Origin of the sequence: Dokdonia ponticola, assembly GCF_042653865.1 — a bacterium.
Classification (GTDB): Bacteria; Bacteroidota; Bacteroidia; order Flavobacteriales; family Flavobacteriaceae; genus Dokdonia; species Dokdonia ponticola.
This window is the reverse complement of the sequence record NZ_JBHSFV010000010.1, coordinates 1-57671: the sequence shown is the minus strand read 5'-3', so window position 1 is coordinate 57671 and position 57671 is coordinate 1. Positions and strand designations below refer to the sequence as shown.

Below are 57671 nucleotides of genomic sequence, written 5' to 3'. Positions count from 1 at the left end.
GACTATGTGTTTATTATAACTCTCATTTTTGGAATTATAATCTATTCTATTTTAATAATTAAATCTCAAAAAATCTCTAAGTATTTAGGCTATTTCGGTATACTAATATTAATATTTTCAATAATTGGTGGTTTTACAGGTTTTGCATTTACAAGTTTAATTGGTTTTAGAATTTTTGTTTTTAGTGTAGCAGTTTGGGTTTTATGTTCAGGAATATCATTAATTCAATCTAACAAGGAAAAGCTATGATCAAAGCAAAAATCAGAAAGGCTTATAATGAATTAGCCGAAAGCTACAATAGATTAATAGAACACAAACCTCATAATGCTTATTACGATAGGCCTAACACATTGAATTTACTTGAAGAAGTAAACAACAAATCGGTTCTTGATGCAGCTTGTGGACCTGGGAAATATGCAGAAATATTGCTTTCTAAAAAAGCACAGGTAACTGGATTTGATTTCAGTTCAGAAATGATAAAATTTGCTAAGGAAAGAAACAAAAATCAAGGAACATTCTTTGTACACGATTTAAGTAGACCTTTGACAATGTTAGGTGACGAATCTTTTGATTTTGTTCTATGTGCATTGGCCCTCCATTACATAGAGGATTGGGACATGACAATCAAAGAATTTCATAGAGTTCTCAAAACCAAAGGTCAATTAATCCTCTCAATTGAGCACCCTTTTTTTGAATATAATTACTATAAATCTACAGAATATTTCAAAAAAGAACCTGTTAAATGTATTTGGTCAGGGTTTGGAATCCCAGTTGAAATTAATAGTTATAGAAGATCATTACACGATTGTATTGTACCCTTAACTGATAATGGGTTTTATATTGACAAATTGATAGAGCCAAAGCCCTTAAAAGAATTCGAAAAGCTAGATCAAAAGCATTATAAAGAACTTAATAAATTTCCAGCTTTTATGTGTATTAGGGGCGTTAAGAAATAAAATCATTAATATCTCCTAAATAAAAACGATTATGACAAAAGAAATAACTTATGAGCTTTTAAGTATAATTAATATATAATCAATACATTTTTATTGTATAAATCTTTATTTCTCCAAACGCTTTAAATTATCATTATAAACCCGATCGGGGCGTGTCAAAAACGGATCGACAGAAATAATTTCAGGCAAAACATCGACTTGAATTTTTAGTATTGTGGAGCTATCCCTTAAATAGTGATTTTCTAAATAAATCGGGACATCATTTTTACTCATATCCTTTGGATGTTTTTTAAACAACCCTATTTGAATGGGTTCGTTAATTGCAATCTCTTTTTCTTCACCATCAGCCAAAGTTTTATAACGCTTTGCTTTTACTTCTATGGTAATTTCGAAAGTTCCATCATCGAGTACTTCATAGGAAGATGATGCAATAGATAAGTCATAACGGACTATTTGTTTCATCCAATCATCAATCAAAGAATGATGTTTTTCTGGAGTGATTTTGTATAACTCATCTAACAACTCCAATGTATGCACTTCAAACTCTTGACTTTTTGTATACCTCTCGGTAAGTGTTCTTAATACATGATTCAATTTGTCTTCTCCAATAAGATCACGTATTGATAACATAATCAGTCCACTTTTTCCATAATTCAGATAGCTTTGTCCATCTGTAAGATACACTGGTGCTTCTTTTTTTGAAGCAAACGCGCGACCTCCAAAATAACGATCATTAGATGCTTGATTGAGTTGCCAAAGTGCTCCTTTTCCGTACATTTTTTCAAGAACAACTCCTTCGGTATATTTAGCGAAGCCTTCAACTAGGAACCCTGCTCCATCTACATTTTTTGCTTTTAAAATCATTCCCCACCATTGATGAGAAACCTCATGTACAGCTCGTTTTGAAACAAGGTCAAAAGTGCCCGTATTTCTAATATCAATTAAGTATAGATTATCTTCTACCATACCAATAAGTCCAGGATGTGCAACACCTCCAAAACCATGAAAAGAAGGTATTTCTGCCATACGCAAGTGGTCAAAAGGGTAATTTCCAAAATTTGTCATGCAATAATCCAAAGTAGCTTTGGTACTATTGTCGATTGTACTGTGATTCATATCATGATTTGGATGGTAATAATATTCTATTGAAACATCCTTATACACACTCTTTTTTAATTCGTACTTCCCTGAAATATAAGCTAAAGAAGGCATGGTTTTATTAGGGAACCTGTACTGATAATAATGTCTGTCATTTACTTCCCAATCCCTTATTAGATTGCCAGCAGCCAACGCTATTTGATCATTATCTGTAGATACAGTTGTTTCATAAGCAACGTTTCCAAGACTTACTTCTTTAGAAAAAAGATGTGCATCTCCTTCTGGTTCTGCGTCTTGCTCGGGAAGACCTCTTTTTTGACGCTCATAAGCATTGGATAGTTCTATAGAGCGACGATACCCCAAAACAGGTTCAAATACATCGTGCCGGATATACGTGCCATTTTTTAAAATGGTCTTATCTACTTTAAATGGACTCGACTGCTTTGTAAAGTTGTAGCGCAATCCTGTTTTTTCGTTAGGAAGAATGGGCTTGGTAAATTTAAAGAGATAGGTGCCAAAAACTGTGTCTTTAAGGACCATTTCAGCATGATCCATCCTTATTTCAGAAAGTGCTTTTCGCTCAGTAATAAATACGTGAGTTACTGGAACCTCGTTTTTGTTTACAAGAACGTAATCTGCACTGATGCTATATTTTTGCTCTTTAGGATAAATGTCTACCTCTGTTTTCATGTCGATATAATGGAGCCTTGGTAGACTGTCGTATACTTTAAATTTTCGTTCATATTCCTCGGCATAATTCATACGATCATTAGAATTCATATATCTATTTTTAATATTTACTTCTTCAAATAGCATGATTCCCGAAGTTGTAAAAATGATAAGCGAAACCAATATCCCTGCAAATTCCCAACGTTTCCATGTATTAAATCCAAAGCTTTCTAGAATATTGTTTGCTCCTGATGTACCTCTCTTCCATAACTTAAAGGACAAAAAAGATAGGGTTACTCCAAAAGAAATCCAGTACAACGTATAGATATGAAAAGCTGAGGTTTGTAAGGAATATCCTGTCATATTAGAATACATGGGGATTGGCATATTACCTATGCGCAACATTGGATGTTCGATACCAATAAAAGATGATAGTGAAGACCCTAAGAATAAGAGTACTAATCCCGTGACTCCCATTCCTAGAAATTTGTTGTTTACAACGCTCTGGATAAAAATGGCTAGCATGCAGTATACCAGCATTGAAGCTCCATAATAATAGAAGACAGATACGTATTGTTCAATATCTAGATTAGAATATCCTTTTGCTAGTTGAAACCCGATGCAAACAATTATCACTGTCACAATAAGCAGCATCGGTACGAATACGAGTGTAATTAATTTTGATAGGAAAAATACCCAGTTTAATGTAGGTGTTGTATTTAAAATACTATCCATTTTTTTATCTCTAGCTCTCCAAATAAGCTCTCCACTGTAAAAAACAATAAGAATGAGACTTAAAATAGGCACTAATTCCATGACTATTTCTATAAGTATGTTTGTGAATGGAAACAAACTTTCTTCATAAGCGCCTCCCTCAAATATTCTAGCATAGACCTCATAAACAGAGGTTGCTACTAGTGTCAAAATAACAACCCAAAAAGGAAGGCTTTTAAAAATACTCTTCATATCCATCTCAAATAATGACCAAAAAGCTTTCCATTGTCCTTTGGCATTGATTTGAGTGACTACAGAGAAATATGGCTTGATTTCGAATGGCTCAGCGGTAATTTTTTGGCTTCCATCCATTTTTTTAGAAGCTTTCCTAAAAGAAAATAAATGATACGTAATAGCTAGAATGATACATGATAGCCCTACCCATAGTACTCTGTTCCATATATAAAATCTAGAAAACGAAAATGTCAGGTTGTTTTTGTCATAGGGTGTCCAAAATTGTGTATGTTCAAAAAATGTAGCCCCGGCAAATGGATCGGTCATAGCTGCCATAGTCATGGCTTCGGGTGAAGCTGATACCGAAGATGCAAGGATGGGTGAATTAGAATAAAATGCGATCAAAAAGTACAATACATAGATGAGCACAGCACTTGCATAAGTAGCAAGATTGCTTTTTGACAGTATGCTTACAGAAAAAATGAGTGTTGAGCAGATGAAAAAGTTAGGGATCACAATCACCAAAAAGGGCCATACATATGATTGTAAACTAAAATAGTCTACACGATTCGGATCTAAATCTGAAACAGACAGTCCTGCTATAAAACCCGGAAGGAATAGGCTAAAACCTAAAACACTAAATAAGAAAACTCCAATAAAACGACTCCAGAAAAAATATTTTTTCTTTACAGCAGTACTAAAAATAAGCCCTTCCATTTGATGCTTTTTGTCTCTAATGGCACCACTAATGGCAAAAAACATGATAATAAAAACGGAACCTAATGAAAAAATAGTCACGTTATTTGTTATCTGATAAGCCGAGTTGAAATTCACTTGAGCAGGTGCTTGACCTCTACCTCCAATAAAAAAACCAAAGAAAAAAAAGAGTAAAGCAAAAATGAGCAATGCGCGTTGTTTTGATTGGTATAATACTTCAAAGCGTAATAACTGTAATAACATCCTATTCGTTTTTTAATGATTGATTTAAGAACATTTGTGCGAAATAATAATCTTCTAATCCTACGGTAACAGTCTTAAATTCTGAAGTAGGCTGTTGATCAGAAAGCACCCTTATTTGGGTCTCTCCTGCAATAAGTCTCGTAGAAATCACCTGATAATTCTTTTTATATTCCTCTAGTTTGTCTTTTGAAATAATCTTACTCCATATAGTACCTGAGATACTTTCTACTAAAATTGAAGGATTCCCTTTGGAAATAATTTTACCTTGAGCCAGAATAGCAATTTGTGTGCATAATTCCTGTATATCCTCAACAATATGAGTAGATAAAATCACGATTATATTTTGTCCAATTTCACTTAATAGGTTTAAAAATCGATGTCGTTCTTCTGGGTCAAGCCCAGCAGTAGGTTCATCTACAATGATGAGCTGTGGATTCCCTAATAAAGCTTGTGCGATACCAAATCGCTGTTTCATACCGCCAGAAAAAGTATGAACCGATTTTTTTCGATGTTGATATAAATTGGTTTGTTGCAAAAGGGCTCTTACCTGAGCATTGCGTTCTTTTTTGTTGAGTATGCCTTTTAAAACAGCAAAATGATCTAGAAGTTTTTGAGCAGATATTTTAGGATATACGTCAAACTCTTGAGGTAAATACCCAAGATTTTGACGCACACTTTGTGGTGTCTCAATAATATCTACCTCATTGAATTCAATGGACCCTGCAGAAGGTTTTTGAAGTGCTGCAATAGTTCGCATCAAGCTTGATTTTCCAGCACCATTAGCTCCCAACAAACCAAACATTCCATTGGATATATTTAAATTAATAGAGTCTAATGCTTTTACGCCATTGGAATAGGTCTTAGATACATTTTCAATTACAAGTGTATTCATCGATTTTAATTTTAATACGAATCTATTTTTGAAATTTAACACTGACTAATAAAAATGATTTTTGCAGGTTTTTTAGCTGTATAAAACAGGCTAAATAGTTTGAACCATTTTTCATGTTAAAAGGGATACTGTTAATGGCACAAATGATGTTGTTTATCAATTCATTTGTATAGAGACTTTTACAACCGTAGCTTTGACATATGAGCTCTTTCTTAAAAAAATATAAAGCCTTTGGAATTGCTGCTGTTTTGGTAGCTCTTATGGTATGGTCTCTTGGATGGATTGGTTTTATAAAGCTTCCCAAGGATTCTCCTCTAGAGACAATAATTATTGTTGGTATTTGGTGGTTGGTAGCATCTTTTGCTTTATATCACTTTAATTACCTCAAACAGAAAAAAACTGTTGTCATAAAAGTACTGGTCTTGTTGATTATTGCATTAATAATCTTTGGCATAAACAACCATTTTAATGTTCCAGATCACCCAGTAGTTATTTTTTTAATGGTCCTATTCTGGCTAGGTGTTTTTTATTTTTTCTTTTCAAAATTCTTTATAAAGTATAAGGTTCTGATTCTCTTAACTTATGGCTTGATATTGTGCTATTTCTTATATCTGCGTTTAGATGAAAACTACATTGACCTATATCAGCAAAAGGCTCTTAATTTGCTCATATTTCCTATTCCTATTTTGTTTTTCATTTGGGCGTATGAGCAATGGAAATGGTTTAATACCCTAAAATCTGAAAAGGCCAAAGCTGAATTAGATTTGCTAAAAACTCAAGTGAATCCGCATTTTCTTTTTAATACTCTGAACAACTTATATGCACTTACTGTTACACATTCAGAAAAAGCACCAGAAGTAGTCCTAAAGCTGTCTGACATGTTGCGGTACACTATTTATGAAGGCAAAAATGATCGTGTATCTATTGCTGAAGAAATAACTTATATGAAGAATTATATGGCACTGCACAATATTAGACATCATAAAAATGTAAGTCTAAAGTTTGACCACAATACGTTGCCTAATGATGAAGTTGCACCGTTATTATTTATCATTTTATTAGAGAATGCATTTAAACATGGTGTTGAAAAATTAACGGATGATGCTTTTATAACCATGACACTCAATAGCTCCAAAAAAGACATTCATTTTTCTATTACAAATAATTATGATTTCTCTATGAATCAAAATGAAAAAGGAATTGGGATAGAAAACCTAAAACGAAGACTTGATCTTATTTATCCAGATTTGTATAAATTGACAATTAATAAAACACCTACTACATACAACGTCGAATTAATAATCAACAAATAATGATAACATATATCATCATAGATGATGAACCATTGGCTCACGAACTTATCAAAGAATTTTGTGATATGTTGCCCCATCTAGAACATAAAAAGAGTTGTTATAATGCCATGGAAGCCATGCAATTTTTGAATAGTGAATCTATTGATTTAATGTTCTTAGATTTAAATATGCCAAAGCTTACGGGGTTTGAGTTTTTAAAAACATTGACAAAACCGCCTAAGGTTATCGTGACAACAGCTTACAAAGAGTTCGCCTTGGAAGGCTATGAATTAAATATTTCAGATTACTTATTAAAACCTTTTCGTTTTGAACGTTTTGTGAAAGCAATTAATAAAGCTATTGGTTCAACACCGCAAAAGCTTCAAATTACTAAAAAACCACATGATCACTTTCGATTTTTCGTAAAAGGAGATAAAAAATATTATCAAATTAAATCTGAAGATATTTTATTCATTGAAGCTTATGGTAATTACACTAAGCTCTATTTTCAAGAGAAGTGTATTATCAGTCACGAAAGCATATCTTATTATAATAACCTGCTAGCAACAACTCATTTTCTAAGAGTGCACAAATCATTTATTATTGCCTTAAATAAAATAGACCAGATAGAAGGAAACATCATTTGGATATCAAATAGAAAGGTACCAGTTGGACGGACATATAAAAGTAATGTTAGCTTATTGCTTTCAAATAAAAAAGGCTTAACTAACTAGTTATGCTGATTCTAAAATTTGAGAAAAATAAGACTTACAAGACTACATTTAAATATGAGAAATATAATTGAGAAATTCAGAGAAATAGAGAGTTTGTCTCAAGAAAATGAAATGTTGTTTCTTAGTTCCTTAAAAGAATTGAGTGTGAAGCTAAAACTATGCTTCAAGAAGCTGGAAAAGTAGCTAATAAAATTTATTTTTTAGAAAAATGTCTTGCAAGAACCTATAATTACAAGGATGGGAGAGATATTACTTATTGGATATCTACAGGAAATGATTTTATAGGTGCTGTAGCTAGTTATTACATGCGTGAACCTAGTTATAAATATGTAGAAACCCTTGAAGGTTCGGTTTTATGGGAATTTAACTATCACATTTTGGAATGTCTTTAGTGATAAAACGATTTGATAGTCTGCATGTCTATTCAGCTAAAGAGCGTTATGACCTGCTTATAAAACAGAAACCTGAAATTTTACAGCGTGTATCGCTTGGTGTTATTGCTTCTTTTTTAGGGGTAACTCAAGAAACCTTGAGCAGAATTAGAGCCCAGAACTAATTTTTAGTTTTATACTCTTGATTCGTATTGGACTCCTACATTAAACTAAAAAGTTTAAAAAGACAGTGTCATAAGAAAAATTACTGAAGCTCAATTGAACTGAATGAGCCGGGTCACTTTAATACAGCGAATGTGAATACTATAACCGATTTTTGCACCTTCAATATCATTCCAAATTATTTTATTCTCTTTTTTAGAAATAGTGCTTGATTTACTTACAAGTTTTGGACTTGCAACAAAAAAAGTGGGCAATTAGATAAAACTATCTTTAAGATTAAAAGATTAGGTAATGTAGCTCGCGATATAGAAGATAGTTCTTTAATCTGCAAACTGTACTCTAATTAATGGACTACTAATAAAACTATACATCACTTTCACATTCATATGAAAACTAGAAGCTATAGATTGCGTGAAATCTTTTAATTCTTGTAAAGGACTAGAACTATAATAGATGCCATTAAGGACAACACTGTTGATTGATTGTGAATTAGTTATCTTTTCTAGCGGATTTTTGTCCAAAATCACTAAGTCAGCTATTTTTCCGTTTTCAATAGTTCCATATTTGTTTTCCATATTTGCAAATTGTGCAGGAATAATAGTTGCACTTTGTAACGCTTCTAGATTTGACAAACCACTTTTGGTTAACTCTTCCAATTCGTCATGAATACTAAAGCCTGCAAAAGTATAAGAGTCCGTAACATCTGTTCCCGCCATAATAGGTACACCTATTTTATTAGCCAAATTAACTTGTTTTTTTGAAGCTTCATAAAAAGAAGCACTCAGCCCTTTGTTTGCCAATGATGTATTTTGCTTTTTATTATGATTCACATCAAATCCCCACCATAGCTTTTTTCTTACCCAAGAAACATATTTTAGGTTAGGATTGCTTAAAAAAGAGTCTTTATGTGCAAGCGCTTCAAATTTCAAAGTTTGTAGTGTAGGTGTCCAATACGCATTATATTCTTTCATAAGATGCATCAATTCAGCAGCTTTTTCTAAATTAAAATCATTGACCATTGATTTTTTTGATTTTTGAAAAAAGCGTTTCCACTCTTTAGATATTCTAAGACTATCGGCTTTAGGAAAAGCTTCATACATAAAAACACGGCCGTGTTCAAAACTACGTTGTCCTAACTTTATAGATTCTTCTAGACTAATAAAAATAGGTTTATGTCCAGCTAAGTGTAATCCATATTTCGGTGCTTGGGTTGCAAGTCTCTTATAAGAACTAGGTGAAATTTGCTGATATACTTTTATGAAATCAACATTCTTATTTTTATAAAAGTTTAAAAATGAGTCAACATCTTCATTTTTTTGAAGTTTAAAATATTCTGGGTGGTTGTCTGGCACGGAAGAAGGACCATCCATTTGATAACTACTTTGTAATACACATTTTGGTGCTACACGTGAATTATCATTAATCTCTTCGTTCCATTTTAAACGTTCTTCACTGCCCACCCAATAACTATCTTTTTTGTTCAGTTGCCCAGACATATCACGTATTCCTGTAATTCCATTAGCAATGTACAATGGGTGATGAAGCCATTCTGAATGCTGATTAGAGTGCGTATGCATATCCCATAACCCAGGAATTATGTATTTTCCTTTTCCCTCAATTACTAAATCTGTTTTTTGTATTTGGTATTTTAAAGTGTCAATAGATATAATGATATTATCTTTTATTAAAATAGTTCTATTAGACCGTATTTTACCAGATTTAACATCAATTATGTTTATAGATTTAATCAAGGTGCTAGGATACTTTTTTGGTGTCTTAAAGTTTGGCAAAGGCCATAAAATAGCTACTCCAAAAATTAGAATAAGTAGTGAAATGAATACAAATAGTACTTTAATTGATTTAATGATTTTTTTCTTCATCAATAGGATTTATTATAAAATAGTAACAAAGGCAAAAACGAATCGTCTCATTTAAAGAACCTTTAAAAATTTGTATTATTGAAATAATATCCGCCGTTATGCCGATATATTTGCACGAATACTTATGTTAGTTTATTCAGAATGTTAGTATGCGTTTTATAGATATTTTTCTTATTCTTATTAGTAGCGCAGGACTTCTGCACGGAATTACATTTGCTATTTACCTTACTTTCTTTAAGAAGAAAAAATCAATAACTAATTATCTTCTATCCTTAATTTTGCTCATCATGGCTTTTAGAATTGGTAAGTCTGTTATGCTCAATTTTGGCGATAATTTAGAGCCTTTATTCATTTTTTCTGGTTTGGCGTTGCTTTTGTTGATTGGACCATTGTTAAGATGGTATGTTAGGGCAATGACGACAACAGACTATAAATTTTCTTTTTATTCTTTAATTGAGATTATTCCATTCATTACCACTTTTGTTATTAGTTTTTTTGTTCCTGAAAATGTATTCGAAACTAGTCATCAAAAAGTTATCATACTATTCAGTAGTATTTTAATATTTTGTTATTTACATCTCTTAACTTATATTTTTATTGTAATTAATGCTATAAAAAAACTAAAGAAAAAAAATCTAAATCAGACAAAATCCCAAAAAGCAATATTTGAGTGGTTACGTATAGTAATAATTGGTTTTATAATCATATGGGTTTCATATGTTTCAAACATTGTAGACAATTCAATTCCTTACATCATTGGCCCTATTCTTTATTCGTTTGTCATTTATTTTTTAAGCTTTAAAGCTTACCAACTTAAAATAATTGACTTTGACGGAAATGTATTTACAATGAATAATGACAGCCAATTATTTAGTAAACTATCCTCGCTAATTATTGATGAAAAATTATATTTAGAATCAACCATTTCGCTTGCCTCCTTGAGTAAAACAATAGGTGAAAGCAATCAAAAAACTTCACAAGTTATTAATCAATATGCCAAACAAAATTTTAATGATTTTATCAATTATCATCGTATAGAAGAAGCAAAAAAGCTTTTAATAAATCAAAGTCATCAAAATTACACTATATCATCCATTGCTTTCGATTCAGGCTTTAGTAGTTTATCCTCATTTAATAGTGCTTTCAAAAAATTTCAGGGCACAACGCCATCTATATATCGAAAAAAAGGTATTTAATTTTTTCAAAATAGTAGTTCAATATTACGCTACCTTACATCAATTCATTTTGTTTTTTATTGGTTCCCACCTACTTTAGATTCACAATCTTTGGCAAAAGACACCAAACTACAAAGGTTATAAAAGTCTCCCATTTTACCTTGCATAGCAGCCATAATACTGTGCTTTGCTATTAATAATCTATTTAAAGGTTTTTTCTCTTTTATAAGAATAGATGTTATCATATCCTTTGCCTTAGATTTACCAAACGATTTATAGGTTGATAAGACTTTTACAGCATTTTCTTCATCGGTTACTACTCTTGGTTTTGGTTGATAACCCATTTGTTTAACCATTCCTTCAGCAACACCCCAAGTTGACCATGGATTTTGCCCGGTTATTATGTTATCATCAAAACTAATTTTTTCAAGATACATTTCACCTTCATTAAATTTCGCACCACTTTCAATTATTTTATCTTGTAAGAGAAATGGAAATATGGATGCGGCATCCGAAATCAGCAACAACTCTTCTTTATTGGTGAATGCGCTTATTTTTTTATTTTCTAAGAGGTTTTGACCATTGTCTAAAGTAACATTTACGAGAGCAGAAGGTCCGTGACAGACTGCACCTATAACTTTTTTAGATTGATAATGATTTTTGACAATAGATTGAATGGCTTTATTATCCGGAAAATCATACATCGTACCTTTCCCACCTGCAAAATATACCGCAACGTAATTTTCTGGGTTAACTTCATTTATTGGAAAGGTATTAATCGCCTTATATTGCGCAATTGAATCATTTAAAAAGGCATAATCATAAGACCCCATATCTTCATCATCAATCACTACTGGTGATTTTCCGCCTTTGGGGCTTGCAATATCAACTTCAAAGCCATTAGCTTCAAACACATAGTAAGCCCGTGCTAATTCTGTTAATTCATATCCTGTAGTTTTTCCACTAGTACCCATAGTGGCAGTACTCGTTACTACTATCAAAACCTTTCCTCTTTTGGGTATTCTATTTTGAGACAAGTAAGGCAAATCACTTTTGCTTATAGTTTCTAAAGAAAGATCTTTAGATGGTATTAAGCTCTTAAACCAAAACCCGAAAGAAAAAACCCCAATAATTAGAAGAAGAATGAATATTACTGTCAGTTTGAGCCATTTATATTTTTTAAACATGGTTTAATTATTTTAAATTCCTGTCAAAAAAAAGGTTTAAAGCCCGTACAAACTGTTGAATTGATAATTCCGTCAGACTATTTTATCAAATAGGAAGATATTTTTACGTGACTTTGAGGTTAAGATTGTTGATATTAATGGTAGAATTGTGTCTAGTAGTTCTGAAGCAAATGGTGGAAATATCATTGTTTTAAATCTAAGTAATCTAAGAAGTGCTTTATACTTTTTACTATTGAGAGTAAAACATCAGATTTAAAATCACCAAAAAAATTATTAAACAATAAATTATTACGTGATAAAAACATAAAAGGCAAACTATATAGTTTCACTTTTATGTTTGGATTATCTAAAGGTTTTATTTCCCCAGCATTAACAACTCACTACAAACCAATTCAATAATATAACGTTTCATTTCGTCTTTACCTTTCCTACTTCTGGTTGTTAATTTCCCTTCTATTACTACTTCTTTCCCTGTACCAACATACTTCTCAATAATATAATGTAAGTAATCTACCCCAAGCCACGATATTGTACTGCTACGAATCGGTTATTTTTCGCCATGAGCGGATGCATTTTTTTGTTAAAAATTGCGTGCTAGTATTTTATTCTATACTTTACTCTCAAAAAGTGAGACAAAGTCATAAAAACGCTTTGATAGAAAACCTCTTAAAAATTGTTTTATGAGTAAGAACAACCCACAAATCCCCAATGACATTAAATTAGATCCTATATTTAATACGTCCTATCTTATCGATGGAGAAATTAAAGAATGGGAAGGGCCTATGGCTGAAGTACATTCGACTATTCAATCTCTGGATGAAGAAGGAAAAACGAGACCTACGTTATTAGGATCAGTGCCAGATATGGGAGAAAAGGCAGCATTAGAAGCACTGAGTGCTGCCGAAAAAGCCTTTGACCGTGGACAAGGCGTGTGGCCTACACTCCCCGTGCGAGAACGCATCAAATGCCTAGAAACGTTTGTAGAAAAAATGAAAGCACAACGGGAAATCGTTTCCACCCTTTTGATGTGGGAGATTTGTAAAACCCGTGCTGATTCCTACAAAGAATTTGATAGAACCATCACCTACATCACCGATACGATTGATGCCTATAAAAAGCTAGATAGAAAAAGTGCCCGTTTTGAAAAAGAATCTGGTATTCATGCACACATTCGTAGAAGTCCGATAGGGGTTGTTTTGTGTTTAGGACCTTATAATTATCCTTTAAATGAAACGTTTTGTTTATTAATTCCGGCGATACTTATCGGGAATACGACGATTTTTAAACCTGCAAAACTAGGTATTTTACTTATCACACCACTGCTTGAAGCCTTTAAAGAAAGTTTTCCTCCCGGGGTAGTAAATATTATTTTTGGACGAGGTCGTAGCATTGCATCCCCTATCATGAGCACGGGTAAAATAGACGTACTCGCTCTTATTGGGCATAGTAGTTCTGCTGTAGCATTACAAGACCAACACCCTAATAAAAACAAATTGAGATTAGCGCTAGGTTTAGAAGCCAAAAACCCAGCGATTATACTACCCGATGCCGATCTAGATATTGCGGTGGAAGAATGTATCAGTGGATCATTGTCTTATAACGGTCAACGGTGTACGGCTTTAAAAATACTGTATGTCCATGAAGATATTGTTGAGGAATTTAATAAACGCTTTGCCAGAGCCGTCGACAGATTAACTTACGGAATGCCTTGGGAAAAAGATGCTTTTTTAACACCATTACCAGAGCCTTCCAAACCAGCTTATATACGAGGACTCGTGGATGATGCATTGCAACACGGCGCAAAAATACTGAATGAAAAAGGAGGAAAAGTCTCTAAAAATTATTGCTATCCAGCAGTTTTATACCCTGTAAATAAAGAAATGGCTGTGTATCACGAAGAGCAATTTGGTCCTGTGGTGCCGATCGTTTCTTTTAAAAATATCAGCGAACCTCTAGACGATATTGCCGAGTCAAATTACGGACAGCAAGTCAGTATTTTTGGAAAAGATACGGTTTCGATTGGTCCTTTGGTTGATATTTTAGCCAATTTGGTGTGCCGAATTAATTTGAACAGCGCCTGTCAGCGTGGTCCTGATGTGTATCCATTTACAGGGCGTAAGAATTCTGCGGTGGCCACATTGAGTGTCTTTGATGCATTACGTACGTTTTCTATCAGAACTTTTGTGGCAGCAAAAGACAATGAAACCAATACCACTATTCTTAAAAAACTCGTGGATTCTGACGACTCCAACTTTATGTCGACAGAGTATTTATTTTAATGCTTTTTCTAAGGTGAATTCCGCTTTCGCGAAAGCGATTACAAAAAGGATAGAAGTAACTATTAGAAGTTGTTATATCTATAGACAAATAAAAACGGGGCAGATTTAAAAATCTGCCCCGTTTTTTAAATAGGTAGTTTATTACTTACTCCCCAATAGCAACAATTCATTGACCACGACTTCGGTGACATATCGTTTTTGTCCGTCTTTATCCTCATAGCTCCGAGAAGTTAATTTCCCTTCAATCGCAATCTCTTTTCCTTTGGTGACATATTGTTCGATAATGTCTGCGGTTTTGTTCCAGGCGATGAGGTTGTGCCACTGTGTGTCTGTAACTTTTTCACCTTGGGCGTTTTTATAGGTTTCATTGGTGGCGATAGAAAATTTGGCCAATTTTTTACCAGAATCTAACGTAATGATTTCTGGATCGTTTCCTAAATTTCCGATTAACTGTACTTTGTTTCTTAAGTTCATAATGTGTGTGTTTTCTTCTTGGGATATGCCCAAGAAATTAGTTATTGGTCTACAACTTCAGACTCGTTCTGAAGCGCTCTTTTTGTTCGCTATCTGTACTACAAATGAGTTATTGATTTTGAACAGGACAAACATACCACAGCATCCAAGTAATAATCGGTTACTAAACAATTACATTCGTTTACAAACGTTTGTTGTCGTTTGTAAACGATTATATTTCTATAAACCAGATAACTATATAATTAATTTATGCCAAAAAATAAAATTTAACTTCGCACTGTAAAATGCGCTTTTTTTCAGGAAGGATAGATTTCATACCTCTATGCGGTATGCACTCTTACAGACGGTAGCCGTCAAAATAAAATACTAGCACGTCATTTTTAAGAAAAAAATACATTCGCTCAAGGCGAAAAGGTATATTACTAGCGCATCTTATGCCTTAAGAATAAGATTAAAAACGGGATGAAGGTGGTGTGCTTTTTCACGTAAGTGTACTACTCCTTTTCCGAGGCTAAAAGCTCTAAAAACTCCTTTCCGCGATTGATAAACTCCTCAATAAGCAAGAATCTATTTTTTTCTTTCAACAACTGTGAGTCTATATTTTTTGAGATACAAAAATCGATAAACAAGGGTTTAAATTCCAACGGAATTTTTACTGTTTCCGTTAGAAAAGTGTTGTTAATAATTGCATCTTCCTTAAAAAGAACAATATATTGTTCTAATGTAATCGCAACAAAAGGCGGCGGTTTGGGTCTGTCTTTTTTGATGAGTTTCCAGAGGCGTTTCCCGATATTTACAAAATTGATATTTCCATTGGGATTCGAATCAAACTCGTATAACTCTGGGTATAATTCAACGTTTTTTTGCATTTGGTTTTCAAACGTATCGGCAAATTCTTGTTTTCGAAAAACAGGCATAACTTCTTTCTGTACAACTACTTCGTCAAGCTGATTCACTTTTCGCGTAAGCTCCACGACAATATCCGTGTAATTAACGTCTTCATTTAAGACCATGGTTTGGGATTCATGGGTGAAAACGTAGAAAGAAATAGAATCTTGAGGACTAGCATCAATCTCAAAACGACCCTCATCATTGGTAAGCGTTGCCATTTTGGTCGTCAGGTTTTTGACCAAAACCCCTTCGACAACTTCTTTGTCGTCATATACCGTCCCCGTCATGGTTTGAGACCAAACCACACTAGGAAAACCTAGAAAAAAAAGAAAAAATAAGGCGCGCAACAAATTATTAATTTCGGCTCAATATAGATAAACTACCAACACACGTATATTAAAGACAGGTTAAAAATAAGTTCCATTTTCTTATTGTTTTTCTTATACATAATTCCCTCAAGAACTTTTTCAACGGTTTTATTAGATTCTTGTAAAGTTCGTTTTTGTAAGCATCTCACTCTTAAAAAGTTAAAAAAATAGCCTTTTGTCCGAGGGATACTTATATTTATATCGTTATACATATATGCATGAGTAAGAACTATAAAACAACCGTAAATCAAGAATTTGAGTTTGATCTTTCACAAGAAGCGCTATCAACATTGGACGCTGTCCAGACATCACCAACAGAGTATCACATCTTAGAAGATAACACCTCTTTTAAAGGAACGATTGCCACTTCCGATTTTTCAAAAAAGACCTATCAAGTACTCGTCAATAATAGACCGTACGAGGTGGTTATTGCAGATGCTGTGGATATTCTCATCAAAGACATGGGCTTTTCTGTGGGTGCTTCCAAAGGGTCTAATGCCCTTGTAGCGCCTATGCCTGGGCTTATCCTTGATGTTCAAGTAGCAGAAGGTCAGACGGTAAAAGAAGGAGATACCCTCGTTATTTTGAGCGCTATGAAAATGGAAAACAGCTTTGTTTCCCACATGGATGGTGTCATAAAAGCCGTGCACATCTCCAAAGACGACGCGGTAGACAAAGGACAACTCTTAGTCGAATTTGAAGAAGAAAATTAATTTTAAAACGCCTAGTATCATCGCTCATTTTGAGAGGTCATAAGGTCAGAAAGGAATATGGAAATTAAAAAAATATTAGTTGCCAACCGTGGAGAAATTGCCATTAGAGTGATGACCACCGCAAAAAAAATGGGCATTAAAACGGTGGCGATTTACTCGACCATCGATCGTAATGCGCCGCACGTTCGGTTTGCAGACGAGGCAGTTTGCGTGGGAGAGGCACCTTCCAATAAGTCGTATTTATTAGGAGATAAAATCATCGCGGTTGCCAAGTCACTCAACGTAGATGCGATTCACCCTGGATATGGTTTTTTAAGTGAAAATGCCGCTTTCGCGAAAGCGGTCACAGACAGCAACATCATTTTTATAGGACCCGAGCCTAAAGCCATAGAAATCATGGGAAGTAAGCTGGCTGCCAAAGATGCCGTTAAAGCTTATGACATCCCGATGGTGCCCGGTATCGATAAAGCGATCACCGATGTAGAAAAAGCAAAAGCCATTGCCAACGATATAGGGTTTCCCATCCTCATCAAAGCCTCTGCGGGTGGAGGAGGAAAAGGAATGCGCGTGGTTACTAAAGAGTCTGAACTTGCCTCACAAATGCAACTTGCGATTAGTGAAGCAACGGCAGCTTTTGGCGACGGATCGGTATTTATAGAAAAATATGTGGCATCTCCTAGACATATTGAGATTCAAGTGATGGCAGATACGCATGGCAATACCGTACACCTTTTTGAAAGAGAATGTAGTATCCAACGCCGTCACCAGAAGGTGGTTGAAGAAGCGCCTTCTTCTGTACTTACACCAGAACTGCGAGAAAAAATGGGGAATGCCGCAGTACAAGTCGCCAAAGCCTGTGACTATCGAGGCGCAGGAACGGTGGAGTTTTTACTGGATGACCAACATAATTTCTACTTTTTAGAAATGAATACCCGATTGCAAGTAGAGCATCCCGTCACCGAACTCATTACAGGAGTGGATCTTGTAGAGTTGCAGATACGCGTGGCTAGAGGCGAAGTACTACCGATCACACAAGAGGAGTTAGCCATAAAAGGACATGCGCTAGAACTACGTGTATATGCCGAAGATCCGCTGAATGATTTCTTACCGAGTGTCGGCTTTTTATCTACTTATATCCTGCCTGAAGGAAAAGGCATCCGTGTCGATAACGGATTTGAACAGGGTATGGATATCCCTATTTACTACGATCCGATGCTATCCAAATTGATTGTATATGGAGACACCAGAGAAGAAGCCATCGAACTCCTCTCAGATGCGATCGATCATTATAAAGTAGTGGGCGCGCAGACCACTTTGCCTTTCGGGAAATTTGTCTGTGAACACGAAGCCTTTCGATCTGGGAATTTTGACACCCATTTTGTCAAAAATTATTACTCGCCAGCACTTTTGAAAAAACAATACGAAGAAGAAGCTAAAATAGCAGCCTTAATTGCTGTAAAACATCATATACAAGAGCAACATACGTTACGCCTACCAACCTCATAACCCTATGGATTCAAAAATAAAAACACTCAACGAAAAAATTGCCCTTGCCCATCAAGGTGGCGGTATTAAACGTATTGAGCGACAGCATGAAAAGAAAAAACTAACGGCAAGAGAGCGTATCCATTATTTACTAGATGATGGTTCTTTTGAAGAAATAGGCATTCTAGTGACCCATCGTACGACTGATTTTGGGATGCAAGACGAAATCTATTATGGAGACGGCGTAGTGACAGGATACGGTACCGTAAACGGCCGATTGATTTATCTTTTTGCTCAGGATTTTACCGTTTTTGGAGGAGCGCTCTCAGAAACCCATGCCGAAAAAATATGCAAAATCATGGATCTTGCGATGAAAGTAGGCGCACCCTTAATCGGTCTTAATGACTCTGGAGGCGCCCGTATACAAGAAGGCGTTCGCTCCTTAGGTGGTTATGCCGATATATTTTTCAGAAATGTACAGGCTTCTGGGGTGATTCCGCAAATATCTGCGATTATGGGACCCTGTGCGGGAGGAGCTGTATACTCCCCTGCCATGACCGATTTTACGATGATGGTTCAGGATACGAGTTATATGTTTGTAACGGGACCTAACGTAGTAAAAACTGTAACCAATGAAGAAGTTACCTCAGAAGAGTTAGGAGGTGCGAGTACACATTCTACAAAATCGGGCGTAGCACATATTACTTCTGCAAATGATGCGCAATGTCTCGAAGATTTGAAGTCACTACTCAGTTACTTACCTCAAAACAATAAAGAAACCCCAAAAAATCTTCCTTTCCAATTGCAAGATGAGGTTCGTGAGCAATTAGCAACCGTCATTCCTGATAGTGCAAATAAACCTTACGATATGCATGAGGTGATCACAGGAATCATCGATGAAGCATCGTTTTACGAAATTCATAAAGACTATGCCGAAAATATTATTGTCGGTTTTGCAAGATTAGGAGGGCGTAGTGTGGGGATTATAGCCAATCAGCCGATGTATTTGGCGGGGGTATTGGATGTGAATAGTTCTAAAAAAGCAGCCCGTTTTACACGTTTCTGTGATTGTTTTAATATCCCTTTATTGGTATTGGTAGATGTTCCCGGATTCTTACCTGGAACCGATCAGGAATGGAACGGAATTATTACACACGGCGCCAAATTACTATATGCCCTTAGTGAAGCAACCGTTCCTAGAATAACGGTTATTACCCGAAAAGCTTACGGGGGAGCGTATGATGTGATGAACTCCAAACACATTGGTGCCGATCTAAATTATGCGTGGCCAAGTGCAGAAATTGCGGTAATGGGTGCCAAAGGAGCGAGTGAGATTATCTTTAGAAAAGAAATCCAAGAAGCAGAGGATCCTGCTCAAAAACTACTCGAAAAAGAACATGAATATGCCGAGAAGTTTGCCAATCCTTATCGAGCAGCACAACGCGGATTTATAGATGAAGTGATTCTTCCAGAGCATACGCGACGTAAATTAATAAAAGGATTTAGTATGCTAGAAAATAAAAAAATAAAAACCCCTAAAAAGAAACATGGGAATATTCCTTTGTAGTACTATCGAATATTTAAAATCAACCTTGTGAAAATCAAAAACGACGAACTCATCATTGACGGGATAGACAAAATTATTTTGCGTCAGCTTATGAAGGATGCGCGTAAGCCTATTCTTGAGATTGCCCGTAAAGTAGGGATTTCTGGGGCTGCCATCCACCAACGATTGCGTAAACTAGAAAAGTCAGGACTCCTTGCAGGATCAAAATTTGTGATTGATCCAAAAGTATTAGGCTATCGCACCATGGCTTTTATAGGGGTGTACCTGGATAGGGCTGCCAATAATGCACGTGCCGTACGCCAATTGGAAGATATTCCAGAAGTCATAGAATGTCATTACACCACTGGAAATTGGTCTATATTGATTAAAATCTTATGCAAAAATAATGAAGACCTCATGAACTTACTCAATAAAAAGATTCAGGCGATTGATGGGGTTTCGAGAACAGAAACGTTTATATCATTACAACAGCAGATAGACCGACAAATTAAAATATAAAAGGTGTCAAACCTCAGGGCAAGCCCTGAACCCTGAAAATGAACCCAAGGGTCGAGAGATTAAATCATAGATCCCGCTGAAAAAGCGGGGTTAGTCTGCCTGCCGGCATAGGCAGGTTCAACTAGCTATTTTGAATGCGTGTTTCAGACTTTACAAAACAGCGCTTTATTTAATAAAAAGGTCTTATGTAATATCACATAAGACCTTTTCTAATTGCTAATAACAGTATTATAGCCCAGGATAATTTCCTGTGAGAATATCAATACCATCAATAATCCACCCTACAACAAAGAATCCTGCTGTTAGTATGAATAGAATATTCCATCCTATTGGGCTTCCTAAGTACCAACGGTGAGCGGCAAATCCTCCTAGGAATAACCATAATAAAATAGCTACCAATTGGCGATCCGCTTCAACCGCAGCTGGTGAAGTTAACTCATCGGCAGTTACTGTGTTTTCTTCAGATACTTCTGCAGTCACTGTCGTTACTGTTCTCGTTACAGGAAAACCCGCATACGTGTTTGTTACTGCAAAAAGCAATAACATAAAAGAAAGGATAATTTTGAATTTCATACTATTATTTGATTAAATTAGACTTCTAAATTTAGTAAAAAATATGCGTAATCTACTGTTAGTATCCTTTTTAACGCTCTTTTTCTTTCCTACAAGTGCTTTTTCTCAACAACCTATGTATGAATATATAGGGGTTATTAAACTGAGTGACTCTGCTTTTATTTCCTATCGACTCGCTTTTGAAGAAGTTGACGGACGCATAGAAGGGTATTCTTTGACAGATATGGGTGGGAAACATGAAACGAAATCAAATATCAAAGGGAGGTATGACGAAACAGAAAAAATACTTTCCTTCCAAGAGTATGATATTGTATACACCAAATCCCCTTTAGAAGAACTCGACATGTATATGTGTCTTGTTAGTTTTGAAGGCAAATTACGCAATTTGAAGAAAAATAAAGCCTTTAGTGGGGATTTTAAAGGGGTATCTGCAGAAGGTAATGCCTGCCCTGAAGGTATGATCATTGTTTCCAATGCTCAAAAAGCTGATAAGCGTATTGAAAAATTTGACAAGAAAGTACAGAAGTCGAAGAAAATCTCTCAGGAAGTAAAAGATAAAATCAGCATGCGCCGTGCTATAGACACGCTCACCATGAGTGTCGTCAAAAAAGATGAAAACCTTAATGTGTTTACCAAAACAAAAAATGTAATCATCTCTATTTATGACGCAGGAAAAGTAGATGATGATCGTATTAATTTATATATAGATGGCAAGCTGATCTTAGAGAACTACGCTATTTTAAGAGAAAAAAAAGAAATCCCTATTACGATCTCAAAAGAATCTACGACGGTAAAAGTCACGGCTTTAAACGTAGGAGATTCTGCCCCTAATACCGTTAAGGTAGAGATTCTTGATGGCTCTAACCTCATCACCACCCGAACGAGTCTAAACACCAATGAAAGTGCTGTGCTGACTCTTGTGAATCAATAATAGCTATTAGAGAGAATGCTTTCTAAAAAAACAAAAACCCACGCTATGAGCGTGGGTTTTACATACTTGTTATTTTATGGTAATTACTGCACCATAAAGTTGACATTGAAAAGAGCACCGTTGGTGATGGCAATCGTATCGTCATCATCTAACGTATTTGCTAGAATAGCTCCAAAAGATCCAAACACCGTCATTTCTTCCATATTAATTTCTGAAATGGTGATAGATCCTCCCAACTCAGGGCTCGAACTAAAGTTAGCATCCAGCGAATTGATGCTGATTTGGGCAGTACCTGTCTCATCTATAATATAGTCTTGTACTGCAACAGCAGGCGCATCTGCCTCACTTGACCCTACTGTCATCGTAAGAGGGCCAAAGTCTGTGACAACATTTATAGACAATCTCCCTCCATTATTTGAAAGGGTTGCCGTTACAACATCTGTTCGCACATTTTGTCCTGCGATTAAGGCTCTAAATTTAACCGGTGCTGCTTCAGCAGGACCATCGTCATCACTTCCACAGGAAGTCACAAATACCAACGCAAAAAATAGTAGGCTGATTTTTAAAAATGTCTTTTTCATTCTAATGTAATTTTAAGGTTTAAAAAAACCCACCCGGTTAGGTATGGGTTTTATAAGCTTTCGCGAAAGCGGGACTTTGATACATTTCTTTTTCACTACGCTTCAAAGAAATACTCAGTCGCCTTCTTAAGCTATTAATATCTATAGTATTCTGGCTTAAACGGTCCTTCAACAGCCACGCCAATATAATCGGCTTGCTCTGGACGGAGTGTTTCTAGCTCTACCCCTAAACGTGCAAGGTGTAATGCTGCAACTTTCTCATCCAAATGCTTAGGAAGCATATATACCTCATTCTTGTATTTGTCACTATGGTTCCAAAGTTCGATTTGTGCTAAGGTTTGGTTTGTAAATGAGTTACTCATTACAAAACTAGGGTGTCCAGTGGCACATCCTAAATTCACCAAACGACCTTCTGCAAGCACGATGATGTCTTTTCCATCTATGGTGTACTTATCAACTTGAGGTTTGATCTCATCTTTTGTAGCACCATGTGTTTTGTTTAACCAAGCCATATCGATCTCATTATCAAAGTGACCAATATTACAAACGATGACTTTATCGCGCATTGCTTCAAAATGACGTGCTTGGATAATGTCTTTATTTCCAGTGGTAGTGATCACTACATCTGCATTTCCAACAACATTTTCTAATTTCTTTACTTCAAAACCGTCCATGGCTGCTTGTAACGCACAAATAGGGTCGATTTCTGTCACCGTTACGATAGATCCTGCTCCTTTAAAAGAGGCAGCTGTTCCTTTTCCTACATCACCGTATCCACAAACAACCACACGCTTTCCAGCAAGCATGGTATCTGTAGCACGACGTATCGCATCTACAGCACTCTCACGACATCCGTACTTATTATCAAACTTAGACTTGGTTACAGAGTCATTTACATTAATGGCAGGCATAGGAAGGGTTCCGTTTTTCATACGCTCGTATAAACGGTGAACTCCTGTAGTGGTTTCTTCAGAAAGCCCTTTGATATCTCCTACTAATTCTGGATAACGATCTAAAACCATATTGGTAAGATCTCCTCCGTCATCAAGAATCATATTTAATGGCTTGCGATCTTCTCCAAAGAAAAGTGTTTGCTCGATACACCAGTCAAATTCTTCTTCATTCATTCCTTTCCAAGCATATACTGGGATTCCAGCGTCTGCAATGGCTGCTGCAGCTTGATCTTGTGTTGAGAAAATATTACAAGAGCTCCATGTTACTTCGGCACCAAGTGCTTTTAGTGTTTCAATTAAAACAGCTGTTTGGATCGTCATGTGAAGACATCCTGCAATACGCGCTCCTTTAAGAGGTTGCTCATCTTTGTATTCTTCACGAAGAGACATTAGTCCTGGCATTTCTGCTTCTGCGAGTTCGATTTCTTTACGACCCCAAGCTGCCAATGAAATATCTTTTACTTTGTACGGTACGTACGTTGGTGTTTTTGTACTCATTATTAGTATCTTTGATTATAGCAAATTGCGTGCAAAATTACGTAATATCTTACAGTTCTCATGCCTCTTTACAAAACAATAACAATTAACGCCCATACAACCGTCTATATTTGGAAGATCGAAGAGGACTTTAATACGCTGCTATCAAGCCTAAAAGACGTGCCAGACCACACTTCAAAACTCACACAAAATAGCCTAAACCGGTTAGACCACATGAAGTCTGAATTACATCGCCGTGGCTTTATGAGTGTACGTCACTTACTCGCAGCCGCAGGCTACACCGATCACGACTTATATTACAACTCCCAAGGAAAACCACACCTTACTGATCACAAACATATCTCTATCACACACTCCTACACTTTTTCTGGGATTATTGTTAGCGATGAAAAAGTAGGGATTGATATCGAAATGCAACGTGATAAAATATTACGCATCGCCCACAAGTTTACTCCTCTAGAAGAATACAGCACCCTTGCTAATGCAGATGCCATCATCCGAAAACTCACCATCGTATGGGGAGCAAAAGAGTCCTTATATAAATTATATGAACAAGAAGGGCTGAGCTTTTTAAAGCATATTGATGTGCAGGATTTTTATTTTGATGATAAAAAAACCACCGCAACGGTTACTTACAACGCAACAACTACCCTGTATGATATCTTCTTTCTAGAATTTGAAGGGTTTACCTGTGTGTATGGGTTTTGATAGGAGATTAGCGATTGCTGATTGCTGATTGCTGATTTTAGAACGAAATCTCATCTCTACTAAAGGGGTGGTGATTTTTTAAATTTTGTAATTTTTTCAATACAAAATCTAAAAAATCTTCCGTTTCTTGGACTTTCTCTTTATAAACTACACGCAAAAGAAAGGTTGCTTTTCATCGACACCAAAAAGTTACGTGATGCAATCGCTCGTTTGTTTAGGTAACTCAAACGTGAATGGAGCTTATTCCGTATTTTCGCATTTCATGACATTCTACCAACATATACAGACGGCACAAACGCAGGGAAGACGACTCCTAGCAATTCTTATTGATCCAGATGGGTTTAAGGTGGAGTACGCTTTCGCGAAAGCGTACCTAGAAAAAATCCCTTCGCAAACCACACATATCTTAGTGGGCGGAAGCACTAACGCATCCCAAACCATAGAAGCCGTAGTTGAATTACTAAAGCAACTCACGGTGTTACCCATCATCCTTTTTCCTGGGGATTATACACAGATCACTCCCAAAGCCGATGCCATTTTATTTCTATCCCTCCTCTCTGGACGTAATTCAGAATATTTAATCAACCAACAAGTAAAAGGAGCTCCGTACATTCAAAAAAGTCGGCTGGAAGTGATTCCTACGGGCTACATTCTCATAGATGGTGGAAAAGAAACAGCAGTCCAACGCGTAAGTAATACACTACCAATGTCTCAAAAAAATAGAGAAGCTATAGTCAATACCGCACTTGCAGGACAATATACCGGCAAAAAATGCATCTATCTGGAAGCAGGAAGTGGTGCGATGTATCCTGTGTCTGTAGCCGTTGTAAAAGCTGTACGGGAGCACATTGAGATCCCTTTGATCGTAGGAGGGGGCATCCGATCTCAAAAAGCGCTAGAAGATGCGTATCAAGCGGGGGCCACCATGGTGGTAATTGGCACTGCTTTTGAAAAGGATTGTTGGACATAAATCCCAATCACATAGAAAGCCTTATTTTTATAGCATGAAATTAAACGTACACGTACTTTTCTTGTTTTTACTGATTTCACTCTCGGGATTTGCTCAAAAATTTCAGGTAATCGATGCAGAAAATAAGATGCCTGTTTCTTTTGCTACTATTTCTTTTGGGGATGGCAGAGGGACTTTTGCAGGAGAAGATGGTGTCTTTGACTTTCCTAAAGAAAAATATGCCGATATTGATTCTTTACACATTTCGGCGATTGGATTTAAAGAACAAGGGTTTAGTACCCAAGACATCCCTGCTATTATTACGTTACTCCCAGAGGCGAGTCAGCTGACAGAAGTAATTTTAACAGCTCCCAAACGAGGGAAATATAAAACCAAAAAACAAAAGCCTACTACGCACGAAGATATACATACCTCTTGGTTACCAACCGTAGAAAGCGAAGTGGCTGTCTTTTTTGAAAGACTTGAAAATAAACCGACTCGAATTGCAAAACTATTACTGCCTATAAACGCAGAAACACAATACAAATCCAAAGGAAAAGGCAACTTTGCCACTATTTTTAGAATTCAGTTTTACCAAAATGACCTAGGTCTCCCTGGCAAACCCATCATACATGAAAAAATAGTCTTCGCTATGGATCAAGACACCGAAAAAGTCTTTGAACTTGACATCCAATCCAAGCAAATTTTTATTCCTGAAGAAGGAATCTTCGCATCCCTTCAAGTACTAGGATATGCTGATAAAAATGGCAAATTGGTGCAATCAAAAAAATACCGTGAGATTAAAACAAAACGAGGGATTCAAAAAATATCTACCGCTTTTAGACCTTTACTTCCTTTTACCAACGAATTTCCTTCTCAGAAAACCTACGTACGTCGTATCTTCCTAAATAATAAGAAATGGCAAGTCTTTGATGAAAGCTACAATGAGAATTCAAATCTCATCAAAACAGGTTTTCGCCATTATGGGATGGGAACCGTGTTACATATATTTGAAGAAAAATACAATCATTAACTAAAAATCTAAGCGTAATCGGGATGAGATTTCCGCCTTCGCGAAAATGACAATGAATATATCTGTAGAACTCACCTTTACACCCCTCCAAAACGAATTTGAACCGCCTATTACGGCTTTTATAAAAAAGCTAAGAGCTTCAGGCCTCACAGTGATGGAAAATCCATTATCTACCCAAGTATATGGGGATTATGATACAGTGATGAGCATGCTTACTAAAGAAATAAAAGAAAGTCTTTCTAGTGTCGAGAACGGGTTATTTCAAATGAAAATAGTCAAAACAGATCGTAGTGAGTATGTCGCAGATTTTTGATTTTCTATTTGGGCAGTACGCCACCTATCCTACGCATCAAATCTGGTTAGAAATTATTGCCGTCCTTTTTGGCGGACTCTCCGTTTGGTTTAGTAAACGCAACAGTATTCTAGTGTATCCTACCGGGATTATAAGTACACTCATCTTTGTCTATTTATGCCTCCAGTGGGATTTACTGGGCGATATGATGATTAATGGCTATTATTTTGCCATGAGTATTTATGGCTGGTATATCTGGACACGTAAAGTAGATGAGACACATTTTACACCCATTACACGTACTACAAAAAAGGAAAAACAATACAGTGTATATATAGGGATTGCTACACTTATTTTTGTGTACATTGTCTATCAATCTTTTGATAAATGGACGAGTTGGGTTGCCTACGCAGACACCATCACTACAGCTATTTTCTTTGTAGGAATGTGGCTGATGGCGAGACGTAAATTAGAAAACTGGATTTTTTGGATTATAGGCGATCTTATTTCTGTTCCTTTATACTTTTACAAAGGATACACCTTTACAAGCCTCCAATACCTCATCTTTACCATCATCGCTATATATGGGTACCTCGCATGGAAGAAACACTTAGACAACAGCCTAGCAACAGCATAAAAATCTGCCTTTTTGGTCCAGAGAGTAGTGGGAAGAGCACGCTTTCGCGAAAGCTATCCCAGCACTATAATGCGCCATTAGTACCTGAGTATGCACGGGAATATCTTCAAAAACTTTGGGATTCAACTCAAAAAATATGCAGACCTAAAGACCTACTGCCTATCGCTGCAGGACAAATACAACTAGAAAATAAAGCTATCGCCACAAACCCTCCACTGGTGATTTGCGATACCGATTTGTTAACAACCAAAGTCTACAGCGAAGCCTATTATGATGGATGGTGCCCAGAATTATTGACCAAGTATGCGATAAAAAACACCTATGATTTGTATCTTTTAACCTATATTGATACACCATGGCAAGCAGACGATCTGAGAGATCGTCCTGAGCGAAGACAAGAAATGTTTGATCATTTTAAAAATGCCTTAGAACACAATAAGAGACCGTATATTTTGTTAAGAGGTACGGTAGAAGAGCGCATGGAGCTCGCTACTAAAACTATAAACCAATTACTACTTTGAATTTTACGCAAAAAGATACCGATACACTCTTAAAAAAGGGCATTTCTCAAGAGCAAGTATATCATCAAATTGCGCTCTTTAAACAAGGGTTACCCTACATAGATTTAAGAGATCCTGCTATTATTGGTCATGGTATTTACACCTACACCAAAGAAGAAGAACAGGCATTTGTATCCCATTTTGAAGAACAAAAAGAAACGCTAGAGCTACTCAAATTTGTCCCTGCCTCTGGTGCCGCCACACGCATGTTCAAGTTTTTATTTGAGTTTATAGAACGTTATGATCACACCCAAGAAACAGTAAACGCATACATTAATAGAAATAACGCGCAAGAACTACGCTTGTTTTTTGTGGGCTTAGATAGTTTTCCGTTTTATAAAAAAGTGAGAAATAAACTAAGAGAAACATATGGTGATAAAGACCAAACAAACGTTGATCTTAACCGCATCCGATTTGTAAAAACCATGCTGGAAGAAGAGGGCCTAAACTTCGGTAATAAACCCAAAGGACTTTTCCCTTTTCACAAATACAAATCACATAATGCCTCTGCTTTTGAAGAACATCTTTTTGAAGCCGCCCTCTACGGAAAAACAAGAGGGATTGCACGATTACATTTTACCATTTCTAAAGAGCACTATAAAAATTTCAAGTCTCAGTTTTCAAAAACGCAGAAACTTATAGAAAAGAAAACGAATACCTCTTTTGATATTACGTATTCTTTCCAATCACCTGCGACAGATACTATTGCTGTTACTAAAAAAAATGAGCCTTTCAGACAAGAAGATGGCTGTTTAACATTCAGACCCGGTGGACACGGATCTTTATTACAAAACCTGAATGAGCAAGAAGCCGACATTATTTTCATAAAAAACATAGATAATGTTGTGGTACACACCTATGAAAAAGAAGTGGCGTATTATAAAAAAATGCTCGCCGGTAAGCTATTGAAATTACAACAACAGGCCTTCGACTTCCTACGGCAAATAGATGATCATGAAATCTCTGAATCTGAAATTTTAACTATTGTTCACTTCTTACAAAATGAATTTAGTTTAAAACTCGCTGTCGATTTTGAAAAATTCTCTCAGAAATATCAAATTGAATACCTAAGAGAACAACTTGATAAACCCATACGGGTCTGTGGCATGGTTAAAAATGAAGGCGAACCTGGAGGAGGACCTTTTTGGGTAAAGCATGAGAGTGGCCGTATAAGCCTACAAATTGTAGAGAACGTGCAGATAGATCCTAAAAATCCCCATCAACAAACTATTGCTGCTGGTGCTACCCATTTTAATCCCGTAGATCTTGTCTGCGGTATTAAAAACTACAAAGGAGAAAAATATGACCTTACAGAATTTGTAGATCAAAAAGCAGCTTTTATTGCCCACAAAACTATTGAGGGAAAACCTATAAAAGCACTAGAACATCCTGGTCTTTGGAACGGAGCTATGGCCTTTTGGAACACTATTTTTGTAGAGGTACCACTCATTACATTTAATCCTGTAAAAACAGTAAATGATTTACTCAAACCTGCACATCAAATCAGGCTGTAACTAGTTTACTTTTTTAATTACTGAATACCCAACCTTGGATAAAGAACTCCTTCGTAGCGAACTCACCTTCAAAGCCAGCAGAAGCAGCGGGCCAGGTGGGCAACACGTTAACAAAACCAGCACACGTATAGAATTGTATTGGTCACTAGAAACGTCTCAGGCTTTTTCTGAAGATCAGAAAGTACGCTTGTGCGAAAGCGTATAAAAGCATCAGATATCAAAGAAAAGTGAGCAGAAGGTTTGTAAATAATGTATTTACAAACCTTTTTAAATTACTTCAATCTATGTAATAAGATGTTAACATCTTTCAACAGATTGGGTGCAAAACCCTGGCTCGTTTGATATAAGTCCGCATACTAAACTAGAATTACCACAATTACTAGTTTCATTATTAGGAGCTGTAGTTGGTCCACATAGGCATACACTTTGAGCATCAGGAGCATTAGAAAGTGTTCCACTTTCTATTTCTTGACCTCCTTGAATTTTAGTCAGATGAGCAATTACTTTTTTGTCAAATTGGAGCTTTATTTTTTTCTTTTTCATGAAGTTAGATTTAAGAGTTGATAATTAGTTTTTTGAACTTCCTTGATTAGTGTTGACCGTTTTTAGGTTAATACTTCGTTGTTAAAAATAGTAATTGTTTTTCTTTGTTGACTGTTTAACAGGGAACATTTTCTTTAAAAGCTATTTTCGAAAGCATATCTCATCCCTTAACGTTAAGATTTTTGATGCTTCGTTACTTTTTTCCTATAAGTTGCCTTTTATTCTTTTTTACGTAGTACTTTTGTATCATCTCAAAGGGGTGCTATTTCAAATAATGAATAACGAACACCGAATGACGAATTACCTCGTCGCTCTTTTTTCTAACTTCAAACTTTGATTGGCTGAGATTATACCCATTGAACCTAGAACAGATAATGCTGTTTAGGGACGGCCGAGTAAAAATGCCTATTAGGCATTTATGAGGAGCGAGCAGGCGCGCTGGCTTTCTTTTCATATACTTTGTCGGCGAGATGTTTCTCGCAAGAGAAACCACTCTTCAAGTCCGTACGTTTGTATGGGGTATTCTCTATTTAAAAATCAGGATAATTACCCTTTTTATTCTTAACAAACCAACAACACGGATGAAAAAAATCCTATTTATTGTTTTTGTACTATGTACAGCGATTACTTTCGGTCAAACCTACACGGTTTCTGGAATTGTAACTGAAGAAAATGGCCCACTTCCAGGAGCAACTATTCTTCAAAAAGGAACTACAAATGGCGTTATTACCGATTTTGAAGGTAAGTACACTATTCAATTAGAAAAAGGAACACATACCCTTGTTATTAGTTATGGAATATCACAACCCATCGAACGCATTATTACAGTAAACAGTGATATGACATTAGACATCAAAGCAGATGCAGTCGCAGAGTCCCTAGATGAGGTCTTGGTACGTGCTGTACGGGTCAATGCTGATTCTCCAATCACCCACTCTAACTTAAGTAAAGAACAACTGGCAGAGCGTAATTTAGGACAAGACATTGCAACACAAATCAAATTCCTTCCTAATGTGGTTACGACCTCAGATGCAGGGGCTGGCATTGGATATACAGGGTTTAGAGTGCGAGGAACAGGAAATCAAGGAATTAATGTCACCATCAACGGAATTCCGTATAATGATGCGGAGAGTGCGACGAGCTTTTTTGTCAACCTTCAAGATTTCACCTCCTCTGTAGAAAATTTACAGTTACAACGTGGTGTAGGGACCTCTACCAACGGACCAGGCGCTTTTGGAGCGAGTTTAAACATCCTAACAGATGCTGTTTCTGACGAAGCCTCTGCTAGTACAGCACACTCTTTTGGGTCGTTTGGAACTAGACGTCACAATGTAAAATTCAGTTCAGGTCTTTTAAATGATCACATAGAAATTTCAGGACGTTTATCACAAATCAAATCAGATGGATTTATAGATCGTGCCTCCTCAGATCTAAAATCCTACTTCTTGCAAGCAGCCTATAAAGATGACAACACACTTATTAAGCTGATCAACTTTGCAGGATCTGAGGTAACGTATCAATCTTGGTTTGGAGTCGATAGGGAAACAGCAGAAAACAATCCTACATTCAATCCAGCAGGTCAGTTTACCGATGAAAATGGAAACACTAGATTTCATGAAAACCAAGTAGATGATTACAAACAAGATCACTACCAAGTACACTGGAATCAACGATATAACAACAACTGGAGCACCAATCTTAGTTTCAACTACACGTATGGTCGTGGGTTCTTTGAAGAGTATGAAGAAGATGACGATCTTAGTTTTTATGGCATCTCCCCTGTTACCATTGGTGGGGAGACTATTGAAACTTCAGACATTATCCGTCGTCGCTGGTTAGATAATGATTTTTATGTAGTCAACGCCAATGTTAATTACAAAGACACGCAATGGGACTTTACATCAGGATTATACTGGAGTCAGTACACAGGAGACCATTTTGGTGAGGTGATTTGGGCGCGTTTTGCAAGCGATTCTGAAATAGGTGACAACTATTATTTTGGTACAGGAGATAAAGGGGAGTTTTCCGCTTTCGCGAAAGCAACCTACAAAGTAAACAATCAGTGGAGTATTTACGGAGATCTTCAAGGAAGATTCATCAACTATGAAACAGACGGTATCAACTCTGATGTAGCAGAATTTATTATAGATGAATCGTATAGCTTTTTCAACCCTAAAGCTGGGGTTACCTATAAACTAAATGATGAAAATCAGTTTTATGCTTCCTACGCCAGAGCAAATCGCGAGCCTAACCGTACTGATTTTGAAAATGGATCCCCAAGACCCGAACGTCTCAATGACTTTGAATTAGGCTGGAGATACAATGCTTCTAAAGTAAAACTGAATGTAAATGGATATTATATGGCGTTCCGTGATCAGCTTGTTGTTTCTGGAATTGACAATGTAGGCGCCCCTATACGCACCAATAGTGGTCAAAGTTACAGAGCAGGGATAGAAATAGAAGCCGCTGTACAACTAACGCCACAACTAAGTGTATATCCAAATATAGCACTCAGCACCAATAAAAACAGAGATTTTCTGTTTCAAAGAGATGGAGTTTTACAGAATCTTGGAGATACAAACATCTCATTCTCTCCTGATGTAGTTGCAGGAAATACCCTTCAGTATGTCCCTGTAAAAGGACTTACACTACAATTCCTATCCAAATTTGTAGGCGAGCAATACTTAGGAAATATAGATAGCCCTACTTCGCTACTAGAGAGTTATTTTGTAAATGACTTTAATGTAACGTACGAATTAGGAGAAGTAGCCTTTTTTAAAGGAATCACCTTAAATCTATTGGTGAATAATGTGTTTGATGAGCGATTTATCTCTAATGGATACTTCTTTACATTTGATGATAACTTTACAGATCCCAACACCATAACAACCATAGAGGGAGCAGGTTTTTATCCGCAAGCAGGCACTAACTTTTTAGTAGGAACTACACTTAGGTTTTAAAAAAACATATATTCCTTATATACTAAGAAACCCACTCGTTTGAGTGGGTTTTTGTATGTAAAAAACAATTTGCTTTATTCATTTTAATTAGAAACAATAATCACGTCCCCATTTTGCTCTACGCGATACGGCACCATGGCATAATCCAATACTTCTCCAGCAGCTTGGCCTGTAAATAGATTATAGGTATGTGCATCTTCGCACTGGCAAGTTACTTCTATTCCATTTATAACCATCGTAGAACATTCATTTGGAGAATGATTAGGATCTGATGCTTCCCAAGCACGTAAACCACTCCCTGTATTGATCACAAAAATCCCTCGCACACCCCCATTAGGAACATATACAGGGTTACTAGGAATCTGTAAATCTAAAGCGTTTATATTTCCCAACTGAATACTAAAACCAATATCAACAATAAAAGGATTGTTAGAACGTCTATTATCATCTGATGAACATCCAAATAATAGTAAAATGATAACACTAAAAAGTAAGGTAGTACGCATTAATTTAGGGATCTATATTTATAAATGTGACTGAGTTTGCTTTCGCGAAAGCGTATCTCTTAAAAGTTGCAATTTACTACAAAACGACGAAGCAAGTAAAATATTTTGTATATTCGTAAGGCAAATCCCAAAAGTGGGATTTTTTTGTTCCCGGCTCGTCGGGAATTCTTATATAATACAATGAAGCCACTCTAAAAGGCACTAAAAATAAGCATATGGGTAAAGTAAACTATTACACTGCTGAAGGTTTAAAAAAACTTAAAGATGAACTCAATCACTTACGAGATGTAGAGCGTCCTAAAGCATCTCAAGATATTGCAGAGGCAAGAGATAAAGGAGATTTGAGTGAAAATGCAGAATATGATGCTGCAAAAGAAGCACAAGGAATGTTAGAAATGCGCATCTCACAATTGGAAGAACTTGCGTCTAACGCACGTATTATAGATGAGTCTCAACTAGACACTAGTAAAGTACTCGTACACTCTACCGTGAAGATTAAAAATCAAATTAACGGTATGGAAATGACCTATAAACTCGTTGCTCAAAATGAAGCCGATGTCAAAACGGGTAAAATCTCTGTAGACTCTCCTATTGGGAAAGGGTTATTAGGAAAAAAAGTCGGTGATATTGCCGAAATCCAAGTGCCTAGCGGTGTTATGAAATTTGATATTGTAGAAATCACTAGGGTTTAACTTGAAAATGAACCTGAACTTGAAAAATAAAAGTTGTGGGAAAATCTTTTGACTTAAGTGAATCATTAGAGGATTTTGCTACTTCTGTTATTTTACTTTATGACAAAAAACCTCTTTCTTTTTCGGGTGAATATTTAGCAAAGCAGGGTATTCGTTCTTCTTATTCTGTTGCTTTAAATTATGCTGAGGCGCTAGGTGCAGGCAGTATTAAAGATAAAACACATAAATTAAGGCTTTGTATAAAAGAATTACGAGAAAGTCTAAGTAATCTTAATGTACAAAAGAAATCAATCTTTTGAATAGTACTATTTTAAAAAAACTTATTGACGAAAATGATCAACTTATAAGAATTATAGTAACCCGAATTAAAAATTTAAATTAGTATTTTCAGCTTCGAGTTCATTTTCAAGTTCAAATTCAACAACTATGGCAAGTATCTTTACAAAAATTATTAATCGAGAGATTCCAGGACATATCATCCATGAAGATGATCGTCATATTGCAATATTAGATATAAACCCCAACACTAAGGGGCATACGTTATGTATTCCTAAAGATGAGGTAGATCGTATTTTTGATCTTTCAGAAGAAGCATATTTAGATTTAATGGCTTTTTCTAGAAAAATAGCCATTGCCTTAGAAAAAGCAGTGCCTTGTCAGCGTATAGGCATGAGTGTGATTGGACTCGAAGTACCGCATGTGCATGTACATTTGATTCCGCTTCAAACCATGGAAGATGCGCGTTTTATGAACAAAACATCAATGACTTCAGAAGAATTCAAACAACTTATTGGAGAGATTCAGTTGTATTTAGGATAAGATTCCCTGCAATTTTAGGTATTGTAATAAGATCACGGTTTTTGCATCCTTGATTTCACCAGTTTGAATCATTGTATACGCTTTCGCGAAAGCGTACTCATGCACCACGATATCTTCCTGCTCGGCAGCAAGTCCGCCGCCTTTACTTACCTTATCTTTTGCTGTATAGTTGGCAATAAATAAGTGAACCGTTTCTGTGACAGAACCTGGAGACATGTATAAATCCATGACTTTTTCTACCTCAGAAAGATGGTATCCCGTTTCTTCTTCAATCTCTTTTTTGATTGCCGTTTCAGGATCATAATGATCTAATAAACCTGCACACACTTCGATGAGCATACCGTCTGGATTGCCATTAAAATAGGTTGGTATCCGAAATTGCTCCGTTAAGATCACGGTTCCTGATTCTTTGTTATACAATAACACCGCAGCGCCGTTCCCTCTGTCATAGACTTCGCGAACTTGGGGTTCCCAATTTCCTTTTGAGTCTTGGTAATCAAAGGTGACTTTATGTAAGGTAGCCCAGTTATCAGAAAGTACTATTTTCTTGATATTCTTTATATTTTCAGGCATCATGAACGAGTTTAAGTTGAATTTGCATAGTCGTCCCTTTATCTATTTCGCTTTTAAGAACTCCTACACGCCCATCATGATACTCTTCTATAATTCGTTTAGCAAGCGATAATCCTAGTCCCCAGCCTCGTTTCTTGGTGGTAAATCCAGGTTCAAAAATGTTGTTAAACTTACTCTTAGGAATCCCTTTCCCAGTATCTGAAATCAATACTTTGGCATAATTGGCATCACGAGTAATCACAACGCTTAAATCTCCTTTACCTTTCATAGCATCGATGGCATTCTTGAACATATTTTCAATAGTCCATCCGTATAATTGTTTATTAAGCATGACGGGAAGTTCGCCTTCGGGTAAGTCGATAGAGAATTTAATGAGTTTTGAACTTCGATTTTCTAAGTATTCAAAAGTCTCTTTGGTTTCGGTAATAATATCCACCACTTTCAGGTCAGGTACCGATCCAATTTTACTAAAACGATCGGTAATGATTTCTAACCGGTCTATATCCTTGACCATTTCTTTAATATACTCAGGATTGACATCTTCTGTTTTTAAAATTTCTGTCCATCCTACCAAGGAGGAAAGTGGTGTCCCAATTTGATGTGCTGTCTCTTTTGCCATCCCTGCCCATAGTAAATTCTGAGCAGAAGACTTCGAGGTCAAGTAATAGAAATAAATGAGTGCAATAAATAGGATAACGATAATCAAAAGTGCAATAGGAAAATATTTAAGCTGAGCAATCACAGGAGAATTTCCATAATACACTGTATTCATTTTGACGCCATCCCATACAATATCTATAGGCTCATTAGTAAGTGCATATTCTTGTGCTAGCTGTGCTAATTCTTCTTGTGATAATTGATCGCCATCTGGGATATTTACATAATCATAGGTTTCATCTTCTAGGTTATAGGTAAGGGTGGGTATGGTTGTATTTTCAGAGAGAATTAATAAATATAAATCACTTAAAGCACCATCATATTGCCGTGCATCTTTGGTTGTAGGTAATACATCAGATGTTTCGGCAAGGGCTTTTTTGGCAGCTGCAAACATGACCATCTTGCTGCGTTCTGCCTCTTTAAGCTGATCAAAAAACAGCAGGACATTCCACAGGATAAGCGTGGTAATCACCAAAGAAGAAATAATAATAAACCACCTCGCATATTGAGGTTTTGGACTAAAATTCATAAAAGAACACTTTGAATAAATATAGAATTAAAGTCTTAAAAATACACCTTGAAAACCAAAAAACTTACCTTCTCAACAATAAACGGAATAATAAGAAGCATCGTATGTAGCGTTCTTGACGCTAAGATGATAAAATGATTTGAAAAAGTATTCTTGTAAGATTTTCGCTTTTCCTACCTTTGAAAAAACGTTGTACATGCAAACAATAGATCCCAAAAAAATTTCTGTCCCTCATTTATTTGGATACTTAACAGGGGCTGTAGGGCCTCGCCCTATTGCTTTTGCGAGCACTATAGACACCCAAGGTCGTGTTAATCTTGCGCCTTTTAGCTTCTTTAATGTTTTTGGAGCAAATCCACCTATCTTGGTGTTTTCTCCTTCTAGAAGTGGACGAGATAACAGCACAAAAAACACATTAGATAACGTACTTGAAGTACCAGAGACCACCATCAATATGGTAGATTATGCGATGGTACAACAAATGAGTTTAGCGAGTACAGCGTATCCGAAAGGAGTCAACGAATTTGTAAAAGCTGGACTTACGGAGCTTGCTTCAGAAAGTGTACAACCCCCACGTGTCGCAGAATCTCCCGTGCAATTTGAATGTAAGGTGATAGAAGTAAAGCCGCTGGGTACAGAAGGTGGCGCAGGTAATCTTGTGATTTGCGAAATTGTTAAAATTCACTTAAAAGAGGAGGTACTAGATACCAATGGCGCCATTGATCCGTTAAAAATAGATCAAGTAGCCCGTATGGGAGGTAATTGGTATAGCCGTGCTAACCAAGGATTGTTTGAAGTCCCTAAACCCATTACACAACTAGGCATAGGAATCGATCAGATTCCTGAGGCGATTCGATTAAGTACTGTTCTTACAGGAAATGATCTTGGGATGCTGGGGAATGTAGAACAACTTCCTACCTCTGAAGCAATCGTAGAATTTGTTTCCAAACATCCTGAAATACAAAAATTAATGCTGTCTGGAGATCAAAATAAGCTCCATAAAATAGCACAGAAATATCTTGTTGAACAAAATGTGAATAACGCGTGGAAAGTTCTCCTTGCAAAGCTCTAATTTTTAGCTACATTTACACCTTTAAAATTCTTATTTGAGAGATGGAAGTACAAGGAAAAGTAAAAATGATCGGAGAGACACAAACCTTCGGTAGTAATGGATTCAGAAAACGTGAAATCGTTGTCACAACAGAAGAGCAATACCCTCAGCATATTATGGTGGAGTTTGTTCAAGATAAAACAGACTTACTTAACAATTACCAAGTAGGTCAAAATGTAAAAATTAGTATCAATTTAAGAGGCCGCGAGTGGGTAAATCCACAAGGAGAGACAAAATATTTTAATAGTATACAAGGTTGGCGTATAGAGAACTTGCAAGATGCAGCCCCACAAGGAGCTCCTGGCATGCCTCCTATTCCTCCTGCAGATGCTTTTGAGCCTGCAAACAATCTGAACACTGAAGATCACGATGATTTACCGTTTTAGGTAATCATCATGGAACCCCTAAAAGTTCCAACTTCGCCCGTAGTTATCCCCTTAGCTACGGGCTTTTTTATTAGTAAAACACTGTTTTGTAAAGTCTGAAAGACGCATGCAAAATAGTTAGTTGAACCTGCCTATGCCAGTAGGCAGACTAATCCCGCTTTTTCAGCGGGATCTAAGGCTTGTCCCAATTTAAAATTGAAATTTAATCCCTCAACACTTCCTTCAGAAACAAATAGGGCATTCCGTTGAATTCTTTGTTATCTTGCTCCGCCCTATACCAAACTTTTTACCAAGTGAGACCAACATAAATAACAGCTACATACATCCTTTTTTTAGTATCTTTCTTATCTCATTAAGCAATCTGACATGCCGATCACAAAAACCATAGAAACCCTTTTTCAAAAATACATCCCTTCGCCTTTTGTGATTGCTATTTTATTAACGCTACTTACTATGATTTTAGCGTTACTATTTACAGACAACCCTTCTGAAAGCTCACATCCCATTACTATTTTAAATTTTTGGGAAGAAGGTATCTGGGATACCAATCTTTTGGTTTTTGCCTACCAAATGATGCTTATTCTTGTCTTAGGACATGTGTTGGTATTGAGTAAACCCATGGCTTGGCTTATTTCCAAAATAACCATCTATGCAAGAGACACCGTAAGCGCTGTCGTACTCGTAAGTGTTACCACCATGCTCGTCGCTTTTTTTAATTGGGGCTTAGGCCTCATTTTTGGAGCCATTATGGCACGTAAAATAGGAGAAGCTGCCGTACAGAAAGGATTTAAAATTAACTATCCACTGGTAGGTGCAGCAGGATATGTGGGGCTAATGATTTGGCATGGAGGCATGAGTGGGTCAGCCCCTCTTAAAGTAGCCGAAGAAGCACATCTTACCACCATGATGCAGGGAATTCTACCCCCCGACCAACTTGCGACCATCCCAGAAATTATTACCAGTCAACAAACCATTTTCAGTTGGTGGAATCTCCTCCTATTCGGCATCTTATTAATCGTGATTCCTTTTACGTTTTATATGCTTGCGCGAAATGGAAAAACAACCCAATTACCCGATTTTAAGACCACAAAAGAAACTCCTGAAGATCAAGAAAAAAATGATAAGCTAGATTCCTCAAAACTCCTTACTATTGGATTTGGTTTTATCGTGATTGTTACCTTTTTTTCTCGGTATTATGGAGAATCGTTATCCCCCAATATGCTTAACTTTCTCATGTTGGGATTAGGCATCATTCTACATGGAAATTTCAAAAACTTCCTAAAAGCCGTCGAAGAAGCCATCGGAGGTGCTAGTGGTATTTTGATTCAGTTCCCGTTGTATTTTGGCATCATGGGGATCATGAAAAGTACCGGAATGGTCACAATGATCAGTGATGCGTTTATTGCTGTGGCTACAGAAACGACCTTGCCTATTTTTACCTTTTTTAGCGCTGGACTTGTGAATGTTTTTGTGCCAAGCGGGGGCGGCCAGTGGGCGATACAAGGACCTATTGTGATTGAAAGTGCCCTTTCATTAGGCGTTCCTTTACCAAAAGCCATTATGGCGCTCGCCTATGGAGACCAAATTACCAATATGCTACAACCTTTCTGGGCATTGCCATTATTAGGTATTACAAAATTAAAAGCCAAAGAAATCCTTCCCTACACCCTGATCCTTATGTTAGTGGGAAGTGCGATTTATATTCTCGGATTATTATTAGTGTAATTAAAAAATACATGCACATCCTCACAGATCATATCGCCTTCCCACACCCGTCTCAAGCCGAAGAAGACGGACTCCTTGCCGTGGGTGGGGATTTGCATCCAGAACGCTTGATGTTAGCCTATCGATCTGGGATTTTTCCTTGGTTTAATGACGGACAGATGGCATTATGGTGGAGTCCTGACCCTCGTATGGTGGTCAACCCAGAGGATGTTCATGTTTCAAAATCGATGCGTAAAGTCCTGCGTGATGGCACCTTTAAAGTCACCTATAACCAACGATTTTTAGAGGTTATTCTTGCATGCAAACGCATTAAAAGAGAAGGGCAACATGGAACATGGATTACCAATGCCATGGTCGAAGCCTATCTTACGTTGCACGAGATGGGACACGCCATTTCTGTTGAGGTTTGGCAAGAAGAGCAATTGGTGGGTGGTCTTTATGGGATTGACCTCAAAGACAAAGGGGTTTTCTGTGGAGAAAGCATGTTTTCAAAGGTAAGCAATGCGAGTAAAGTGGGGTTTATTACGCTTTCGCGAAAGCTAAAAAAAGAAAAGTACCAACTCATCGATTGTCAGATGTACACCGATCATCTTGCCAGCCTAGGTGCCGCCGAAATTCCCAGAGAAAGATTCTTAAAATACCTAGCCCCCATCCCTACATCACTTCCTCCAAAAGACGAAGGAACTATCTAAAAGCATTTTATATTTGTCAAACTGAGCCTGTCAAAGTTTTATTTTTTGATTATCAATTGCCCTTCGACAAGCTCAGGGTGACAATAAAAGTATACTTTACTTTTTAGGTGAGGGATTAGGTGAGGAATTGTACCTGCTCATACCGATGACAACCGACTTCATGATCATTGACCATGCCTATCGCTTGCATAAACGCATAAATCACCGTAGAACCCACAAACTTAAAGCCTCGCTTTTTTAAATCTTTACTAATCTGATCACTTAAAGGCGTGTTTGCAGGGCAGTCTTTATAATGATTCCAGCTATTTTGAATCGGTGTATTGTCTACAAATGCCCATAAATACTCAGAAAAACTCCCAAACTCTTTTTGAATGTCTATATATAACTTTGCATTGGTCACCGTACCGCGTACTTTTAATTTATTACGAATGATTCCTGCATCTTGCAACAAACTTTGAATTTTATCTTCGTCATATTGCGCGATCCGTTTGTAATCAAAATGGTCAAATGCCACTCTAAAGTTCTCCCGCTTCCGCAAGATGGTAATCCAACTCAATCCAGCCTGAAACGTTTCAAGCACTAAAAATTCAAAAAGTAGATCTTCATCTCTCAGCGGCGTTCCCCACTCGTTATCATGATAAGCTTCGTATAGTTTGTCGCCTACACACCAGCCACATTTGTGTTTTTTCATACTACCTATTTAAGTGTCTATAAAGATAATTTAAAAGCTTTTAGCATAGGTATTCGATTTCTCATAGAGGATAAATAGACATGAAAGAATACAAATGCCTCATTTCTTTAAAATCCTGTATTCGTATCTTTTAAATCAAAGAAAACCGCATAGCAGACACTATATATTAGTTCTCATTTTGACTATAAAAAGTGTATTTTAGACAAAATAACCTATGTAAGTTTGGCTTTTCTTTACCGTCTTACAGCGTATGAAAACAATGATAGAAAAATCAAGAAAACAAATCGTCCAAGAAGCACTTCCAAAAGCGATATCCTATCCGGCTTACAGACAACTCATAGATGACCATGCCGCACAAGAAACCAGTACAGGTCCTAACCAAACCGAAACACTTTCTAATTATACGATGTTAAATCAGCGGCGCATGAAACGCTTAGATAAAACCACCAAATTACAGGAAGCAGATGTCGCAAAAATCAATAGTTTTAAAGGGGATGTTACCTGGCTTGTTATTACAGAAAGTTGGTGTGGCGATGCCGCCCAAACTATGCCTGCAATGCAAAAAATAGCGGAGCTTTCTGAAGGTATTGATCTGAAAGTAATCTTACGTGATGAAAATCTGGAACTCATGGATGCCTTTTTATACAACGGAGGCCGTTCTATCCCTAAACTTATTGTTATCGATAATGCTTCTGGAGAAATCCTAGGAGATTGGGGACCGCGTCCTTCTAAAGCAACTCAACTTGTCAATGATTATAAAGAAGCACATGGGACGCTGACTCCTGAGTTTAAGCAAGACTTACAAGTCTGGTACAATAAAGATAAAGGTCAAAATACGGTAGCAGATTTAATAGAGCTATTACACTAACTATCCCTGAAAATTAAACGTAATCGTCCCTTTCTGAGAAGTCGTAGAGGTACTATTAAATAACGCGTCAGAAGCATACAATAGTGCCTGATCAATCAAGCATCCATTGGAAGACGTAGATGCATTTTTATTGTACTCTTTTTTAGTGATGGTTCCTGTACTATTTACTTCGATATTCAATACAATTTTCCCTAAAGCATCACAGGTATACACAGGATTAGGGATCTTCACCGCATTTCTGCCTTTCAGGTTATAGGAAACCGTGCTTTGTCTGTTTCCTTTTTTGCTATTTCGCTCTTTCTCTCTTGCTTCAATTTGAGCCTTGATACGCTCATTACGCTCCGCCATGGCAAGTTCGCGTTCCTTTTTATGCTCTTCGAGTGTTTTCTCATTTTCGGCAACAAGATCTTCTACACTGCTTAGCTGTTGCTCTTCAATCGCTTTACGTATAGGGTCTTCCTCTTTAAATAATTCTCGACTCTCATTCTGTAACTCATTTGAGTTATACGCCTGATGACTTTTGACCTTAGATTTTTGAGTAATGGGAGTTTCTTGTTTCTCAATTTCTTCCTCCTCTTCTAAAGGTTCCTGGATTACAGGAATCTCTATAAACGCCTCCTCAGGATTTGGATTTTGATAAGGCTTTACGCCTAAAAAGAAAAACACAAGCACCAGAAAACATGCGCCTGAAAACGTAATAAGCATGGATTTATCTTGAGCACTTAATTTCATAAGAGGTCTAAAATAATCAAAATCTCCTACATTAAGGAAACGATTAACAGTCTTTAGCAGGTATACTACGCCTCAAAACTTTGTTCAAAAGCCAGAATATCCTGTGCATTATCTACGCTATAATCTCCTATTTTGGTTCTTTTGAGCGCCGTAAGGTGTGCACCACTTCCCAATCCTTTGCCCATATCATGCGCTAGTGATCGAATATACGTCCCTTTGCTACAAGACACTCTAAAGTCGACTTCAGGCAGGGCGATTCGGGTGATTTCAAAATCGTAAATGGTAATTTCTCGGGTAGGAATTTCAACAGTTTCACCGGCTCTTGCAAACTCGTACAAGCGTTTTCCGTCTTTCTTCAAAGCTGAAAATATCGGAGGTTGTTGTTGGATGATTCCTTGGTACGCTTTCGCGAAAGCGTATATAGCCTCTTCTGTAATATGATCGGTTGCAAACGTCTGGTCAACTTCTGTTTCTAAATCGTAGGAAGGGGTCGTTTCGCCTAATTTGACAGTGCCTGTATATTCCTTTTCCAGCCCCATAAATTCATGAATACGCTTCGTGAATTTACCTGTACAAATAATCATTAAACCCGTAGCCAACGGATCTAAAGTCCCTGCATGACCGACTTTAATCTTTTTGATATTCAGGTTTTTGCGAATGAGCCAACGCACTTTATTGACCAACTGAAACGAACTCCACTCCAACGGTTTATCAAATAGTAAAATCTGCCCGTCTTTATAATCTTGGTCTGTGAGGTTTGAAGTATCAGACATACACTAAGGTATTATAGAACAAATTACTGGTTATACAAACTAAATCCAATGGCAATCAATCCTACGATCAAACAATAAATCGCAAACCAAGAAAGTTTGCTTTTCCTAACCAATTTGATCATCCATGTACAGGCGACAAGTCCTGCGATAAAGGCGCCTAGAAACCCGATGACAAGTACCGACATATTACTTGCTTCGGCTGTAAGCTCTCCTCCTAAAATATCTTTGGCAATTTTCCCTAAAATCAACGGAATCACCATTAAAAACGAAAAACGAGCCGCTTTACTTTTATCATTTCCTAACAAAACAGAGGTTGAGATGGTAGCACCACTTCGCGAAATCCCAGGAATCATCGCAACAGCTTGTGAAACACCTATCACAAAGGCATTTGAAAATGAAACTGTTTTTTCTGTGTTTTTTGCCCTATCTGCCATCCACAATAAAACAGCGGTCACAATAAGCATACAGCCTACCAAGAGAATATTACCGCCAAATAAGGCCTCCAATTCTTCTTCAAAAAACAAACCGACAATCACTGCTGGAAGCATAGACACAATAATCTTTGTAGAAAACTGCGTTTCTTCATTCCATTTGAATTTGAATAACCCACTGAGAATCTCCCAAATATCTTTTCTAAAAACCACAATGGTACTCAATGCCGTGGCAAAGTGGACAACTACAGTAAACATCAAACTTTCTTCTGGCACAGACGTATCGCCAAGAATGGCTTTTCCTATCTCCAAGTGACCACTAGAAGAAACGGGTAAAAATTCGGTAAGACCTTGGATAACACCAAGGATAAAGGCATCTAGATTATTCATGGGCGCAAAGATAACCTAGTCGTATAAAGTGACAAACTTACTTCTTGCCTTTATTAGGATTTAAAAGAATTGCATAGACTTCAATCCCAAAACCTAGTAACACAATCGCTGGCGCCAAACGGATACGTCTCCAAGAATAAATCTCTGGATTAAACACATTAGGGTCATCACTGCCTCCACCAGACATCAGGATAAAACCAAGGGCAATTACGCCAAGTCCGATAAGCATCCATTGATAGTTTTTCTTACCAAAAATAAATTCAGTTTGATGCTTTGCTGATGTTGATGATGTGATTTTACGTTTTTGCTCTCCCATGGCTCATGCCCGCGTAGGCGGGTATTTTTAATTAAACTCTGTAAATAAAACCGTATCTCCAATCGCTATTTGAGAAATATGATTAGACCTAGATCCTATAGCTGTGTTTGCGAGATGCAAAGTAACATTTTTATTTAAAACTTTCTCACGAAATCCTTCTAATGTGTATCCCCGCTCCAATCCTCTGTTGATGTAGTAAAATTTTCCATTGGCTTCCGCAAAAACAATATCTTTCACACCCCCTTCATAGACTCTTGTAACAGTAATCTCTTTGATTTCAGAATCTTCTATCTTAGGATTTTGAATAAGACAAGATGTACATAGTAGCGAAATAAAAAATGAAAAGATAACAATACGTCTCATAAAAAGTCATTTAATAAAGGAACGGGTGAGGCTTTAAAATATTTTAAACCCCTCTAAAAACTTATGAGTTATTGCTTTATATGCTTTCGCGAACTTCTCCGATGGTAAATAAGATACAACTATATTTTCATTTTATCCTGACACATCAATACTTTCAGAAGCAAATCAATTTCAAATCTAAGTAGGTTTTCAACCGTTGAAAACCTACTTATTTCTTTACTTGCTATTAATTAGAACAGTTTGTATCACCTAGAACAAGTATCACCAGCTTCGTTACCACAAACACATTTATTTTCATGATCATTCCTACAGTTGTCTAGCTCAGAACTATCTTCTCCACCTGTTCTTCCTCCATTAATACTCCTCTTTTCAGTTTTAGTCATAACTGAATGTAAATTCGAATTGTTTTTTAACATAAGATAAAATTTAAAGTTAATAATAGAAATGTTCAAGGAAGTAATGGAGTGTTACCCATTTAGGAAGAAAATTTTATTTTTTAGGGTGCTAAGAGTTGGAATTTTTTCACCGCTTTTATGTAGTTTTTTAGTAGTAATTCTTGTACGATCTAACAAATGACAATGTATATACGCTACTTTGACAAGTATCAAACTGGGCTTGTTGAAATACTCAATATACTATTTCGCGAAAGCAAAAAAAGAAATATCAAAACTGAGCTTCATGAAAAATTAAAAAGATCCCGCTTGCAGCGGGATTAGTTCGGCTTGCACTATTGTATGCGCCCTGTGGGCTTTACAACAGTGAGTCTTGAAAATGAAGTAAGGATCCCGCTTGCAGCGGGATTAGTTCGGCTTGCACTATTGTATGCGCCCTGTGGGCTTTACAACAGTGAGTCTTGAAAATGAAGTAAGGATCCCGCTTGCAGCGGGATTAGTTCGGCTTGCACTGTTGTATGCGCCCTGTGGGCTTTACAACAGTGAGTCTCACTAATAGTACAATTCATCGGTACGGAGATTTAGGAAACGTTGGGTGGCAAAAAAGGTGCTAATCCACGTGATGAAAATACCTAATAGAAAGATCCCTAAGAAAAGAGTTCCTATGATCAATTTATCGTCTAGTAAAGCAAGATCAGGAAATAATTCATTGAGATAATACAATAAAACCGCCATGCCAATAAGCGCAAGAATAGCGCCCAACATTCCTAGTCGCACACTCTTCCAAACAAAAGGACGGCGTATAAAACGCTTGGTCGCTCCTACCATTTGCATGGTTTTGATAATAAATCGTTTGGCATACACCGATAATCGTATCGAACTATTAATTAATAATACCGCAATACATGTAAAGACACCACTAATAATTAATACCCAGAGCGTAATGCGTTTGATATTATCAGTAAGTAAAGCAATAAGGGGTTGGTCATAACTTACTTCATCCACAAAATCTCTAGAGGCAATCTCGTCAGAAATCTCTTTGGTTTTTATAGGAGATACGTAATCTGCTTTCAAATATACATCTATGCTATTTTGCAACGGGTTGTAGCCTAGAAAGTCCATAAAATTCTCCCCAATCTCTTCGCTATGCGCTTCGGCAGCTTCGTCTTTAGACACAAAAACAGAAGATTTGGTATACTCAGCAAGCGCTAGTGATTTTTGAAGTTGCTTGATCTCAATGTCTTTTGCCGTATCTTTTAAATAGACAGACAATACTACCTTTTCTTTGACATGATCGGCTACTTTTTTTGTATTAATGACAATAATTCCTAAACCTCCCAATAAAAACAACACCAATGTAATACTGATGACGACAGAGAAATAAGAAAAAACCAATCGGCGTTTTTGATACCGTTCAAATGAGGATGCCATAGCTATTTATAAGATTACTACTGTAAAAATACAATGATTTTCACATACCATGATATACAACGCCTAAAGTTTCTACATTGTTATAAACGTTCATCTTGATTTTTTCGCTTTCGCGAAAATTGACTCAGGACTAAAAGAGTCAAGACAAAAGGGAATCACGAGTCAAGATTAAAAGAAGTAAATGGTCCAAGACATAAAAGACTCACAAATCAAGCCTTAAAAATGGATTTTTGTCTCTTTTTTACCTATCAAGTCCTGATTCCCTTTTATCATGTTTCCTTTTTCGCGGAAGCGAAAACCCCTATCTTTAAAACTACAAATTCTAAAATTGATGAACATTCTAATCTATGGTATCGGAGGTGTTGGTGGCTTTGTCGGCGGAAAACTAGCACAAACCCAGCATAAAGTCACATTCATTGCACGTGGAGACCATCTCAAGGCTATTCAAAAAAACGGACTCACAATAGAAAGTATTACAGGTAATTTTAACGTACGTCCATATCACGCCACCGATGATCTCAGCACCATTGACATTCCCGATCTTGTTATTTTTGGCACAAAATCATGGCAATTACAAGAAATAGCAAAAGAGATATTGCAATATACAAATAACACCAACATGTTCTTACCGCTACAAAATGGTGCAAACAATTCCGAAATCCTGAATACCGTACTTCCAAAACAGCAAGTCCTCTCTGGTTTGTGTAGAATGATTAGTTTTATTAAAAGCCCAGGAGTTATTTCAAATCCTGATATTCCGCCAACCTTTCTTTTTGGAGAACAAGACAACACCCGAACGCCAAGAGTCAACGCTATTCTAACCCTTTTTACAGAAGCAGGCCTCAATGCCCAAATCCCAGAAAACATTCAAGTAGCGATCTGGCAAAAATTTCTCTTTATCACCACCGTAAGTGCCATTGGCGGATTGACCAGAGCGACTATTGGTGTGATGCGGGAGAGTTCGTATATCAAAAATTTGATGCTCAAAACTGCTCAAGAAGTCGCTGCGGTGGCAAAAGCTAAAGGAATCGCATTACCAGAAGATACTATTGATAAAACCTTTGCGGCCATTGCTCGACAAGCGCCCAATACCACAGCCTCTACCCAGCGTGATTTGATGGAAGGCAAACCCAGCGAACTCGAAAACTTTAATGGTTTTATTGTCAAAGAAGGTAAGAAATTAGGCATTCCAATACCTGTGAATGAGATGATTTATGAGTTGTTACTGCCACAAGAAAACAAAGCTCGAAGCCCCCTAGCCCCTTTAGAGGGTTAGGGGGCTTTAAAAAATAGAGTACTACTCTATTTTAGAGTGTTACTCTATTTTCAGGGGTTTTGTATTTATAAAGACTCTCTACCCTTGACCCTTTCATTACAGGGAAATAATCGTAAATTTGCCAGCTTAAAACAGCACCATGCTGTGATAAAGAAATAATACATTCGTCCTGACTCCTGACGCTGTTTAGTCTTGAATCAGTTTTCGCAATAGCGAAAAAAAACAATATAGTATGAAATACCATTTTAACGACATAGAAGCCAAGTGGCAACAATATTGGGCAGAAAACGGCACTTTTCACGCCAGTAACACCAGTGACAAACCCAAATATTATGTACTCGATATGTTCCCTTATCCCTCTGGAGCGGGATTGCATGTGGGGCATCCGCTAGGATATATTGCCAGTGATGTCTATGCACGTTATAAGCGTTTGAAAGGATTTAATGTATTGCACCCACAAGGGTATGATTCGTTTGGATTGCCTGCCGAGCAGTATGCGATTCAGACGGGGCAACATCCTGCGACGACCACCAAAGTAAACATAGAAGGCGGTGTCGATAATCAAGGCAATAAGATTGCTGGATATCGTAACCAATTGGATAAAATAGGATTCTCTTTTGACTGGAGCCGTGAAGTACGTACGTCTGATCCGAAATATTACAAATGGACGCAGTGGATTTTCACCGAGCTTTTTAACTCCTGGTACAATAAAGATAGTGATAAAGCCGAAGGAATTGATACGTTGGTGTCCGCTTTCGCGAAAGCGGGGAATACCTCCACAAATGCGGTATGCGACGAGGACACGCCTACGTTTACAGCTAGTGAGTGGAATGCGTATAGTGATAAAGAACAGCAAGAAATTTTATTAAAATATAGATTGACGTATCTCGCCGAAACCGAAGTCAACTGGTGTCCGGCTTTAGGAACGGTATTGGCAAATGACGAGATTGTGAACGGCGTTTCCGAACGAGGTGGTCATACGGTGGTGCGTAAAAAAATGACCCAATGGTCGATGCGAATTTCTGCCTATGCAGAACGTTTGATCCAAGGATTGGAAGGCATTGATTGGAGCGAATCGATCAAAGAAACCCAACGCAACTGGATCGGAAAGAGTGTTGGCGCTTCCGTCAGTTTCAAAGTAAAACCAGATGTCACGTCGAGCGCAGTCGAGACCTCGCCTGTGATAGAAGTTTTTACAACAAGACCCGATACGATTTTCGGAGTTTCATTCATGACCTTAGCACCAGAACATGAATTGGTGTCAAAGATCACGACTCCAGCGCAAAAAGCTGAAATCGACGCCTACATTGAATCTACCTCCAAGCGTTCTGAACGTGAGCGTATGGCGGATGTAAAAACCATTTCTGGTGTCTTTACAGGAGCGTATGCCGAGCATCCCTTTACCAAAGAACCGATTCCTATTTGGATTGGAGATTACGTATTGGCAGGCTACGGAACGGGTGCTGTGATGGCAGTCCCATGTGGCGATCAGCGAGATTATGACTTTGCAAAGAAATTTGATATTCCGATCCCAAATGTATTTGAAGGCGTTGATATCTCAGAAGAAGCGTTTTCAGACAAAGCGACTACGGTTATTACCAACAGTGATTTTTTAAACGGACTCAACTATAAAAAAGCGGTCAAAACAGCGATTTACGAATTAGAAAAAATAGGTGCCGGAACGGGGAAAACCAATTACCGTTTACGCGATGCCGTTTTTAGTCGTCAGCGCTATTGGGGAGAGCCTTTCCCTGTCTATTATGTTGACGGAATGCCACAGATGATACCATTAGAGCATTTGCCTATCGAGCTTCCTGAAATTGAAAAATACCTCCCCACCGAAGACGGCGAACCCCCTTTAGGTCGCGCGGATGTATGGGCATGGGATACTAAGACTAATAAAGTAGTTTCTAACACACTTTGTCACCCTGAGCCTGTCGAAGGGCAAGAACAAAACGGTATCTATCCCCTTGAATTAAACACCATGCCAGGCTGGGCAGGAAGTAGTTGGTATTTCTTCAGATATATGGAGAAAGCACACCGTGACAAGGTTTTTGCTTCTAAAGAAGCCTTAGACTATTGGTGCAATGTCGATTTATACATCGGAGGTTCCGAGCATGGAACAGGTCACTTATTGTACAGTCGATTCTGGGTAAAGTTCCTATATGATCGTGGGTTTGTAAATGTTGATGAGCCTTTCCAAAAAATGATCAATCAAGGAATGATTCTGGGGACGAGTGCTTTTGTTTACGTTTTAAATTTACCGTTCGCTTTAAATTTTAAAGATGGAAAATCGAAAGCAACTGACAGAGATAAATCAATTTATTCTTCATTTTTTGACGGTAATATTTTTATAACTAAATCGTTTTATGATGACCGAAACAAATTAAGCGACTCTCAAAAGAAAAACTTGGAAAACTTTGTTAATTCCATTGTTTCAAAATATGAAGAACTAAATCCAAATCACAAAATTGAAAAAACGTTTGATTTTCTAGATGATTTTGACAAAAACATATTTCCTCTTCACACAGACGTTTCTCTAGTAAATGCTTCTGACGAATTAGACACGGAAGGCTTTAAAAAATGGCGTATGGAACTCAAAGACGCTAAGTTTTTATATGAAGAAGACGGCGTTTACAAAGTCGGTCGCGAGGTCGAAAAAATGTCTAAGTCTAAGTACAACGTCGTTAATCCTGATCAGATTTGCGAACAATACGGTGCCGATACCTTACGGATGTACGAGATGTTTTTAGGGCCGCTAGAGCAAGCAAAACCTTGGAATACGGCTGGTATTACAGGGGTACATAATTTCTTGAAGAAATTGTGGAAATTATACCATTCAGGTGCAGAAGGAGCATTTTATGTAACCGATACGGAACCTACCAAAGACAACTTAAAAACACTTCATAAAACGATTAAAAAAGTAGAGGAAGATATTGAGAACTTTAGTTTTAATACCTCCGTATCTACCTTTATGATTGCTGGGAATGAATTGGCAGCCCAAAAGTGTACGTCTAGAGCAATTTTAGAACCATTATTGATCTTAATCGCTCCGTATGCACCGCATATCGCTGAGGAGTTATGTAGCAAGCTTGGACATACCGAAAGTATTTCGGAAGCGTCATTTCCTATTTTTGACGCAAGTCACTTGGTGGAAAGTGCGAAGAACTATCCGATCTCGTTTAATGGAAAAATGAAGTTTACCTTAGAACTTCCGTTAGACTATACCAAAGATCAGATCCAAGAAGTGGTCATGGCACATGAAAAAACAAAGATGTATCTCGACGGGCGTACGCCTAAAAAGGTGATTATCGTTCCTGGAAAGATTGTGAATATTGTGGGGTAAAAGCCTCCCCTAACCCCTCCAAAGGAGAGGGAATGTGATGTCTGGTCGAGTGCCGTCGAGACTTATATAACTATAGTATCTTATGACAGAAATCAATTCTATAGAGATTATTGGGCTTATCGCGGCTACATGTACCACTGCTGCGTTTTTGCCTCAGGTGTATCAAACTTGGAAGACTAAAAATGTATCTGGCCTTTCTTTACCGATGCTTACTATATTTTTTACTGGAGTTTTGCTTTGGCTCGTATATGGCACCTATATACATAGCCTTTCTATCATACTCGCGAATGCGATTACGATTGTTTCTGTGTTTTTGTTGATTGTTTTTAAGTTGAGGTATCGGAATAGGTAATCCCTCTATCCCTCTGTCTGCTTTGCAGACATCTCCCTTCTCTAAGGGAGATGCCTTTGTTCTCGTTTTGTTTATAATAACTCGTTAAATGAGAATCTATTTATATTCAATTCATCTTAAGAAAAGCTTCTATTTGAAGCTTCAAACATTCTTTTGAAACTATAAGCAAGGCTTCTCCCTTTTTAAAAAAGGGAGATGTCAAAAACCCTGTTTTTGACAGAGGGATTGGCGAAGCTGCAAGCTAGCCCGAAAACCACTATCTTTAAAACCATGATCATTCACTCTAGAAAATATTTAGAAACGTATCGAAAATCACTTCGCAACAACACCACACCTGCGGAACGTATTTTATGGAAGCATCTTAAAAACAAACAACTAGATGGCAAACGATTCTTAAGACAGCACAGTATCCTTAATTACATTGTTGATTTTTACTGTCCTTCAGAAAAACTAATTATCGAGTTAGATGGAGAAGTTCACTTTAATGAAGAAGCTCTAGTTTATGACGCAAAACGAACAAAAGATTTAGAAGGATTAGGCTTTGCTGTTATACGATTTGAGAATAAGATGGTCTTTGACCTACTTCCGAGTGTACTAACGGATATTAAATCCTATTTTATAAGTACGTAACCTTATTATTGTAGATAAATATCTTTATTTAAAAAATGAGTATCACAGAAAAAAGAGGGCATCAATTAGGGTTTTGTACTGTGTGTCAACATAGACAACTAGATTCAGATTTTATACTTACGTGCAATCTCACTCAAAAAATTGCTGATTTTGAACCTGAATGTCCGTCTTTTACTATAGATCTTCCAACGATTTTGAAAAGACGTATTACTCAGGAGAAGAAACTTTTAGACCGTTTTCATCCTACGTTACATCACGTAGAGAAATTTTTAAAAACTACAACAACAGGATTAACGAATAAAGAAGCATTTAACAATTCACTCTACAAAACAACCAAAAAGTTAGTTTTCAGAGAATCAGATCAATTAGACCTAACAATGTTTATTTTGTCACCGATAGTGATCCTAGTTTGTATGCTATATTTCATTCTTAATCCTCTACAACATATTGCATTATTAATTGCCTTTATCGCTTTTATAGCGACTTGTTTTTTTGGGTACAGAGTATTGTTATACAAGTACAAAGTGCAATTAGAAATTACAGCATATGGCTTAGAAACACCTAGAGAAAATATCCCGTGGAGTGCAATTATAGATTATTATTTATCAGAAAAAAAACAACCTAAAGGTGAATCATTTTATACACTAGTGATTTTAACATCTTCTGGTATTCTGAAAACAATACTTCTCAATCATTTGGAAGTAACTCCTCAAATGATTGTCAAAAAAATTAATCAGGAAAGAAAATTGTATTATCACGACTCCTATTAAATACCTTTTGTCGAGCTAATCCTGCGGTACAACTGACAAAATTTCACTCCGTTAAATTGGTCTTATTATTGCTATAGTTTTTGTAATTTTAATACACAAAATAAAAATAATATGTTAGGAGGATATATGGGCTACTACATTATTGTAGGGGCTATTGGATTAATCAGTATGTTGGTGAGCAACAAACTGAAAAGTAAATTTGATCATTACTCAAAAATACATTTACGCAACGGAATGTCGGGGGCAGAAATAGCAGAAAAAATGCTAGCAGATAACGGGATTCGAGATGTGAAAGTTATTTCTGTAGGCGGTCAACTCACAGATCATTATAACCCAATAAATAAAACAGTCAATTTAAGCGAGGTTGTTTATACTCAACGAAATGCTGCTGCAGCTGCGGTGGCAGCTCATGAAGTAGGACACGCAGTACAACATGCCAAGGCATACGGGTTTTTGAAGATGCGATCTCAATTGGTGCCTTTGGTTAACATTTCGTCAAAAATGTCACAGTGGGTCATCATAGGAGGATTGGTGCTTATGGGTACCACAGCTATTGGCGGAACGATTGCGTTAATTGGTCTTGGACTATACGCGGTACAAACGCTTTTTAGTTTTATTACCTTACCCGTAGAGTATGATGCAAGTAATCGTGCACTGGCTTGGTTAAAAGCAGAAAACATGGTGACGCCACAAGAATATGCGGGATCAAAAGATGCTTTAAAATGGGCGGCACGTACGTATGTCGTAGCTGCGATAGGATCACTCGCGACCTTGGTGTATTTTGCATTGCAGGTATTAGGAAGTAGACGGTAATCCCTGAAATCGAAGTCGAAACTGATATTGAAATTTTAAATATAGGTTACATTCTTTTGCGTGAGGGATAGCAGTGGATACCCCACAGGACTAAAGAAAAAGGCATTTTGATACATTGTCATGCTACGCAACAACACTCAGTGCCCTTTTCTTTAGTACGAGGAGTAGGAACGAATAGCCCGACCGAAGCCTTGAACATAGTGAAAGACGAAGGGCACGCCCAAAAAATAAAAGGATAACAAAAGACAGAGGACACATTGACAAACCGTGTAGTATCAAGCGATCCAATGGTACAATAACCAAAGTTGATACGACCACTGTAAGCTTTGGCAAAATATTTGACTAAGTTTGCATTATAAATTAGATTAAAACTTTAAAATTATATAGTTATGGCATTAGAAATCACAGATGCATCTTTTGAAGAGGCAGTATTAAACAGTGACAAACCTGTACTGGTAGACTTTTGGGCTGCTTGGTGTGGACCTTGTCGTATGGTAGGTCCCGTAATCGAAGAGATTTCTGGAGAATATGAAGGGAAAGCGGTTGTTGGAAAAGTAGACGTAGATGCAAATCAGGAATTTGCAGCAAAATACGGCGTACGTAACATCCCTACTGTATTAATGTTTAAAAACGGAGAGGTTGTAGGACGTCAAGTAGGTGTTGCTCCTAAAAAAGTATATACAGATGCTATTGATGGTCTTTTAGACTAAGAGATAGGTAAGATTATGCAAAAGGTTTGGTGTAGTGCCAAACCTTTTTTATTTTAGTGAAATAGAAAACAGATCCTCCTTAATGATACTGTTTTTGTTATTGAACTAACCTCGCTGGAGAGCGAGGTCTTTTAAAATAAAGAAAAATGTTTTTTTATACTCGCTCCTGCCTGCCGTCAAGTAGGTTCGCGAAAATGTAATTAAACCTACTGTTATTGAAATTAAATTAATGTTTATGAGATCCTCGCCCCTGTCTGCCGACAGGCAGGTTCGCGGGGATGAAAAGATACCCACGTAGGTGGGCAATACACATGGAAAAAAAGACCAAAGTACAAGACGCAATAGACACCTCCCTTTTGGAGCAACGTAAAATTTTCCTTTGGGGAATGGTAGATGATAAAAGTGCAAAGCACGTTATTGATCGTTTGTTATACCTAGATTCGATAAGTCATGACGAAATCCAGTTGTTTATCAACAGTCCTGGGGGATATGTGACTTCTGGATTTGCAATGTATGATACCATCAAGCAAATTAAGAGCCCAGTTTCTACCATTTGCACTGGACTAGCAGCAAGTATGGGTTCGCTTTTACTCTCTGTTGGAGAAAAAGGACGTCGTTTTATTCAGCCACACGCACGTGTCATGATCCACCAACCTTCTGGAGGCGCACAAGGACAAGCCAGTGATATTGAAATTACAGCACAAGAAATTATCAAAACCAAAGAGCTTAGTGCTCAAATCCTAGCGGATAACTGTGGTCAGACGTTTGAAAAAATCATGAAAGATTTTCAGCGTGATCATTGGATGGGTGCAGAAGAGTCTGTTGCTTATGGCATCGCAGATGGTATTTATAAAGGGTAATAGCACTGTCTCCTCGAGCGCAGTCGAGAGGTTTTTTATCAATCTATTTTTAAAATAGGTCTCGACTGCGCTCGACCAGACATTTTGCTATGAACATTCAACAGGAATTACATAAAACCAATGGTTTTGGCAACTTAGAGCTTCTTGCTCGGCAAGTGGTCGAGGGTTTTATTTCTGGTATGCATAAAAGTCCGTTTCACGGATTTTCGGCAGAATTTGCTGAGCATAAAGTCTATAATAACGGGGAAAGTACCAAGCACATCGATTGGAAACTGTATGCCAAAACAGATCGATTGTACACCAAACGCTATGAAGAGGAAACTAATTTACGTTGTCACCTCATTGTAGATAATAGTAGCTCGATGCATTATCCGCCAGTATCTCAACATGGGATCGATCATTTGAATAAGATCAGTTTTTCAGTATTAGCGAGTGCTGCCATTATGCAACTCATGAAAAAACAACGCGATGCGGTTGGCTTGAGTATTTATGGAGAGGAGTATGAGTTTTATGCCTCTGAGAAAGGAAGTGATCGCCATCATCATATGTTATTAGATCAGTTGGGGAAGATGTTGGATCCCGCTTTCGCGAACCTGCCTTCCGGCAGGCAGGAGCTCCAAAGAAAAGGAACGAATACCTACGCCCACTTACATCTGATTGCTGAGAAACTCAAGAGACGCTCCTTGGTCTTTTTATTTTCTGATATGTTTCAGAGTGATGTGGAGCAAGAGCAATTATTTGAAGCCTTACAGCATTTAAAATATAACAAGCATGAGGTAGTGCTTTTTCACACCTATAGTGAAGAAAAAGAATACAATTTTAAATTTTCTAACGCTCCTAAGCGTTTTGTAGATGTTGAAACGGGAGAACATATCAATTTATATGCAGATTCTATTAGAGATATCTATAAAGCCTCTGTAGAGACGTATTTTAAAAACTTACAATTGCGATGTGCACAATATAGAATTAAGTACATTCCAGCAGTGATAGAAAAGGGGTTTAGCCCTATTTTGACTACATTTCTGGTAGAGCGACAAAAATTTGTGTAAATTTTTTATTTTTTTGTTTGCAGATGTAAAAAGAGAGTGTATATTTGCACCCGCAACAGCGCAACGGTCTGGTAGTTCAGCTGGTTAGAATATCTGCCTGTCACGCAGGGGGTCGCGGGTTCGAGTCCCGTCCAGACCGCTTCTAAAGCCCTCAGTCCGAGGGCTTTTTTTATAAGAAGTTGTGTTGGCTACGTCACACGTAGCAGGCTTTGTAGTTGAAGCCGATGAGAAGCTTTTCCTGTCATAAGGAGAGGCTTTTTTTGTCACCTCTCCTATGACGATCCATTAGGTTTTCAAACTACATACATGGGATCAAGTCCAAAACTTGTGGGATTTTAGGATTATGCAAAAATAGTAGATAATCTAAAAAGGAAGAATTCTACATTTCTAACACCTCTGAATTGTGCTCTAAACGCTTTTATCTTGGCATTAAAAG

Annotated in this window: 60 protein-coding genes, 1 tRNA gene and 1 pseudogene (1 of these 62 running past the window's edge); 41 read left to right on the top strand and 21 right to left on the bottom strand. The window is 37.1% G+C overall.

The features are described from left to right. Both ACFO3O_RS15500 and ACFO3O_RS15495 read left to right on the top strand, forming a co-directional pair. Positions 1–249, top strand: partial view of a hypothetical protein gene (locus ACFO3O_RS15500; RefSeq protein ID WP_379980420.1) — the final stretch only. Its footprint begins 396 nt before the window's first position; 249 of the gene's 645 nt are visible here — the last part of the coding sequence; its start codon lies off the left edge, out of view; its stop codon occupies positions 247–249. Further along, positions 246–956, top strand: a complete 711-nt coding sequence (locus ACFO3O_RS15495) for a class I SAM-dependent methyltransferase (RefSeq protein ID WP_379980418.1) — start codon at positions 246–248, stop codon at positions 954–956. Before ACFO3O_RS15500 ends, ACFO3O_RS15495 begins: the two co-directional genes overlap by 4 nt. Before the next feature lie 105 nt (positions 957–1061). Here the strand turns inward: ACFO3O_RS15495 and ACFO3O_RS15490 are convergent, their stop codons facing one another. Then, positions 1062–4631 carry a M1 family aminopeptidase gene (locus ACFO3O_RS15490; protein ID WP_379980416.1) on the bottom strand — a complete coding sequence of 1190 codons (3570 nt, stop codon included), beginning with the start codon at positions 4629–4631 and terminating at the stop codon, positions 1062–1064. Position 4632: 1 nt separating this feature from the next. After that, positions 4633–5523 carry an ABC transporter ATP-binding protein gene (locus tag ACFO3O_RS15485; protein WP_379980414.1) on the bottom strand — a complete coding sequence of 297 codons (891 nt, stop codon included), beginning with the start codon at positions 5521–5523 and terminating at the stop codon, positions 4633–4635. Between the two features lie 200 nt (positions 5524–5723). On the opposite strand from ACFO3O_RS15485, the gene ACFO3O_RS15480 reads away from it, so the two are divergent. The 4 genes from ACFO3O_RS15480 (at position 5724) to ACFO3O_RS15465 (ending at position 8105) form a co-directional block, all read left to right on the top strand. Continuing rightward, positions 5724–6836 (top strand): sensor histidine kinase, encoded by a 1113-nt coding sequence (locus tag ACFO3O_RS15480; RefSeq protein ID WP_379980412.1) that lies wholly within the window; start codon positions 5724–5726, stop codon positions 6834–6836. Next, entirely contained in the window at positions 6836–7549 is a 714-nt protein-coding gene (locus ACFO3O_RS15475) for a LytR/AlgR family response regulator transcription factor (protein ID WP_379980410.1), read from the top strand. The genes ACFO3O_RS15480 and ACFO3O_RS15475 overlap by 1 nt, the downstream gene beginning before the upstream one ends. 137 nt (positions 7550–7686) lie before the next feature. Next, complete coding sequence (locus ACFO3O_RS15470) at positions 7687–7941, top strand: cyclic nucleotide-binding domain-containing protein (RefSeq protein WP_379980789.1); 255 nt, start codon at positions 7687–7689, stop codon at positions 7939–7941. After that, the gene (locus tag ACFO3O_RS15465; protein WP_379980408.1) at positions 7932–8105 is read left to right on the top strand and encodes a cyclic nucleotide-binding domain-containing protein; all 174 of its coding nucleotides are present in this window, start codon (positions 7932–7934) and stop codon (positions 8103–8105) included. The genes ACFO3O_RS15470 and ACFO3O_RS15465 overlap by 10 nt, the downstream gene beginning before the upstream one ends. A 318-nt stretch (positions 8106–8423) precedes the next feature. Here ACFO3O_RS15465 and ACFO3O_RS15460 read toward each other — a convergent pair whose 3' ends face one another. Beyond that, positions 8424–9983: an amidohydrolase family protein gene (locus ACFO3O_RS15460; RefSeq protein WP_379980406.1), complete on the bottom strand. Its 1560-nt coding sequence runs from the start codon at positions 9981–9983 to the stop codon at positions 8424–8426. 149 nt (positions 9984–10132) lie between these two features. On the opposite strand from ACFO3O_RS15460, the gene ACFO3O_RS15455 reads away from it, so the two are divergent. Beyond that, on the top strand, positions 10133–11179 hold the full coding sequence (locus ACFO3O_RS15455; RefSeq protein ID WP_379980404.1) for a helix-turn-helix domain-containing protein: 1047 nt from the start codon (positions 10133–10135) through the stop codon (positions 11177–11179). 56 nt (positions 11180–11235) lie between these two features. On the opposite strand, the gene ACFO3O_RS15450 is transcribed toward ACFO3O_RS15455, so the two are convergent. Beyond that, positions 11236–12345, bottom strand: coding sequence for a type 1 glutamine amidotransferase domain-containing protein (locus ACFO3O_RS15450; protein WP_379980402.1), 1110 nt, complete (start codon positions 12343–12345; stop codon positions 11236–11238). 79 nt (positions 12346–12424) lie between these two features. Between ACFO3O_RS15450 and ACFO3O_RS15445 the strand changes: the two genes are divergently transcribed. Beyond that, a complete protein-coding gene (locus tag ACFO3O_RS15445; RefSeq protein WP_379980787.1) occupies positions 12425–12601 on the top strand; it encodes a T9SS type A sorting domain-containing protein in 177 nt (58 codons plus the stop codon). Between the two features lie 99 nt (positions 12602–12700). Here ACFO3O_RS15445 and ACFO3O_RS15440 read toward each other — a convergent pair. Next, positions 12701–12878: pseudogene (locus ACFO3O_RS15440) on the bottom strand (single-stranded DNA-binding protein); the annotation flags it as partial. A 147-nt stretch (positions 12879–13025) separates the two neighbouring features. On the opposite strand from ACFO3O_RS15440, the gene ACFO3O_RS15435 reads away from it, so the two are divergent. Further along, positions 13026–14624, top strand: coding sequence for an NADP-dependent glyceraldehyde-3-phosphate dehydrogenase (locus ACFO3O_RS15435; protein WP_379980400.1), 1599 nt, complete (start codon positions 13026–13028; stop codon positions 14622–14624). A gap of 141 nt (positions 14625–14765) precedes the next feature. On the opposite strand, the gene ACFO3O_RS15430 is transcribed toward ACFO3O_RS15435, so the two are convergent. Next, positions 14766–15098 carry a single-stranded DNA-binding protein gene (locus tag ACFO3O_RS15430; protein WP_379980398.1) on the bottom strand — a complete coding sequence of 111 codons (333 nt, stop codon included), beginning with the start codon at positions 15096–15098 and terminating at the stop codon, positions 14766–14768. A 494-nt stretch (positions 15099–15592) separates the two neighbouring features. After that, entirely contained in the window at positions 15593–16276 is a 684-nt protein-coding gene (locus ACFO3O_RS15425; RefSeq protein ID WP_379980396.1) for a carboxypeptidase-like regulatory domain-containing protein, read from the bottom strand. A 299-nt stretch (positions 16277–16575) separates the two neighbouring features. On the opposite strand from ACFO3O_RS15425, the gene ACFO3O_RS15420 reads away from it, so the two are divergent. From ACFO3O_RS15420 to ACFO3O_RS15405, 4 genes are all read left to right on the top strand, one after another. Beyond that, positions 16576–17070: an acyl-CoA carboxylase biotin carboxyl carrier protein subunit gene (locus ACFO3O_RS15420; RefSeq protein ID WP_379980394.1), complete on the top strand. Its 495-nt coding sequence runs from the start codon at positions 16576–16578 to the stop codon at positions 17068–17070. 63 nt (positions 17071–17133) lie between these two features. After that, positions 17134–18576, top strand: a complete 1443-nt coding sequence (gene accC, locus ACFO3O_RS15415) for an acetyl-CoA carboxylase biotin carboxylase subunit (RefSeq protein ID WP_379980785.1) — start codon at positions 17134–17136, stop codon at positions 18574–18576. Positions 18577–18580: 4 nt separating this feature from the next. Continuing rightward, positions 18581–20122 (top strand): acyl-CoA carboxylase subunit beta, encoded by a 1542-nt coding sequence (locus ACFO3O_RS15410; protein WP_379980392.1) that lies wholly within the window; start codon positions 18581–18583, stop codon positions 20120–20122. Positions 20123–20149: 27 nt separating this feature from the next. Then, entirely contained in the window at positions 20150–20620 is a 471-nt protein-coding gene (locus ACFO3O_RS15405; protein ID WP_379980390.1) for an Lrp/AsnC ligand binding domain-containing protein, read from the top strand. Positions 20621–20848: 228 nt separating this feature from the next. Here the strand turns inward: ACFO3O_RS15405 and ACFO3O_RS15400 are convergent, their stop codons facing one another. Next, positions 20849–21193 carry a TM2 domain-containing protein gene (locus tag ACFO3O_RS15400; RefSeq protein WP_379980388.1) on the bottom strand — a complete coding sequence of 115 codons (345 nt, stop codon included), beginning with the start codon at positions 21191–21193 and terminating at the stop codon, positions 20849–20851. A 43-nt stretch (positions 21194–21236) separates the two neighbouring features. Here ACFO3O_RS15400 and ACFO3O_RS15395 point away from each other — a divergent pair, with 43 nt between their 5' ends. Beyond that, positions 21237–22124, top strand: coding sequence for a hypothetical protein (locus tag ACFO3O_RS15395; RefSeq protein ID WP_379980386.1), 888 nt, complete (start codon positions 21237–21239; stop codon positions 22122–22124). Between the two features lie 83 nt (positions 22125–22207). On the opposite strand, the gene ACFO3O_RS15390 is transcribed toward ACFO3O_RS15395, so the two are convergent. Both ACFO3O_RS15390 and ahcY read right to left on the bottom strand, forming a co-directional pair. Beyond that, positions 22208–22705 carry a DUF6252 domain-containing protein gene (locus tag ACFO3O_RS15390; protein WP_379980384.1) on the bottom strand — a complete coding sequence of 166 codons (498 nt, stop codon included), beginning with the start codon at positions 22703–22705 and terminating at the stop codon, positions 22208–22210. 134 nt (positions 22706–22839) lie between these two features. Continuing rightward, the gene (gene ahcY, locus ACFO3O_RS15385; RefSeq protein WP_379980382.1) at positions 22840–24156 is read right to left on the bottom strand and encodes an adenosylhomocysteinase; all 1317 of its coding nucleotides are present in this window, start codon (positions 24154–24156) and stop codon (positions 22840–22842) included. Between the two features lie 60 nt (positions 24157–24216). Between ahcY and ACFO3O_RS15380 the strand changes: the two genes are divergently transcribed. The 8 genes from ACFO3O_RS15380 to ACFO3O_RS15345 all read left to right on the top strand — a co-directional run bounded on the left by ACFO3O_RS15380 (position 24217) and on the right by ACFO3O_RS15345 (position 30054). Beyond that, on the top strand, positions 24217–24864 hold the full coding sequence (locus ACFO3O_RS15380; RefSeq protein ID WP_379980380.1) for a 4'-phosphopantetheinyl transferase family protein: 648 nt from the start codon (positions 24217–24219) through the stop codon (positions 24862–24864). A gap of 262 nt (positions 24865–25126) precedes the next feature. Continuing rightward, positions 25127–25834 (top strand): phosphoglycerol geranylgeranyltransferase, encoded by a 708-nt coding sequence (locus tag ACFO3O_RS15375; RefSeq protein WP_379980378.1) that lies wholly within the window; start codon positions 25127–25129, stop codon positions 25832–25834. 34 nt (positions 25835–25868) lie between these two features. Then, positions 25869–26846, top strand: coding sequence for a peptidase associated/transthyretin-like domain-containing protein (locus tag ACFO3O_RS15370; protein ID WP_379980376.1), 978 nt, complete (start codon positions 25869–25871; stop codon positions 26844–26846). Between the two features lie 52 nt (positions 26847–26898). Then, complete coding sequence (locus ACFO3O_RS15365) at positions 26899–27159, top strand: thiamine-binding protein (RefSeq protein ID WP_379980374.1); 261 nt, start codon at positions 26899–26901, stop codon at positions 27157–27159. Then, complete coding sequence (gene pnuC / locus ACFO3O_RS15360) at positions 27143–27775, top strand: nicotinamide riboside transporter PnuC (RefSeq protein ID WP_379980372.1); 633 nt, start codon at positions 27143–27145, stop codon at positions 27773–27775. Before ACFO3O_RS15365 ends, pnuC begins: the two co-directional genes overlap by 17 nt. Beyond that, entirely contained in the window at positions 27736–28296 is a 561-nt protein-coding gene (locus ACFO3O_RS15355) for an AAA family ATPase (protein WP_379980370.1), read from the top strand. The genes pnuC and ACFO3O_RS15355 overlap by 40 nt, the downstream gene beginning before the upstream one ends. Then, entirely contained in the window at positions 28293–29849 is a 1557-nt protein-coding gene (locus ACFO3O_RS15350; protein ID WP_379980368.1) for a DUF4301 family protein, read from the top strand. The genes ACFO3O_RS15355 and ACFO3O_RS15350 overlap by 4 nt, the downstream gene beginning before the upstream one ends. Before the next feature lie 34 nt (positions 29850–29883). Next, a complete protein-coding gene (locus ACFO3O_RS15345) occupies positions 29884–30054 on the top strand; it encodes a peptide chain release factor-like protein (RefSeq protein WP_379980366.1) in 171 nt (56 codons plus the stop codon). A gap of 92 nt (positions 30055–30146) precedes the next feature. Here ACFO3O_RS15345 and ACFO3O_RS15340 read toward each other — a convergent pair whose 3' ends face one another. After that, positions 30147–30392, bottom strand: coding sequence for a hypothetical protein (locus ACFO3O_RS15340; RefSeq protein ID WP_379980364.1), 246 nt, complete (start codon positions 30390–30392; stop codon positions 30147–30149). A 581-nt stretch (positions 30393–30973) separates the two neighbouring features. On the opposite strand from ACFO3O_RS15340, the gene ACFO3O_RS15335 reads away from it, so the two are divergent. Then, positions 30974–33352 (top strand): TonB-dependent receptor, encoded by a 2379-nt coding sequence (locus ACFO3O_RS15335; protein WP_379980362.1) that lies wholly within the window; start codon positions 30974–30976, stop codon positions 33350–33352. Between the two features lie 83 nt (positions 33353–33435). Here the strand turns inward: ACFO3O_RS15335 and ACFO3O_RS15330 are convergent, their stop codons facing one another. Beyond that, on the bottom strand, positions 33436–33858 hold the full coding sequence (locus ACFO3O_RS15330) for a Rieske (2Fe-2S) protein (protein ID WP_379980360.1): 423 nt from the start codon (positions 33856–33858) through the stop codon (positions 33436–33438). 215 nt (positions 33859–34073) lie between these two features. Between ACFO3O_RS15330 and greA the strand changes: the two genes are divergently transcribed. The 3 genes from greA to ACFO3O_RS15315 all read left to right on the top strand — a co-directional run bounded on the left by greA (position 34074) and on the right by ACFO3O_RS15315 (position 35369). Next, entirely contained in the window at positions 34074–34550 is a 477-nt protein-coding gene (gene greA / locus ACFO3O_RS15325) for a transcription elongation factor GreA (RefSeq protein WP_379980358.1), read from the top strand. A gap of 35 nt (positions 34551–34585) precedes the next feature. Beyond that, complete coding sequence (locus tag ACFO3O_RS15320) at positions 34586–34849, top strand: four helix bundle protein (protein ID WP_379980356.1); 264 nt, start codon at positions 34586–34588, stop codon at positions 34847–34849. Positions 34850–34976: 127 nt separating this feature from the next. Then, a complete protein-coding gene (locus ACFO3O_RS15315; RefSeq protein WP_379980354.1) occupies positions 34977–35369 on the top strand; it encodes an HIT family protein in 393 nt (130 codons plus the stop codon). Here the strand turns inward: ACFO3O_RS15315 and ACFO3O_RS15310 are convergent. Further along, positions 35361–35945: an NUDIX domain-containing protein gene (locus ACFO3O_RS15310; protein ID WP_379980352.1), complete on the bottom strand. Its 585-nt coding sequence runs from the start codon at positions 35943–35945 to the stop codon at positions 35361–35363. The two genes, ACFO3O_RS15315 and ACFO3O_RS15310, sit on opposite strands and share 9 nt — an antisense overlap. After that, positions 35935–37128: a sensor histidine kinase gene (locus tag ACFO3O_RS15305; protein WP_379980350.1), complete on the bottom strand. Its 1194-nt coding sequence runs from the start codon at positions 37126–37128 to the stop codon at positions 35935–35937. The genes ACFO3O_RS15310 and ACFO3O_RS15305 overlap by 11 nt, the downstream gene beginning before the upstream one ends. Before the next feature lie 196 nt (positions 37129–37324). Here ACFO3O_RS15305 and ACFO3O_RS15300 point away from each other — a divergent pair, with 196 nt between their 5' ends. The 4 genes from ACFO3O_RS15300 to aat all read left to right on the top strand — a co-directional run bounded on the left by ACFO3O_RS15300 (position 37325) and on the right by aat (position 41042). Continuing rightward, positions 37325–38200 carry a flavin reductase family protein gene (locus tag ACFO3O_RS15300; RefSeq protein WP_379980348.1) on the top strand — a complete coding sequence of 292 codons (876 nt, stop codon included), beginning with the start codon at positions 37325–37327 and terminating at the stop codon, positions 38198–38200. 41 nt (positions 38201–38241) lie between these two features. Next, the gene (locus tag ACFO3O_RS15295; protein ID WP_379980346.1) at positions 38242–38625 is read left to right on the top strand and encodes a DUF3127 domain-containing protein; all 384 of its coding nucleotides are present in this window, start codon (positions 38242–38244) and stop codon (positions 38623–38625) included. A 366-nt stretch (positions 38626–38991) separates the two neighbouring features. After that, positions 38992–40350 (top strand): short-chain fatty acid transporter, encoded by a 1359-nt coding sequence (locus ACFO3O_RS15290; protein WP_379980344.1) that lies wholly within the window; start codon positions 38992–38994, stop codon positions 40348–40350. 11 nt (positions 40351–40361) lie between these two features. Next, complete coding sequence (gene aat, locus ACFO3O_RS15285; RefSeq protein WP_379980342.1) at positions 40362–41042, top strand: leucyl/phenylalanyl-tRNA--protein transferase; 681 nt, start codon at positions 40362–40364, stop codon at positions 41040–41042. 115 nt (positions 41043–41157) lie between these two features. Here the strand turns inward: aat and ACFO3O_RS15280 are convergent, their stop codons facing one another. Beyond that, on the bottom strand, positions 41158–41733 hold the full coding sequence (locus ACFO3O_RS15280; protein WP_379980340.1) for a DNA-3-methyladenine glycosylase I: 576 nt from the start codon (positions 41731–41733) through the stop codon (positions 41158–41160). 259 nt (positions 41734–41992) lie between these two features. Here ACFO3O_RS15280 and ACFO3O_RS15275 point away from each other — a divergent pair, with 259 nt between their 5' ends. After that, on the top strand, positions 41993–42601 hold the full coding sequence (locus ACFO3O_RS15275) for a thioredoxin family protein (protein WP_379980338.1): 609 nt from the start codon (positions 41993–41995) through the stop codon (positions 42599–42601). Here the strand turns inward: ACFO3O_RS15275 and ACFO3O_RS15270 are convergent, their stop codons facing one another. The 6 genes from ACFO3O_RS15270 to ACFO3O_RS15245 form a co-directional block, all read right to left on the bottom strand. Beyond that, entirely contained in the window at positions 42602–43333 is a 732-nt protein-coding gene (locus ACFO3O_RS15270) for a hypothetical protein (protein ID WP_379980336.1), read from the bottom strand. Positions 43334–43398: 65 nt separating this feature from the next. Further along, positions 43399–44106 (bottom strand): tRNA pseudouridine(55) synthase TruB, encoded by a 708-nt coding sequence (truB, locus tag ACFO3O_RS15265; RefSeq protein WP_379980334.1) that lies wholly within the window; start codon positions 44104–44106, stop codon positions 43399–43401. A 23-nt stretch (positions 44107–44129) separates the two neighbouring features. Beyond that, positions 44130–44927, bottom strand: a complete 798-nt coding sequence (locus tag ACFO3O_RS15260; protein WP_379980332.1) for an undecaprenyl-diphosphate phosphatase — start codon at positions 44925–44927, stop codon at positions 44130–44132. 37 nt (positions 44928–44964) lie between these two features. Next, positions 44965–45243, bottom strand: coding sequence for a DUF3098 domain-containing protein (locus ACFO3O_RS15255; RefSeq protein ID WP_379980330.1), 279 nt, complete (start codon positions 45241–45243; stop codon positions 44965–44967). Between the two features lie 27 nt (positions 45244–45270). Then, positions 45271–45606, bottom strand: a complete 336-nt coding sequence (locus tag ACFO3O_RS15250; protein ID WP_379980328.1) for a hypothetical protein — start codon at positions 45604–45606, stop codon at positions 45271–45273. Positions 45607–46550: 944 nt separating this feature from the next. Further along, entirely contained in the window at positions 46551–47429 is an 879-nt protein-coding gene (locus ACFO3O_RS15245; RefSeq protein ID WP_379980326.1) for a cell division protein FtsX, read from the bottom strand. 331 nt (positions 47430–47760) lie between these two features. On the opposite strand from ACFO3O_RS15245, the gene ACFO3O_RS15240 reads away from it, so the two are divergent. The 10 genes from ACFO3O_RS15240 (at position 47761) to ACFO3O_RS15195 (ending at position 57374) form a co-directional block, all read left to right on the top strand. After that, positions 47761–48705, top strand: a complete 945-nt coding sequence (locus ACFO3O_RS15240; protein WP_379980324.1) for a ketopantoate reductase family protein — start codon at positions 47761–47763, stop codon at positions 48703–48705. 232 nt (positions 48706–48937) lie between these two features. Beyond that, positions 48938–52051: a leucine--tRNA ligase gene (locus ACFO3O_RS15235; protein WP_379980322.1), complete on the top strand. Its 3114-nt coding sequence runs from the start codon at positions 48938–48940 to the stop codon at positions 52049–52051. Between the two features lie 82 nt (positions 52052–52133). Beyond that, the gene (locus tag ACFO3O_RS15230; RefSeq protein WP_379980320.1) at positions 52134–52403 is read left to right on the top strand and encodes a SemiSWEET family sugar transporter; all 270 of its coding nucleotides are present in this window, start codon (positions 52134–52136) and stop codon (positions 52401–52403) included. 270 nt (positions 52404–52673) lie between these two features. Then, positions 52674–53033 carry an endonuclease domain-containing protein gene (locus ACFO3O_RS15225; protein WP_379980783.1) on the top strand — a complete coding sequence of 120 codons (360 nt, stop codon included), beginning with the start codon at positions 52674–52676 and terminating at the stop codon, positions 53031–53033. A 35-nt stretch (positions 53034–53068) separates the two neighbouring features. Further along, positions 53069–53803, top strand: coding sequence for a hypothetical protein (locus tag ACFO3O_RS15220; protein WP_379980318.1), 735 nt, complete (start codon positions 53069–53071; stop codon positions 53801–53803). A 111-nt stretch (positions 53804–53914) separates the two neighbouring features. Continuing rightward, positions 53915–54616, top strand: a complete 702-nt coding sequence (locus tag ACFO3O_RS15215; RefSeq protein ID WP_379980316.1) for a zinc metallopeptidase — start codon at positions 53915–53917, stop codon at positions 54614–54616. A gap of 389 nt (positions 54617–55005) precedes the next feature. Further along, positions 55006–55326 carry a thioredoxin gene (trxA, locus tag ACFO3O_RS15210; protein WP_379980314.1) on the top strand — a complete coding sequence of 107 codons (321 nt, stop codon included), beginning with the start codon at positions 55006–55008 and terminating at the stop codon, positions 55324–55326. A 311-nt stretch (positions 55327–55637) separates the two neighbouring features. Then, entirely contained in the window at positions 55638–56186 is a 549-nt protein-coding gene (locus tag ACFO3O_RS15205) for a ClpP family protease (RefSeq protein WP_379980312.1), read from the top strand. A gap of 89 nt (positions 56187–56275) precedes the next feature. Next, a complete protein-coding gene (locus ACFO3O_RS15200) occupies positions 56276–57235 on the top strand; it encodes a DUF58 domain-containing protein (protein ID WP_379980310.1) in 960 nt (319 codons plus the stop codon). Between the two features lie 65 nt (positions 57236–57300). Then, positions 57301–57374, top strand: a tRNA-Asp gene (locus ACFO3O_RS15195). The last annotated feature ends 297 nt before the right edge of the window (positions 57375–57671 follow it).

Bases quoted from the DNA above. Each gene is read 5' to 3' on its own strand.
- ACFO3O_RS15255 (WP_379980330.1), bottom strand. From the start codon at position 45,243: ATGGGAGAGCAAAAACGTAAAATCACATCATCAACATCAGCAAAGCAT.
- ACFO3O_RS15240 (WP_379980324.1), top strand. From the start codon at position 47,761: ATGAACATTCTAATCTATGGTATCGGAGGTGTTGGTGGCTTTGTCGGC.
- ACFO3O_RS15200 (WP_379980310.1), top strand. From the start codon at position 56,276: ATGAACATTCAACAGGAATTACATAAAACCAATGGTTTTGGCAACTTA.
- ACFO3O_RS15420 (WP_379980394.1), top strand. From the start codon at position 16,576: ATGAGTAAGAACTATAAAACAACCGTAAATCAAGAATTTGAGTTTGAT.
- ACFO3O_RS15365 (WP_379980374.1), top strand. From the start codon at position 26,899: ATGAATATATCTGTAGAACTCACCTTTACACCCCTCCAAAACGAATTT.
- ACFO3O_RS15335 (WP_379980362.1), top strand. From the start codon at position 30,974: ATGAAAAAAATCCTATTTATTGTTTTTGTACTATGTACAGCGATTACT.
- pnuC (WP_379980372.1), top strand. From the start codon at position 27,143: ATGTCGCAGATTTTTGATTTTCTATTTGGGCAGTACGCCACCTATCCT.
- ACFO3O_RS15275 (WP_379980338.1), top strand. From the start codon at position 41,993: ATGATAGAAAAATCAAGAAAACAAATCGTCCAAGAAGCACTTCCAAAA.
- ACFO3O_RS15480 (WP_379980412.1), top strand. From the start codon at position 5,724: ATGAGCTCTTTCTTAAAAAAATATAAAGCCTTTGGAATTGCTGCTGTT.
- ACFO3O_RS15295 (WP_379980346.1), top strand. From the start codon at position 38,242: ATGGAAGTACAAGGAAAAGTAAAAATGATCGGAGAGACACAAACCTTC.
- ACFO3O_RS15205 (WP_379980312.1), top strand. From the start codon at position 55,638: ATGGAAAAAAAGACCAAAGTACAAGACGCAATAGACACCTCCCTTTTG.
- ACFO3O_RS15430 (WP_379980398.1), bottom strand. From the start codon at position 15,098: ATGAACTTAAGAAACAAAGTACAGTTAATCGGAAATTTAGGAAACGAT.
- ACFO3O_RS15260 (WP_379980332.1), bottom strand. From the start codon at position 44,927: ATGAATAATCTAGATGCCTTTATCCTTGGTGTTATCCAAGGTCTTACC.
- ACFO3O_RS15305 (WP_379980350.1), bottom strand. From the start codon at position 37,128: ATGAATTTTAGTCCAAAACCTCAATATGCGAGGTGGTTTATTATTATT.
- ACFO3O_RS15225 (WP_379980783.1), top strand. From the start codon at position 52,674: ATGATCATTCACTCTAGAAAATATTTAGAAACGTATCGAAAATCACTT.
- truB (WP_379980334.1), bottom strand. From the start codon at position 44,106: ATGTCTGATACTTCAAACCTCACAGACCAAGATTATAAAGACGGGCAG.
- ahcY (WP_379980382.1), bottom strand. From the start codon at position 24,156: ATGAGTACAAAAACACCAACGTACGTACCGTACAAAGTAAAAGATATT.
- ACFO3O_RS15375 (WP_379980378.1), top strand. From the start codon at position 25,127: ATGACATTCTACCAACATATACAGACGGCACAAACGCAGGGAAGACGA.
- ACFO3O_RS15310 (WP_379980352.1), bottom strand. From the start codon at position 35,945: ATGATGCCTGAAAATATAAAGAATATCAAGAAAATAGTACTTTCTGAT.
- ACFO3O_RS15245 (WP_379980326.1), bottom strand. From the start codon at position 47,429: ATGGCATCCTCATTTGAACGGTATCAAAAACGCCGATTGGTTTTTTCT.
- ACFO3O_RS15355 (WP_379980370.1), top strand. From the start codon at position 27,736: ATGGAAGAAACACTTAGACAACAGCCTAGCAACAGCATAAAAATCTGC.
- ACFO3O_RS15235 (WP_379980322.1), top strand. From the start codon at position 48,938: ATGAAATACCATTTTAACGACATAGAAGCCAAGTGGCAACAATATTGG.
- ACFO3O_RS15485 (WP_379980414.1), bottom strand. From the start codon at position 5,523: ATGAATACACTTGTAATTGAAAATGTATCTAAGACCTATTCCAATGGC.
- trxA (WP_379980314.1), top strand. From the start codon at position 55,006: ATGGCATTAGAAATCACAGATGCATCTTTTGAAGAGGCAGTATTAAAC.
- ACFO3O_RS15400 (WP_379980388.1), bottom strand. From the start codon at position 21,193: ATGAAATTCAAAATTATCCTTTCTTTTATGTTATTGCTTTTTGCAGTA.
- ACFO3O_RS15450 (WP_379980402.1), bottom strand. From the start codon at position 12,345: ATGTTTAAAAAATATAAATGGCTCAAACTGACAGTAATATTCATTCTT.
- ACFO3O_RS15455 (WP_379980404.1), top strand. From the start codon at position 10,133: ATGCGTTTTATAGATATTTTTCTTATTCTTATTAGTAGCGCAGGACTT.
- ACFO3O_RS15465 (WP_379980408.1), top strand. From the start codon at position 7,932: ATGTCTTTAGTGATAAAACGATTTGATAGTCTGCATGTCTATTCAGCT.
- ACFO3O_RS15340 (WP_379980364.1), bottom strand. From the start codon at position 30,392: ATGAAAAAGAAAAAAATAAAGCTCCAATTTGACAAAAAAGTAATTGCT.
- ACFO3O_RS15425 (WP_379980396.1), bottom strand. From the start codon at position 16,276: ATGACGGGGACGGTATATGACGACAAAGAAGTTGTCGAAGGGGTTTTG.
- ACFO3O_RS15290 (WP_379980344.1), top strand. From the start codon at position 38,992: ATGCCGATCACAAAAACCATAGAAACCCTTTTTCAAAAATACATCCCT.
- ACFO3O_RS15280 (WP_379980340.1), bottom strand. From the start codon at position 41,733: ATGAAAAAACACAAATGTGGCTGGTGTGTAGGCGACAAACTATACGAA.
- ACFO3O_RS15380 (WP_379980380.1), top strand. From the start codon at position 24,217: ATGCCTCTTTACAAAACAATAACAATTAACGCCCATACAACCGTCTAT.
- ACFO3O_RS15230 (WP_379980320.1), top strand. From the start codon at position 52,134: ATGACAGAAATCAATTCTATAGAGATTATTGGGCTTATCGCGGCTACA.
- ACFO3O_RS15215 (WP_379980316.1), top strand. From the start codon at position 53,915: ATGTTAGGAGGATATATGGGCTACTACATTATTGTAGGGGCTATTGGA.
- ACFO3O_RS15435 (WP_379980400.1), top strand. From the start codon at position 13,026: ATGAGTAAGAACAACCCACAAATCCCCAATGACATTAAATTAGATCCT.
- ACFO3O_RS15460 (WP_379980406.1), bottom strand. From the start codon at position 9,983: ATGAAGAAAAAAATCATTAAATCAATTAAAGTACTATTTGTATTCATT.
- ACFO3O_RS15370 (WP_379980376.1), top strand. From the start codon at position 25,869: ATGAAATTAAACGTACACGTACTTTTCTTGTTTTTACTGATTTCACTC.
- ACFO3O_RS15495 (WP_379980418.1), top strand. From the start codon at position 246: ATGATCAAAGCAAAAATCAGAAAGGCTTATAATGAATTAGCCGAAAGC.
- ACFO3O_RS15270 (WP_379980336.1), bottom strand. From the start codon at position 43,333: ATGAAATTAAGTGCTCAAGATAAATCCATGCTTATTACGTTTTCAGGC.
- ACFO3O_RS15315 (WP_379980354.1), top strand. From the start codon at position 34,977: ATGGCAAGTATCTTTACAAAAATTATTAATCGAGAGATTCCAGGACAT.
- ACFO3O_RS15390 (WP_379980384.1), bottom strand. From the start codon at position 22,705: ATGAAAAAGACATTTTTAAAAATCAGCCTACTATTTTTTGCGTTGGTA.
- ACFO3O_RS15330 (WP_379980360.1), bottom strand. From the start codon at position 33,858: ATGCGTACTACCTTACTTTTTAGTGTTATCATTTTACTATTATTTGGA.
- ACFO3O_RS15475 (WP_379980410.1), top strand. From the start codon at position 6,836: ATGATAACATATATCATCATAGATGATGAACCATTGGCTCACGAACTT.
- ACFO3O_RS15395 (WP_379980386.1), top strand. From the start codon at position 21,237: ATGCGTAATCTACTGTTAGTATCCTTTTTAACGCTCTTTTTCTTTCCT.
- ACFO3O_RS15220 (WP_379980318.1), top strand. From the start codon at position 53,069: ATGAGTATCACAGAAAAAAGAGGGCATCAATTAGGGTTTTGTACTGTG.
- ACFO3O_RS15300 (WP_379980348.1), top strand. From the start codon at position 37,325: ATGCAAACAATAGATCCCAAAAAAATTTCTGTCCCTCATTTATTTGGA.
- aat (WP_379980342.1), top strand. From the start codon at position 40,362: ATGCACATCCTCACAGATCATATCGCCTTCCCACACCCGTCTCAAGCC.
- ACFO3O_RS15410 (WP_379980392.1), top strand. From the start codon at position 18,581: ATGGATTCAAAAATAAAAACACTCAACGAAAAAATTGCCCTTGCCCAT.
- ACFO3O_RS15250 (WP_379980328.1), bottom strand. From the start codon at position 45,606: ATGAGACGTATTGTTATCTTTTCATTTTTTATTTCGCTACTATGTACA.
- greA (WP_379980358.1), top strand. From the start codon at position 34,074: ATGGGTAAAGTAAACTATTACACTGCTGAAGGTTTAAAAAAACTTAAA.
- ACFO3O_RS15490 (WP_379980416.1), bottom strand. From the start codon at position 4,631: ATGTTATTACAGTTATTACGCTTTGAAGTATTATACCAATCAAAACAA.